Raw genomic sequence first — 57671 nt, 5'->3', positions numbered from 1 at the left:
CTGACCCAGGCGGAGGATGGGATTTGGAAAGTCGCGATCGTGACGCACCCGGGACATCGCGTCGGAAAGCTTCGATACGACGACATCTAGCGCCTCGGTCTTGTCGGACAGGACCAGGCATGACTTGTTGTTGAAGGCGCAGTCTGCCGCAATCGCTGTAATCGCGTGTGACTTCCCGGTGCCCGGCGGCCCCTCGACGACGACAATCTTGCCTTTTGGATTCCTGACCGCGAGCAGCACCTTACGCTGCTCCTCGTTAAGCGGGATGGGGGAGTCGAACACCATCCGCTCCACCAGCGGCAACTTCTCCCATTCGTCTTCAACCTCGGCGCGAATCGACCCCGCGTTGCCCATCAGGACACCTTCGACTAGTCCCTTGAACAGATCCGCAACGTTCGAGCCGCCGCGGTTGAACTGATCGATCATCTCCTCGTAGTCGTTGATGAGCGCTTCATCTGACCGCTCATAGGCCGCGAGGTAGAGAGCGCTCGACAGAGACACGCTCGCCGTCGCCACTTCTGACGCGGCCGAGGAAAAGTCAATCTGGCCGCCGAGATCCGTTGCATTCGCCACCTTGCGAAAGAGCGTCCGCACGATCTCAAAGATGCTCTGCTGAGGTGTGATGTAGGTAATGCGTTCAGTGATTGGGCTGACCCACTCCCGCTTCAGACCAGCCCCCAGTTCTTGGAGGACGAAGTCGATTGCCGAGCGGTTCGCGTACAGATGATTGACGATCTTCAGGGAGTAGCCAGAGCCGTCCTCGCTGCGCGTGACATGGACGGGGACGAAGAAGAGCGGGTACTGAGCATTGCGGTACTTTAGCGCACCGAGATAGAGATAGAGTTGCATGGAGTCGCCGGTGGCGACATACGTCTCAATATCCCTGAACTCGAGATATGCATCAGCCGCGACGAAGTTCTCAAAGAAAGCCTGCAGGCCGGCACGCATCCCTTCCATGTTGAGGAAGTTGATTGCGGCATCCACGAGCGCCGTGTCGTCAGTTGTCGCCAGAAGCTTCGCCAACACCTCCGGCAAGACCCGATTCAGGTCACCGCAGACGCGGGCGGTCAGGTCGGACTCTGCCGCGAGCAGCGAATCTATTACCGAGTAGGCTTGCTGACGCAGGGGGCCATCAAGGTGCGCCACCAACGGCCTGATCACCTGCGCCCCGACCTCCTTTGCTAACTCTTCCTGGACTGAATCGATCCACTGCTCGGGATTCTCGACGGCGGAAGTGTAGGTACTCCGCGCAAATTCGATGACGGCATTGCGGACCGAGACAAGAGCCGTTTCGGGAATGGCGTGGATCTGCTCTTGAATGACCTTGCGAAGCGAGGCGCTGACCGGGCGCGTATAACGCCTTGGCGTCATCGGCAACGTCAGCTCTTCCCCCGTTGGCTTGCTCAGCAACGCCCACAACTCGAGGTCGAGCGCAGGATATGGAGCGGTACGCATCCCGGCCCGAAAGCCCGTGTCGGACGTCAGGACAATTCGCCTGCGAGGCGTCTGTGCGCGCTTAAAGTCACTTTGAAGGAAGTCCCGAAAATAGCGAGACACACGAATTGCAATTTCGCTCAGCTTGTGGTCGTCCATTTTGTTCGATGGTGCATTTTTTGACCCGCTAACACGGAGGCTTAGCTCGCCGTGGAAGGCTGATCAGCGATAAAAGGCACAACTAGGTCCGCTACCGAGACAATACGGAATCGGTCGCTTCAAGCGCCTGCGTACACAATTCGACCACTAGGAAGTCGCGATCCTACGATAACTCGAAGTACTCGCATCTAGTCAAGCCGCTTCGGGAACAGTTCCGACCTTATGCGCGTCTACTTCCGAGGGCCGCGAGGTCCTTCGACACCAGCGCGCTAAAACGCCCGCTACAGCCTAGGCGGGAAAAATGGAACATTTCGCGCACGCCTTGAGCGCTCGAAAGGCGGAGAGTTTCATATCGGACGACCGGAATCTGTCGATTGTCCTTGAACCGGCGATCCGGTGATCCATTTCGATTTACGTAGCGCCAAGTGTGTCCGATGACCTCTGCGTCTGACGGCACGTTGTCACTCTCGATGAACTGTGTCTGCCCACTTTCCGCCTCGAGACTTTGGTACGAACACGCAGCAATTCGTTTGCCGTCTTCCATCAGTATCCGGTCCGGATAGAAGAAAAACCGCATCCGGCCCGTAGTGATAGAAGGCACATCGATATTGCACTTGATGGTTGCCACATTTCCGTAGCTCATGCTCGCCGCCTTGCGAATGACCTGAGAGCCGGCTCCGGCGTGATAACGACCATCCAGTACCCGGCCTTCTGCCTCAACGCGCCAGGCACGATTGCAGGTTCGCATCTCGTCAAATCCCGCGAGCATGCGTTCATAAGACTGGTTAGAATCTTGTTCGAGGTCATAAATCAAGACCACGGAACGCCGCGCCGCATCCCAGAAATACAGCCAGACTGTAGCAACAATCACTGTGATGAATGCCAAGAGGCCTACCACTTGCATCCCTCGATTTGCCGGCTCTGCATTGTTAGCTGCCAACAGCATCGCCAGCACAGCAGTTGCCACAAGCGGAATGGGCCATACCGGGTTCATTTTGCTCTTGGCATCAATCTCCGAGAACAACGCATCGGCACTGGAATCGGACAGTTTCCCAATATCCGCTGATTGAATCACCTCAAGCGGCGCAACCGTAGAACTACCGCTGGGTAGAAAGCGCTGGCCTGCGGCAGCATCTCGATCAGCCGGGGGCTGCGGGAAGCGTTCCTGATGGTCAGCTCCGCTCGAATGCCGATGCCGGCCACCCAGCGATTGCCGGTAGGTAAAGCCGCCAGCAGACACCGACACGTAGTGCCCACGCGGGCCTGAGCCAATACGAAAGCCCGGTACTCCGACCGAGACACCGACGCCCTTGCCCGAAATATTGAAGCGAAATGGCCCCGCCGAAATCGATTTGCGGTAAGACAGCCCCATATCATCCCCCCGTCTCAAATTTTTTTCCGGGCGGCCTCCACAGCCAGATTGCGACCATGCTCTCGTTCGCAATTTCGGCACCTCACGCGTAGCACGGTATCCCTCTGGACATCGGGGATTCCCACGCCTTCGCGAACAAGGCGCTGTCCATGAAAGCCATGCGCATGGACCTTTTCTGCCACCCAAACGCAAATGCTAGCACCTCATGATGGCTAAGTGTATGCCTCACAAGTAGGTCGCAGTATCTCGAATTCCAGAGGCGGCTATGTCCGATCCCGGGCATCCGGGCAGGCTCCTCCCATCGGATCCCGCTGCTCGTCAAGCCCTATTCGGCGCTGGTCGAAACCTGTGCCACATCAACCGCCTGAGTTTTCTACCACAACACGCTGCTATATCGATAACAAACATTAGCGATACCGCTGCGGCTTTGGGCCAAACGGCCGAAGCCCCTTGCCCCCAATCCCCCTAGAATGGATCAACGGTGTAAGCAGCCCTGCTCCAGATGCATCGCCAAATGCGTGTACAAGATGCCCTGCGGTCATCTGACATGTAGAAAAACATCGCTACAGAGATAACTCTAATTATCCTTGTAGGGAAGAGTAGTGGGGCCGGTTTCTTCATACTTGCCCGCTTTCCACTGCTCGATCCGACCAAGCGCCTTCATTCCGCTGACTTCGAAGCGGTTTGCCACGGAGACGGTGAGGTTGGGTCGAAAGTAGCATTCGATAGCCCACGCGCGCTCGCACTGAACTGGTCTGAATAGCTGGACTACCTCACGGGATCCTGGGCGCGTGGCATATTCTAGATGTCCTATCTCCGCCAAGGCCTGCCAATGGCCGTGGGCGCAAGCACCGCGGATGTCGCTATCGATTGGCTTCGACTGCGTCTCTGTCGTCGCCTGGCAACGTTCGCAACATGAGACGTCTCGCCTAAGCCTGCCCCAATTTATGCGCCGAAGCCAATGACCACAGTCCCTGCACGATGGCCCCATACTCCGCAGAGGAAGTCGATCGAACAGAGGAACTGCACCCGCTCAACCCTGAGTGCGCAAGCGTGTATGACCCGCTATGATGCAGAAGCCTATTGAAGCGCGAGACTGCGCCCTCCCTCACGGCCGATACTGGGCCATCCCTCACGAACCCTTCCCTTTGGACGGCCCGAATGGACACGATGAAGTCTATCCAGGCGCTGAATGCATCAGCGACGGCCTATGGGTAAGCTTCGTCCGCAATAGCGAAGAGGTGTGGGCTTGTAACGCGACATATGCTGCAGCACATTTTGACTGCCTGCAGATTGCGAACGCTCCTTCCTCGCCGTCGAATGCTTAGCCTTCGCCCCGGCGATATCACTTGTCCTCCCCGCGAGGACCCCGCCACCTACAGCTGAATTTGACTGCCTGCAGATTGCGAACGCTCCTTCCTCGCCGTCGAATGCTTAGCCTTCGCCCCGGCGATATCACTTGTCCTCCCCGCGAGGACCCCGCCACCTACAGCTGAACAGCGTACGCCCTTCACTAGATACAACGGCGCGCTGCAGGCGCCTGGCAGAAATCTGTTCTCTTGCTCCCAAGAATTGGTATTCCAGCGCACCAAGATGGACGCGATCCTGTGGATTAGGACCACCATGGCGCGAAACGGTATAACGTTCGACCAGCTTCATGCGACAGGATGTTTCGCAAGTCCCGAACTCCTGCAACATGCTAGGGTGACGGTGAAATACAAGGACGCCCGAGGTCATGCATGGGACGGAATGGGAAGTATCCCTGAATGGTTGCAGCGCGCAAGGCATGCGCGCCAATCGATAGATCATTTCAAGGTTGACTAGTACCGACATTCGGGCGGGTTTTGACGAACCAGGTTCGCCTGACGAAGCATTTTGATATAGGATGGATTCATTCATCCATCACTGAGGGAATCAAAATGGCAACCTATAAACAATTGATGGCGGAAAAGGCGGCTTTGGAAGCAAAGCTGCACGAGGTTCGTGCGGAAGAAGTTGCCGGTGTGATCGCAAAAATTCAGGAACTCATGGCCGACTATGGATTGACGGTCGATGATATTGCAAGGAAGCGTGGTCGCGGCCGTCCTGCAAAGGTCTCCACCGGCGCCCCGAAGACTCCGCTGCCCCCGAAGTATATGGATCCCAAGACTGGCAACACTTGGTCGGGTCGGGGCCGCGCTCCTGCATGGCTGGGAAAAAATCCGAAGCGCTTTCTGATCGCCGAAGAGGCTGCTTAGCATATTAGTACCGTCCGGCTCCCCGTCGATAGCATCTCTTTTTAGGGTAGCGTTGGGGGGGAAGGCCTCCGAATGAGGCTGGACGAGTCGATTCGTACAAAAATATTGCACGGCCGCAATGGTTTCTATAACTGTTCGCTGCTACACTCCGCCTCCGTCGAAAATGCATCTCAACGGAGAAAGAATTTATGGCCGTAGCAAAGACCGTAGCCCCCACGAAAGCACGCGCAGCGAAGAAGCCTGCTGTGGCGGCTAAGAAGGCCAGTGTTCTGGTCCGCGAAGTGAAAACTGCGCAGAAGCAACTGGACAAATTGCGTGCAGATCTGGCCAAACAGGTCGCAGCAGGCAAGAAAGCCGTGGCCAAGGCGCGCCTCGAAGTTAAGAAGCTGAAGGACACCGCGCGCGCCGCCGTCGCGGCCGAGAAGGCAGCAGCGAAGGCTAAGCCGGCGGCTAAGGCCGGCTCTGCAAAGAAGACGGCAGTCAAGAAGGTCGCCACTAAGAAAGGCGCGATCAAGAAGACCCCGACCTTCAAAGCTGCTCCCAAGGTTGTCAAGGCAGTGAAGAACACCAAAGCTGTGAAAGTTACCCGCCCCGCCGATGCGAAGGCCACGCCGAAGAAGAGCGTTCGGGTGACAAAGGCATCGAAGCCGGCCGCCACACCGAAGGCGAAAGCCGTCAAAAAGCAGACGGCAATTGCTGGCCCGGCAACGACTAGCGGAACGCCCGCCCCGATGGTCGCAGAAACTACTGCAGTCTGAGATCGCACCGCTGAAAGTCACGGACCAATGTAGGATCAAAGGGCCCGAGGCTTTCTACCGCGCCTGACGTCGTGCAGCCATGCACCTTCGGAACCTCATGGGCGCATGTCGCTTAATGATCGGCGATCCACCGTTTTGCCCGATTGGACTGCCGACCCATGTCGACGCACAATTCCCGAGTACTGCCTGAAAAGCGCTTAATGGCCCGACACGGGAATTGTGCGAGGGATGCAACCGTGGACGCATACCTCCTCGAGCGTTCACCCCTGTCGACTGCGCGAATTGCGACTCTAGCGGTGCAAAACCCACACAGGCACGGCCTTCCGGACTCTGCTGCTATTTAAGCTATGCGTGGTGGCGTCGGAAACCGTGTCAGATGACGACAAGACAGCTATGCCAAGGCTGGCATTCCGATAGCGCGTCACGCCGAATACCGAGCGGAGACTGCCGGCGATGAGATGCTAAAGATCGAAACCGCTCTCAGTAGACTGCGGCCCTGTTCATCCAATGCAGACGCCGCCGCCGCGGCTTCCTCGACCAGCGCAGCATTCGGCTGAGTCGTTCCGTCGATCTGCGTCACTGCGGCATTCACCTGCTCGATGCCGCTCGTCTGCTCCATCGACGCCGCAGCGATGTCGGCGACCAGCCGGGACACCTGCCGGACGGCCTCGACGATTTCTTGCATTGTGTGGCCGGCACGATCAACCAGGGCCGCACCGTCTCTCACCTTACTTGCCGATCCTTCGATCAGCTCCCGGATTTCCTTCGCGGCGGACGCGCTGCGCTAGGCCAGCGTCCGGACTTCATCGGCGACTACCGCAAAGCCGCGGCCCTGCTCACCGGCTCGCGCCGCTTCGACTGCCGCATTCAACGCCAGAATGTTCGTCTGGAAAGCGATGCCTTCGATGACACTGATGATGTCCACGATCCGTTCGGAACTCTTTGAAATGTCCCCCATCGTCGTCACGACATCGCCCACCACTTCTCCGCCCTGCCCTGCTAAAGTCGCTGCGCTGCGTGCAAGCTTGTCCGCGTTCCCGGCGTTGTCGGCGTTCTGTTTTACCGTCACGGCGAGTTCTTCGATACTGGCTGCTGTCTCCTGGGAGAGCGGAAGCTTGCTCCTCCGTACGCTGAGACAGGTCGGCATTGCCCTGTGCAATCTGCCCTGATGCCGAAGCCACCGACTCGCTGGTCGTTTTGATGTGCTGGACGATCTCCGCCAGCGTGAGTCGCATGCGGTTCATGGCGTATAGCATGCTCGAAGTATCGCCTGGACGCAGCGCTACCTCGACGGCGAGGTTCCCTTCTGCCACCTCGCTCGCGACACGCGCTGCGTACGCGGGTTCCCCGCCCAACTGCCCCACGATACTCCGCGTCAAACTGACGGCCAAAGCGACAATAAGAATACCCATCGCGAGCAATGCACCCGCCATCAAGGCGCGAGCCGACGAGTAGACGGCGTCTACTCGTTTGCCACTCAGGTCCGAACCGGAGATGTTGTGAGCGACGGCCTGATCGATGCTTTTCTCCAGTTGGTGCCGAACCTTGAAAGACTCGCCACGCAGCATTGCGAGTGCGCCTTGGCGATCTCCACTGCGCGAAAGCGCAACAAGTTGCTTGTTCACCGACAGGTATTGCTCCATCAGTCCAGTGCTCTGGCGGTACGCATCACGCTCTGCTTGCGATGTGAGGAGCGTAGCCAGCACCTGCTCCGAAGTCTTGAGTGCGTCCAGCTGTTCGCCCATCATGCCTTCATACTTGTCGAACTCCTCATTCGTCGCCGACAGTACGTGCTGAAGCTCCGAAGTCCGGTAGGCGTTCAATTGGGTCTTCATCACAAGGGAGTGTCTGACTGAAGGTATCCACTTGTCCTTGATGTCACGCGTGGCCTCGCCGACCTGGCTGACTTCAAACAATGAGAATGCTCCCATCGCGCACGTCATGCCTAACACGAGAGCGAAGGCCGACATGATCCGCCTGAAGACGGTCATCTTCTCAAAAAATTTCATTACGTTGTACTCCGAGATCCAATCTACATCGCGGGACCTCGTCGAACAGCCCCGCCTCTTCTTCCGCATTGGTGCCATTTTCGTTGGCATTTCCAAGACTTCACTACCGGAAAAAGCGAGTTAAGTTTGACGTCAGGACGGCGTATATCGGGCCCTTCCGAAGAGGGGAGAAGTCGCCGCTCTCCTCTATCGAGCGCGGCGGTGATGGACTGGAGATGGCGGCAGGGGCGCAGTCGTTGCACCGTTTTGAGCCAGATCAACAGTGGTGTGCAATACGTCTGCTTAGCTTCAAGTTAAGTCCGCGAGGCACCGATATGATCACGCCACCGGAGTTCCCTGAGCGCACTATTTTGTCGCGCAGTGGCTCGCTCTGACAGCTCTTTCCTGGCTGACCTCCCGATACGCTCATTTGTCCTACTACGTGCTTTTGCCGTATCCAGATGCCTACGCGTCTTGCGGCGGAAGAAAGGAAGTACATCGCCCGAAGTGTACGAGCCAACAGCCACCACACTAACGATGGCGCGCTTCCATAGACATATTCCAGAGATTACGAAGGACTGCAGCACATTGCGTCACGCCAACGCAACGCCTGAGGAAACTACCGGAGTCTTCCTGGACTGCAGTTCGCCCAGAACCTGTCCTTATTTTCGTGGGCCCGACCGGACGATCAGACCTCAACGTTTCGCCGGAAGCACCGTACCGGGCACGCGTTGTCGTAACCTTTGAGCGTCAAAAGGTGCATGTACTTTCTTGTCGTTGTCGAAGTAGCAGAATACGTCGCGCCGCGTCGCCGTCCGCGCCGGCCCAGGGCCTATCCGGATGGCGTCAGGCGGCTCTTTCCCCTGCGACCAAGCGTGGATTCGTGCGGCCCATCGGTCCAGCGCTACGTCCGAGTAAGAGCCGCCGTACAACGTATCGGCACCGTGCAAACGCATGTAGATGAAATCGCTAGTCACGTCCTCTGCATACGGCCAATCTGCGATCGCGTGTGACACCACCAATGCCACCCGATGCTCACGTAGCATTGCGGGAAACTCGGCATTGCGGAAGCTATCGTGTCGCACTTCAACTGCATGCCTCAGACGGCTGTTCCCCGTCGTCCGATACCACGGCGATTCAACTCGAGTATCGTGCTGGGCGGCCAGCGCTCGCGCTTCACGGGTGTTCTTCGGTAGCAAAGACAGGAATCTGTCGAACCGCTCAGCATCAAACATGAAGTTTGGGGGAAACTGCCATAGGAAGGGACCCAACTTGCGGCGTAGTGCCAAGACGCCCGACGCGTAGAAGTTGGCCATCGCAGGGATGGCTTTCTCGTCTCGGAATCTCAACTGGTGAGTGAGATAACGAGGGCCTTTTACCGCGAACACAAAATTCCCTGCCACGGTATCGTGCCAAGCCTGCCAACTCTCGATGGATTGCAACGAGTAATGGGAGCCATTGATCTCGATCGTGTCCACATGTTGCGACGCGTGGAAAAGTTCACAGCGCTGAGGCAGCTTTGCAGGATAAAACACACCGCGCCAACCCGCGTAGCGCCACCCAGATATACCAATGCGTACTGTCATCGTCTCTCGCGAACATTCTAAAAAGGTTGCCGGTGTGTTCGCGCTCGGGGCAACTTTTGTTCCTGCGTCGATTCGGTCACCCACCGCTACTGCGCGGCCGTATCCGTTTCCTGTCAACGTCGACTGGCCGAAGGGACATGAACCCAACCGGCTAATCCCACCATGTAGATGTGACCGGCAGTGATTACAAGGCGGCATTGCATAGCCCACGCTGCTCGCATCGCGATACGGGATCGAAATATGCTTTGTCTCCAGCCTAACTTAAGGGAACAGCCATGGCGAATGTTCAGAAAACCATCGTCATTACCGGCGCATCCAGCGGCATTGGCCGTGCGACAGCGGAGGCATTCGCGACTCACGATGTGCATCTGGTACTTGCAGCCCGGCGAGAAGAGGCGCTGGAGGCGACGGCCGCGGCGTGCCGGGATAAGGGCGCGCGGGCACTAGTCGTGCCGACCGATGTGACAGATCCCACCGCTATGGAGAACCTCGCTGCGAAGGCGAGCGAATTCGGGAACGGTACGATCGACGTCTGGATCAACAACGCGGGAGTGGGCGCGGTTGGTCAACTTGAGGACATCCCGCCCGAGGCACACGATCGCGTCATTCGGACCAATCTCATCGGCTATATGTACGGCGCTCGCGCCGTCATCCCGTTCTTCAAGCGCGTGGGCAGGGGCACCTTGGTGAATGTGGTTTCCTTGGGCGCTTGGGCTCCCTCCCCGTTCGCCACCTCCTATACAGCTAGTAAGTATGGGCTGCGCGGCTTCTCCGAAGCGCTGCGCCTGGAACTGGTCCCCTGGTCGAATATTCAGATCTGCGACGTTTTTCCTTCGGTGATTGACACGCCCGGATTTCGCCACGGTGCGAACTACACGGGACGCATGCTAAAGCCACCTCGACCTCTCTACGATGCGCGAACCGTAGCGCGCGCAATCGTTCGTGCCGTTTCTCGCAAGCGCAGCCGAGGCATCTCCGTTGGAGTGGTCGCAAAGTTTTCCAAGATCGCGAATGCGCTGGTGCCATCGCTCGTACGCGTTGTGTCATCTCATGGCGTGCGCCGATATCTCGACAATGCACCGAAGGTACCCATAACGGACGGCAATCTCTTTGAGCCGAGCAAAGGAAGTATGTCGGTCAACGGAGGATGGCGCGGGTTGCAACGCGGGCGTAAGCTGCAGACCGGGCTGTTGGCCGGTACGCTACTCATAGCCGGCCTCGTGCTTCTGCAGCGCGCCCGAGAGCGCTAGCACCCTTCGGCATAACAATCAGGATATCGGATTTGCTGTTTCCAGTTCGGATTGCCGGGCGGGGTAAGACGCATTCCCAAGTTCTACTTCGCCCTGCTGCCACTGACCCACGCGCCTACAATACCGGCGCTGTGCTGTACTGAGGACTGGTAGACGAGGACGAGCGCATTTGTCGAGTCCTGACTCTCTAGACTCGGTATCGCGACTCATGCGATTTATTCCGTGAGATGAACATGCCGCCGGAGGTGCCTTACAGTCGTGATCGCGATGGCATATCTTGGCTTGATCAAGGGCTCGGATACCTCGCGCCCGAGAACAACGGCGGTCCTGTTTGAGCACTACAGGGCCCAAAGACTTGACGCTAGATTTTTTCGCGCACCTCCCGGCCAATAGGCCGAGGACACTTCGATTTGGAGCCACCATGCAACGCATTTCAGCAATCTTCAATGAAGAGTCGCAAGCCAAGGTCGCCACCACGCGAGTAGCCGAGATCCTCCCTGGGGTAATCGTTTCCTTATATCGCGTGCCTCGCGCAGACGACGTAGGAAGCCCTCTGGACCACATTCGCAGTTTTGTTGCCGAGGTAGTCGGCCCCGATGCGGACGCTGCAGTAGGCTCGGCAGACAGTTCCCGATCTGCTTGGTGCAAACTTGAAATGGAGAATATTCCAGACGACGCGATGCCAGCGCTGCAGGCGCTGCTACGCGACAACGGCGGAAGGATTGAAGTCGAGTAGCCGCGCTACCGTACCACCACCGGACAAGAAGCAATACCGGCAAGCACGCTACTGTCGCGGAGCGAATTGAACCGCCCCGGGTTTAGTGGAGGCTCCAATTGTTGGGAGAATGGAGCCCATGAGCAAGCAAACCAAGTTTTCCCCCGAGGTCCGAGAGCGGGCCGTACGTTTGGTTCGAGAACAGCGCAGCGAGCATCCGTCGCTGTGGGCGGCAGTCGAATCCATCGCATTGATGATAGGTTGCACGAGCCAGACACTGTTGGGGCGGGTCAAGCAAGAGCAAGTCGAGAGCGGCGAGCGCGACGGTGTGACTACGTCGGAGCGTGAACGCCTCAAGGCGTTGGAGCGCGAGGTGAAGGAGTTGCGCCGCGCCAACGAGATCCTGAAGCTGGCGAGCGCGTTTTTCGCCCAGGCGGAGATCGACCGCCGTTTGAAGTCCTGAAGGCCTTTGTCGATCTGCATTGCGACGCCTTCGGGGTCGAGCCGATCTGCAAAGTCTTGCAGATTGCTCCGTCGGGCTATCGGCGCCATGCTGCGCCGCTTCGCGATCCGTCGCGATGCTCTGCGCGAGCCAAACGCGATCAGTGGCTTCGGCCCGAGATCAAGCGAGTCTGGCAGGCCAATATGCAGGTCTACGGGGCCGACAAGGTTTGGAAGCAGATGAACCGGGAAGGCATTGCCGTGGCGCGCTGTACGGTCGAGCGGCTGATGAAGCAGCAGAGTTTGCGCGGCGTGATTCGCGGCAAGCGGGTTCGCACGACGACTCCAGATGCGAGAGCGGCGCGCCCGCCGGATCTGGTCAACCGTCAGTTCAGGGCCCAGCGGCCGAACCAACTCTGGGTTTCGGACTTCACCTACGTTTCGACGTGGCAGGGCTGGCTGTACGTGGCCTTCGTGATCGACGTGTTCGCACGGCGCATCGTCGGCTGGCGGGTCAGTTCGTCGATGACTACGGACTTCGTTCTGGATGCACTTGAACAGGCGCTTTACGCTCGCCGGCCTGGCGGTGATTGTTCTCTCATCCACCACTCCGATAGGGGGTCGCAGTACGTCAGCATTCGCTATAGCGAGCGCTTGGCCGAGGCGGCGATCGAACCGTCGGTTGGTAGCCGGGGCGATAGTTATGACAACGCCTTGGCTGAGACGATCAACGGCCTGTACAAGGCTGAACTGATCCATCGCCGCACTGCCTGGAAGACGCGTGAATCTGTTGAGCTGGCCACGCTGGAATGGGTGGCCTGGTTCAATCACCACCGCCTGATGGAACCGCTCGGCTATATCCCGCCCGCCGAAGCTGAGGCAAACTACTATCGGCAGCTTCAAATGCCTGCTACCGAACCGCTATTAACTTAAACCAACCAGCCTCCACGGATCACGGGGCGGTTCAGTTACTATCTGTTAGTCGTATACCTCGGTACCCGTTCCCTATTCCATTGGCTTGGTGCGATTACGTGCTGGAAGCCCAGCACAGCGGACAAATGCTCATCGAAAAAGGTTCCGATCCAACGGTGTTGACGTCGAAGTAATATTGAACCACCGCACCGAAGTGAATCTGACCCTCCTGGGAGGATGGCAGCCATTTTGGGGCTGCCGATGTTGACCCAGGAGCAGGCAGTGGAGATCAGAGCTATGGCCCGAAGGGGCGAAGGTTTCAGGCCGATGGCGAAGCAGTTGGGGTGCTCGCGCAACACTAGTGCGCAGGTACCTTCGGGACGAATCAGCCAGGCGGTATGGACCGCGTGAGGCGCGAGCCTGCAAGCTAGACCCGTACAAGGCTTACTTAGTCGAGCGCGTGGAGCACCGGCCGCGCTCGATCCCGGCGACGGTGCTGCATCTATTCGCAGGCCGCTGGCCTCCAGCGTTGCGGCCAGCGGCACCACGAAGCTGCCCTTGAGGCAGGCATTGAAGCGCTCGACCTTTCCCTTAGTCTTGGCGCGGTAGGGTCTGCACAGCCTGGGCGTGAAGCCACAGGTCTCGGCCAAGTCCAGCAGTTGCGCGTTCCAGCGGTGTTGCCCGGCGCCGCACGCGTCGCGCTCGATGACGACCGCCTTGGTGTTGTCGAACAGGACATGCACGCCGGGGCACGGCCATCTCCTTCCTTGGTATGAAACGTACGGTACTGATCTTACGAGTCGGCTAGAACTGCCGCGGGCCTTCAACTTGAGTGACGACTAAAGGAACTATGACGTCTAGCCCCAACTCGCTTGGGATTCACCAAACTGGCATCGACCGAAAACTCGTCAGCGGCCTCAGCCCTACGGATTCCGATAGTTTGTATGGCTATAACCGCGCCGGGCAAGCTTGGAGAAGAGGCGCCTTCGAATCTTACGTTGGTGCCTTGCACTTGAAAGTCGACCGCCAGCGTCCACAGCCCTTCGTGTATGCCATGATTGCGAAGTAGAATGGCGACGAGATCGCACGGATTATGAGTCAGCGTAGGGTCGGTCATCATCGGTTCTTTTGGACTTTCGTTCGACTATCTTTGTGTTGCAGTTGGCAATAGCCTGGTGATAATGCTGTTCAAGTAAGGCGCGCTGCGCGTTCGATACTGCGATTCGCGTGCCGAGCTTGATTCCCAGGCGCATTCGTACCTTACGCACCTCCTCCGACATCCAGACTTCACCGTTGCAACGAAAAGCGAGATGGCCAGACCTGTATAGGACCGCGACGTTGGCTGAGAGTAGTAGCCAGGCGTCCACTCTTGAAGAAACGTCACATGCGCATGTCGTCATCGTTTGTATCGGTACGGCGCATAGAAGCGGCCGAGCCGCGAGACCTGTAACCTGGCAGCGACCACCGTGGATGGCGAGCAAGTCCTCAAAGAGTGAAGGGGGTGGGCCGACTCCAACCGTACTCTGCGTCCAATCCTCCCACCGGCAAGGTTCTGGGCGAGGCTGCGCACAACCACTCTTCGCTCCTCCGTGGCAAGGTACACCGTAAGGCGCTGCTGGCATCGGATCTTTTGTAGACCGAACTTCGAAGCCGAGTTCGACTAAACGCGAGTGCCACGGACCCCCGATGACAAAGCTGAAGTCTTTTGGCCTTAAAGGGCGCTGCCCGGAATGAAGCGAAGCAAGCCCAATGATTGCTTTGGGCGGGAAAGGCTCAAGGTAGCCATCCACGCGACGCGCAATCCAGACAAAGTATCGCGAGTTCGAGCCGTATTTTGGCATCGCGGCACCTCGGGCCCAATCATCTGCAGCCGCGTAGATATCCTTGGCCTGAGTGCGATCCGGTCTCGCTAGTGGGCGTAGTAACGAGTTGTCAGCTGTTTCATCTCCGTCCAAAAAACGAGGCGAACCGATGCTTCGGGGTTGGATTGGAAAACCGAGTTCGTCCAATCGCCTTCGCCACGCCTTTTCGTACTGACCCAATAAGGCTTCGGACACAGATAGCCCGGCCCGGACGCTAGCCGCGCGCAAGAGGTCCCGGGGCGTGAACCAATCGGTCCCGACGTTGACCCCGTACATTCTCGAGTGACTGCGCCTCTCGGGGAACGCAGTAAGATCGTCCGCGGCTTCTCGCACATGCGCAGCGGAAATCAACGTCAAGTGTGTGAGCTTAGAAGATCGAGACTCGGCCTGTGTCATCGCATGTTTTCCCCGCCCTTAGGGCGTTCTGTACTCGGGTGCAGTCGTGAACGTTATCGCGTTACGGGATCTGATGTCATGAAGTCTTTCGAAAAGGGGATGTTAGTTTTTTCTCTTAAGCGCTAGAGCGTCGAGATTACCAATGCAGCTAGCCAGGAGCAGCCGCAGTAGGTCAGATGACGGAGCCCCCATTGTTGGGTCCGTTGCCCTGCATGTATGGAAATTGCCCCCACGACCGGATTGCACGCCAACAAGTCCGTACCACCGGATTGCGGCGGCAGATCTCTCAATGCGGCTAACGCTGCGCGAATGAAGGCGGGGAGGTCGTCGGGATTGCGACTAGTTACGAGGTTTTCGTCCGTGACAGCTTCTTTGTCAACCTACTGGGCGCCGGCGTTGATGAGATCGCTTTTGAGACAGCCCCGCGAGGCATCCTTTCTCACGAATCGGGATTTAATACCCCCTTGCAGCAACAGAGCGTCAAAAAACTTCCGGCCTGCGGTCCCCCAACGGCTATCAACAGGTAAAGGCTTGCCACCAGCGAATTTCCATGACCTAACTTTTGTGTCTTGTGGAGATATCACGGCTGTGACGGCACCCGAGTCCTCAAAAGCTGCACGACATTCCTCGAGCTTTACCTCTTCAAAACCATCAGTTGCCTACAACCCCTGCCCTTCATCATCGCGGCACGCCTTTGGACATCCCGAAATAATTTACATTGCATTTCGGTCAGCAAAAGTCTCCGGATCGTTTGTGAGTGTGGCATTTCCACCGCAGAATCAATGGGTTACCTCTGAGGCGCACCGATTCCCACCTGGCCCGAAGTGGCGTCGTAGAGCGGGCACGAGACAGTCCTAGCGCCCGCCGTACGCGGTTGCGTTCTCCCTTTGGGAACGCGCGACGGTTCTAGATGGGGACGTGATCCGAATTTATATGCCTAAAAGAGCACTCGCACAAGGAGTTGCGTAACACCTCCTGTCGCTGAGGGACAACGCGCTCTCAGCGACAGGAGGGGGCGCTCCGAAACGATACCTAGCGAATACGCGTCACGGGTTGTAATTGCAACCTCGAAAATGCGGCGGGCCGCACAATTGGGCAACCGCGGTGAAATGGCTCTCAAAGTGCATTAAAGGTTTCTCCCTCGTCGGCTACTGCCGATTTAGGAGCATATTCATCCGGAGCGTTATTCGACCTCAAAAACGGCGTCACCATCTAGAACGGAGATGTAATCAGGGAGCGGTGGGCCTAAAGTAGGGGTGTACTCGCAGTGCAGAAAGCCCTTCGTTCCGCTTGAGTAAGACAGGGATTGCATTTTCCTAACTAAGGTTTGCCGACTTGCAATGGCCACTTTCAAGGTTGAAAGTGCGTCAATGTGACGCAACGTGTCGCTCTGTTACCTCCAATTCTTTCGGGCCATCTCTTCCGGAGGAACTGAATCGCACGAGGGTACGGCTAGGACCTACGCCCCCCATAGGGGGCCTAACGCCCAATCTCGGGAACTCGCAAGGTTGCACGTGACCTACTCGTGACGAACAAGAGCCTGCCCAATATATGGCTGGTTCTGGGATGGAAGTCAGCCACACTAGATCTGGAAACCTTGGACTGCGCAGAAGCCCAGGGCAGTGATTTTGTCCCAAGATGAATTATGTTCGTAGCGGTAAAGTTCACGTGGTGCCATCTACCTCCGGGACCTTCTTCCCTGACTTTCAGGCTTGAAAGTGCGCCACATCGCCACAGAGGACAAAAGCACGTTAGTGCACGAGCGTCGGACATATAGCTTTCAAGCATGAAAGTGCCAGGTGCGAACGAAAGCGGGTACGGGGTCTTGGGCGCCCTAACATCGAGCTAGAGAAGTCGTAGTCTTCATCACTTCTGAACGATCTGCGCAATGTGCGCACACCATCTTCCTCCGGTGTGGTCGGAAGTACGGTTGGGAGTCAGACGATTCGGCCTCCCCGTAGTCGTATAGGGAAATTCACCGTGCTCCCGCGCAATTTGCATCTAAGCCTAGAGACTTCCGTTCGGCTGCCGGCACCATACAGGCGTCCAGTGCACTCCAGCGCGAAGCGCCCGTCGTTTGTAGCGTCGGGCCCAGACCCGTACCATGCGCGCCAGCTCTGCGCTGGCATGGGGGTGTTAGCACCGGCAGGTGTCCCAAGGTTGCTTCCGCCCCTGCAAAATGTACCGCGTCGGATTACCGAACATGCGGCAGCGCCTATGGTCGCAACAGCGAACGCGGCATCGCTAGCTCGGCATGTATGAATGTTGTGGCCGATTTTCCCGCTGAGCTGGCGGAACTGCGAATGTAATTTCGCGTGTTCTGAACCGGAACGTAGGCCGATTTTCGATGCTTCGCGCGATCGCGGAATAGCTCTTCTAAGGTTATCCGCTCCCCGCCCTTCTTGGAGCCAGTGACCGCTCATCGATTGACTTTCAAGCTTGAAAGTCAATCGTGCGCCCGTCCGGCAGACGCCGCCTAGTACCGCCCCGTTCATTTTTTTGAACGAGAAGCCGTTTTCGCTTCTCCAAAACGGGCTGAGGCCACTTTCATGCATGAAAGTAGCAGCGCCTGGTGTGGGGCCGAGAAGGTAATAGCAGATACGGAGACAGTGTTACTTGATCCCCAATCCAAGTTTGGGGCCTTGTCTTTCACGTTGAAAGGCAGAGCTGCTTACAGGCAGGCTCCTGGCAACTCAACCTATATGGGTCCATAGGGGGTGTCGGGTTGAAGCAGCACACCTCCCTAACGTGATCTAAAGATGGAGGTATCTTCCTCTTGGACGAACACGTTTTTTGATCTATCACATCATATCGGCCTTTTCAGCCGTCTTTCGTGATATTGTGTTAAACAATTATATTGTGGGGGAAATATATGTCTGCGCGGATTATTACTGTCTTCAATCAGAAGGGCGGATGCGGCAAAACCATGACGTGTATGCAGTTGTCGGCGTCTTTAGCACTTCGAGGGTTCCGCACTCTGCTGGTGGATATGGACAAGCAGGGCACAAGCACGATCTGGGCAGGCCAAGGGGGAAAGGACAGGTCATTCCCCGCGGAGGTGGTCAGCTTGGCTCCTCTGCGCGAAAGGATGCTGGGAGAGATTGAAAAGCGTGCGGAGAACTATGACTTCATTTTCATCGACTGTCCCCCCGCAATCGAGTCATCGATTCCTTGGGCGGCTCTGAACATTTCCGATATCGCCTTGATCCCCGTTATTCCGCTGATGGACAACGTGTGGGCCAGCCGCGAGGCGAAAGAGCTCGCACGACGCGCGAAGACGGAAAATCCCGATCTACTGACCTACTGTGTCCCGTCGATGTCGCGGCGGGGGAATGTCTTCAAGGCCTGTACTGAAATATTGCAAGACGATCTAGAGATCCCATTGCTCGATACAGGACTTCAGCAACGTAACGCATATGGTGAATCTCAGATGTTTGGGCTCAGTGTCCACGGTGTAGCGGGGGCTTCTGCCGCAGTGAAGGAGGTAGAGGCGTTGGCGGACGTCGTACTCAAAAACCTCGGCTTCGTAGTCGAGAAAAAATCTGGCCGATCAAAGGGTGCTAAGAACAAAGAGGAGGTGGTTTGATGGCAAAAAGTCGACTCGAACAAATGCGGGACCAAGCTGCTAAAGCTCTCTCCGCGGCTCCTCCGGCAGATCGATTTGCCCGTGCACAGGCGCTGGTGGAACGCCAGCCGAACGGTTTTGCCGAGAAGCGACCCCAGGAACCGGTCGATGGTGACGCTGTCCCGGCGGCCGCGTCAGCGACTCAGGCGGGCGTCGCAAACCTCGGTGTCGGAGAATTGGCACGCTCAGGAAGTAAGGAGCCGTTTTTCGAAGAAATCGACATCGAGCTTATTGACGAGAACCCCTACAACGCCAGACGCCTCTATCGACCGGAGCGTGTACACGAACTGGCGGGAGAGATCAGAGCAGACGGTCAGCTCGTCCCCGGATTGGCGACGATCAGAAAGGGGCGTCGAGTACTCGCGGGCGGTCATTATCGACTTCGTGCTCTTAAGGCCGCGGGCAAGACCCGGATGAAACTGATGATTCATCCGGACCTCACGGACCAACAGCTGTATCAGATCTCTTATAAAGAGAACGCGGAGAGAGAGCAGCAGTCCGCCTTGGATAACGCGCTCGCCTGGAAGTCGCTTATGGATGAAGGCATCTATCCGAGCGAATCCGCGATTTCAGAAGCCACTGGCATGTCTTTGCCGAACGTCAACAAGACCATGTCGATTCTGAAGCTTTCGGACGGCATCTTGGAAATCGTGAAAGAGCGGCCAGAGCCCTTCGCGCTGTCGACCTTGTATCAGCTTTCCCTTCTTGAGCGAGTAGCGGGGACCACAGTTGCTGCGGCTATGGCGACCAGGGTCAAGGATGAGGTGGCCGTGTGTCGCGATGTCGAAGAGGCCAGAGCTCGCTATGAGAATAAGCCCGCGCGTAAGCAGAAGGAGACATCACGGCAACACAAGCTTCTCGGGCCAGATGGAACGCCGCTAGGCGTGCTCAAGGATTGGGACTCGGGAAAGGTGACGTTTGAGATTTTGTTGCAAGACCCGGCCAAGCGCCAGGCGCTCGTAGAAGAACTGAAGATGAAGTTTGCTTCAGGAGAAGCGAAAGCACTGGTGGAATGAAGGACCCGCGGAATATTGAGAGCACCTTCGAGCAGATTGCTCTTCATCACCGCCTGTTTCCCAACGCCGTTCACCTTGGTTTTGGTGTAACTCTGAAGACACTTGCTGTTTAAGTGCTTTAGTAAACACTGTAAACCCTTTAGTAAACCTTTAGCCTCTGTAACTCCTTGTATTGAAAGGATTTTCTCCTCTAGAGGTGAAATCCTATGGGGATATGGTGAACTGTAGTGGGGCAAAGGGGCAGTGGATTTGGGGAATAGGTGAACGCCGATGAGGGGAAAGGGTTGGGGATTTGGGGAATAGGTGAAGAACCTTGGGGCGCCTATCCCAATCTCGCAGGTGAAAGGTATTGGGGCCTGTTGAGGTGAAGAGATTTGGGGCGCAGGACTGCAGGGAGACCGCTTCCGTTGGCAAAGGTGAAGAAGTTTGGGGAATCCGATAGGTGAATTGATTTGGGGACCCCGAAGGGCACAGCGCCTTGAAACCCACGCCAGACCACGTAGGTGAACTTTGTTGGGGATGCCAAAGGTGAACAGTTTTGGGTGAAAATTGGTCGGTGTGCACTCACTTCCTGTCGCGGATGGCCTGCAGGTGAACGTTATTGGGGTGCCAGAGGTGAACGTATTTGAGGACCGCTGCTGACTTTGCGTGTTTTCCCCCTGGCACTGGCCTCGACTCCCCATTCCCCTTCACCTTTCCCTCCCTGCAGCCCCTCAAATGACCACCCGGGAAGCCCCCCTTTTGATGGTCGCCGGCGAAAGGTGAACAAATTTAGGTCTCTTTCAATCCTTATTGGTGAATCAATTTGGGGCGAATGTACTTGCACAGCGTGCTACAGCGGTCTGATTCCAAAGGAATTCGCGATGAGCGGCAACCGTTGGAAAACCGCACTTCCGCTTGATAGGTGAACGATACACGACTAAGATTTCACCATTCGAGAGTTCGGAAACCGACATGCCAAGACCGAAGGCGCCGCCCAAAGGGTCCCAGATTGCACTGTTCCAGCAGCCCGAGGTGCCCGAGCCGTTCAAGAAGGCCGTTCAAGCCATTCACGTGTCGCCGGTAGGGGGAGCGCTCACTCTGCAGCAGCGCCGCCTCTTCAACGCTCTTATCAAGAATGCGATCGAGCACCGTCTCGGCCAAGCCGGCTCCACGGACACCTTCCAGATATCCATCCCGGAGATGATGGCCAATCTGGCGTTGACCACTAAAGACACCGGCTACATCAAGGAAACTGCAAAGTCCCTGATGAGAACAGTCGTCGATTGGGACCAGTTGAACAGCGATGGGACAGCGACATGGACGGGGTCGACGCTCTTGGCCGGCGCGAAGATAACGGGCTCGCTACTTTCTTATTCCTTCGCTCCCCAAATCAGGGAGGAACTGCTAAACCCCGAGCGTTACGCGATGATCGATATGCGGATCGCAAAGCTATTCCGTAGAGCTCATTCGCTAGCCCTCTGGGAGAACACTGTTCGGTATGAGCGTGTTGGTATCACGGCTCGTATCCCACTGCCTGTGTTTCGCAATCTGATCTTGGGGCGGGAAGAGAGCGAGACTAAATACAAGGAATACAAGATCTTCAAGCGAGCGGTGCTGAACCCGTGCATTGCTGAGATATGTGACCTTTCTGACCATAACTTGGAGCTGATTGAACACAAGGTCGGAAGGTCTGTGTCAGACCTCCAGTTCAAGATTAGCCGGAAGGAACAGGCGGTTCAGGAGGACGCTGCAGGAGGTGAGTTGGTACAGGCGATGATCAAGTTAGGTCTTCCGGCCAGTGAGGCGCGAAAGCTTGCAAAGACTCACAATCACGGCTCCTTGCGGGATGCGCTGGCCTACGTCCGTGCACGGCTGACGAAGAAGAATGCTCCAGCCATCGAGAATGTCCCGGCTTACTTTCGGAAGACCCTTGCGGAGTCGTGGGGACGAGGCATGGAACCGGAGGAAGCTGCGGAAGATAAGTCGGAAAACTCGGTACCAAAAGCCAAGTCTGCCGCTGAGGCAATGGAAAAATACATTGCCGCGCGGTTGCCGGTAGTGCAAGAGTACTTTGCCGAGCTCGCCGCGGAGGAACAAACTTCCTTGATAGAGCGGTACAACGAGCAGTGTGTGGCCGTTGATCTGAAGCTTGCCGCCAATAAGCGGCCTTCTAAGCTTGCTCAGACGAGCTTCTACACATGGTTGGCCAATGAAACGTGGGGTGCACCAACGCCGGAGGACATCCTCTCGTACGTTCTGACAGGAAAGGTGGCGGCATAAGCTAACCATCGACGACTGGAATTGCTATCGAGGCGTTGCGGTACTCAATGCAGATAGCTACCCGACGCTGGACCACGTCGGTCGGACTCCTATGCGAGACCGGCTTCGATTAGGAAGCGGGATGTTGGATTTTTCCTGGCGGTCGACAGAATCATGATCCGTCGAGCACGAGTGGCCGCAACGTAGAAAAGCCTTCGCTCTTCCGTTTCTGTACTTCCATCGTCTGGAATGACCGATTCTTCCAACCTGATGAGTGCGGTGCGATCCCATTCCAGGCCCTTCGACGAGTGGAAGGTAGTGAGGACTATCGCGTCGGCCGCGGCTTCGTTGTTCTTGCGCCTGAGAAAGTCCAATCTGTCGGAAAACTGTCCATGAAGGCGCGACAGTACATCGTAGGTGGTGTTGATCGATCTTTTTCCTTGATCGCTACTAGCCCACTTCAGCATCCACTCGTGAACACCATCCAGCACCAGTGCATGGAAGGTTCGCGCGCAAAGGGATCGCCACTCGGTCAAGCGTTTGTTCAGATCGAAGTACTTGATTGCGGCATCCTCGCCGAGGCCGGCTGAGAGCAGTTCCTTCTTTGTCAAACGCAAGGGGATCATCGATGGTGCATTGATCCCCTGAATGACCTGCAGATCGACCATCCCGATTCCTGCGAATCCGAGGACGGAGTCGAGACCAGCCGTTCCGGCATGCTCTACAAGCTCAAGAAGGTTTCCAAAAAGAGCGGACTCTGGCCGATCAAGAATTGAGCGGCCCGCGGCGCGGTGATACTTGACGCCCTGGGATCGGCATACCGCCTCGACCGGGTCTAAAATTCGGTTTGTACGAGCCAGTATGGCGGCGCTTTCGCCGGCGCGGATCCCAGTCGCCATAGCTTCCACCGCTGCAACCGCTTCCTTGTACTCATCATCATGCCGAAGGAACCGAACCTCACCTCCTGGTCCTTTGAACGCCGTAAGCTCCTTCACTATTCGGTCCCGGTTGTTGCGGATGACCTTGCCGGCAACCGAGAGAATCTCCGAGTGCGAGCGATAGTTGATCCCGAGCACGATTTGACGTGCCTCGAACTCCCTTACGAATGCGTCAATTCCTGTTTTGCCCAATGCAGAGCGGAAGCAAAAGATGGTCTGATCGTCGTCGGCCACCACGACAGTTGCAGCGCCGGCGCGTGCATGTATGCTGGTCCACTCGGTCTGTAAGTGATCCGAATCCTGGAATTCATCAACCAACAACGCATCCACTGCGAATGGTTTGATAGTACCGTCACGCATCCCAAGGACGGCGTGGCGCATGAGGTCCTGAAAATCAAGCCGACCATTGCGCTCAAGAGCTTGCTGATACCCGGCATAGAGTCGGCCTTCGACCGTGTCGGCGGACGGATTGCTTAGCTGCGTTTTACATCTCTCGATCGCCGACACCGCATCTTCCAGTTTCCACTCAAGGGCCATTTCCTGTAACAGCTGAAGCACGATTGCCGCGCGCTCGCCTTCGGTCGCGATGTCCGGTCTCTTGTTCGCGGCAAAGGATAGCTGCTTGTAGGCCAATGAATGGAAGGTGCCGGCGATTAGACGCTTCTTCGCCGATGGACCCGCCAGCGCCAAGATTCGGTCGCGCAGCTCGATTGCAGCATCCTTGCTGAAGGTGACAGCTCCGACAGTCTTGATCGGATCGCTGAGGAGCAAGGCAGCCTTGGCTGCGATCGTCGCCGTCTTTCCGGCCCCGGGCACCGCGACGGCAACGCAGTGTTCGCGGCATTCCACCACCTCACGTTGCGAGGGATTCAGTTTTGCGAGGGCTTCGGCGAGGGACATAGCACTGGATCAGATGCAGCCGTTTGGCTAGGACGTTCAAACGTGGTCCCGTCGCGAGGGCCCAGGTGCCAGCACGTGGCAGCAATTGCCACGAGTGTCCCTCGGTGCATCTGCCACAATGTGCCATTGCGACGGACATGGCCCGACCCACTAGGACCACGATTGAGCAGGGGTTAAATCAATGTGCCACCTAGTGGCATCAAGACCGAACAGGGCTCGGCAGGGCGGACCTGATGCCACTACAACTGCGCGACGACTAGATGCCTCGCACAGTCGTCATCAATTTCAGATGCGTGGTATAGCTGCGCAGGCCAAGCGGCTGGAACTTGCGCAGGAAGCGCGACACTTCTTCATTCACGTCGCTCTGGTCCCGGATGCCGTTCCAAACCATGAAGTCGAACTGATCCATTGTCTGGTCGAACTTGATCAGGACCTGCAGTGCGCGTACGGCGAATCGCGAGTAAGCCTGGACCTCAAGCGAGAGTGACGGACGCTGGATCGTGGGCGCGAAGACGATTTCCCCGGCGGCTCGCATTTCGGCCTCGCGTTGTTCACGATATGCTTTGGCGACACGCACTTGCTCGTCTACGTAGTCTTCGAGCTTGGAGAGCTCTCGTTCCAGAAACGTTTCGAGCGTGGACAGCTCGGCGCGAGTGAAGGTGTTCTGGCCGAAGCGTTGCAGGTTCAACGACATCCGGTTCATGTACGGCCACCATTGCTCGAAAAGCGGGCGCAGGCGAGTGTGATTCAGCTTCAGTGCGACGGACACCACCGCGGCACCGGCCAGTTCGCGATCCAGGATCTGCATCCCCAGCTCGCGGCGCCGGCGGATGATGGCCTGGCGTTGCTCCGGTTGCAGTTCGCGGAACAGCTTGCGCGTACGCTCGACTTCGGCCTTGCGCTGTTCGTGGTCGGCGTTCGAGATCAACCCTTCGCTGCGCAGTGCGTCGGCCGAAGCCTCCATTTCGTTGAGCTCGTGCTCGACATCGCCCGTGCTATCAATGGTGCCGAGCGTCGTCGGGGCCGCAGCAGCCGGGGCGTCCGTAGCATCCGGGATGCCTTCGTCAGCGGGGATCAGGTCGGTCGTGGTCATGATTTCTCCATTGGGGGAGGCCGTTTGTGACCTCGTCATAAGTGGGGTGGCCGGCCTATTTGCCGACATGGAACGACGCCGCGAGGCGCCAGCAGAGCAGGCCCACCAGGCAGACGACATACGTCCACCAGTTGGCGAACAAGGAAAATGGCAGCAGCAGCGCAGATGCGCCGATGCCAAAGCTGAGCATCAGGCCGTGGGCGGCCACGTGGAAGGACACGGGATTTGCAAATCCGGCGCTGGCCGCGCGAATTTTCCGAGAGACGGAGCCATCGTTGAAGACGGCCACGACAAGCACCGCCGCGCCGAAGAGCCAGTGATGTGCGACCGCGGCGCGATATAGCGCTCGGTAGATCGTTAGCCAGAAATGCTGCATCCATTCGCGCCCCAATTCTGCCGCGCCGCCATCGGAGAACGCAGTAGGCGAGTCGGAGCCGGAGAACGATGCCTTCACCGCACCGGACGCGATGAACCAGTCATGGAAGCGAGTGTTCGCCAGCGAGACAGCATTCCCCGCCTCCTGCGGGCCCAGGACGCGCTCGGCCGAAGCCTGCTCGGCTTCGCTGATCTCGAACGCTGCCTTATCTTGGATGAATGGCGCGAGCGTGCAGATCATCAATGGGGAAATGATGAGCCACAGACGGACGTGGGAAGCGAATCGACTACCGGCCATATGTCAGATCCAACGTAGCGCCAGCAAGATGGGAAAGCTTGGAATCGCTGCCAAGCCGGCCCAAAAGACCAGCGGCCTGGTCACGGAGATCTTCACCAGAGCGAAGCACGCCGTCCCGACGCCGTGCGTGAATGCTTCAGGCACTTTGGCGTCAGGCTCAGGCGGTGCTGTCAGCCATTCCTGCATGGCAAGCGCGAGTGCCGAATCGACGCCGCACAAGCGGGCGGCCAAGTGAGCGGGAACACGGCGGAGCAAGAGCGCAGCACGGCGCGCGTCAGTGTGCAAAGTTTCCAGCGACATCGTAGTTCTCGAAGTAGCGGGTGAAGGCGTAGCCGGTGAGTACCCGAGCAGCCAACTGGAATGCCGCGCATCGTTGGGAAATCTCTCCTGGGACGGGCTCGTCCACGACCTGACAGATATAGCCGGCTAGTTGCCGCTGCTCGAACGCAGGGATCGACTCGTGGAACGGATACCAGACGTTGTATTTCTCGCCCTTGAAGGCGGCATAGCGCTTGGTGTAGAGGTCATGCGCGCGTGAAAAGAGTCCCTTCATAAACGCGACACTCGGATCGCCGTGCTTGCGGGCGGCACGCCAGGCGGCGATCCCGTCGGTCAGCATCTCCTTGACGAGCGGTTCATCACGAACGCGGAAGTTGGCCCCCACGTAGTCGACCACGCGTGCGCAGATCTCGTCGAGGTCGGGGGAAAGGGTGAACACGGGCGAGAGCTTCGCCGACAGATTGTGTTGCTTGATAACTTCGCGGAACAGGCTGCTGCGCATGGATGGTTAGTCCTGAATGATTGGAATACGACCTTGGTAGACGGCGCCACCGGAGATTCGCAGGAAGTACTGGAGGTTCGGCAGTTGCATGACCAGGTCATGCGGAATCAAGGGAACCTTCTCGAGCTGAGCCGAGCGGGAGACCGAGCCGCTGAACTCGCCCACGTGGGCTTCCGTGCCAGTGCTCGTGCTGCTGGAGATCACCAGGTTCCGGATCGCCGTCGTTCCAGCCTTTTCGGCAAACCATTGGGCTGTGTCGATGTCTTCCAAGCGTAAGACCATCTGGTTGTTCAAATTGCCCAAAACCTGCTGCATTTTGGCCACGTTTCCGAGTTTGGCCGTGAAGTCAGACCGCGTCTGGTAGGCAATGAACGCCTTGAAGCCAGCGCCGCGGCCCTTATTGAGCAACTGCAGCAGCTGCTCGTTAATCGCCTCCGCGGCCTCATCGACCACGAGCACGATCTCGGGCGGCTTGGCGTAGAAGTTGTAGATGGCGCCAGCGACCGACGCGATGTCGGCGAGCAGCATCGACATGACAGCCTGCGCGACCATCGAGTTGGAGAGCGAATCCGCGCCGACGAACAGCACCGCCTTCTGCTTGATGACCTTGTCGATATCCCAGATCTCGCGGTCGTCGTCGAAATCGTCCGCCTTGGGCGCGAGCATCAGGCCGGTTTCGCCCGTTGCCAGCATCTGCAGAAGGGGCAGGGCGGACGCAATGATCCGGCCGTAGTGATCCCGGTCGTGCTGGAACGTCGAGATCAAGCCATCGATCGATTCATGTCCGCGCCCGACATTCGCGAAGCGTTCGATGTATAGGCGCGCCATGGCGTCCAGCCGCGTTCCCCCAGCCCGTTGGCCGACCTGCTGCATGTATCCAGCGACTTCCGCATCCCAGTCGGCCATGCCGGCTTCGGGAAAGAAGCGTTGAAGGGCTCGCTCGAGCAGATTGTTGATCCCGTTCTGCGCATACTGCAGGATCGAGCGTAGGTTCGGCTTGTCGCCCACGTATAGCTCGCCCTTGACCGAGCGGTCGATGAACAGGAATGCGAACTGGCGGAACGGACCTTCTTCCATCAGTTGCGCAATGCGCGTTGGGATTTCCGACGGCTGCGACCAGTTCTCGAGCGGGTTCAGGCGGATCGATTGTGACGGGGCCGCCTGTTTCCAATACAGGAACTTTCGACCGGTGCGTTCGCACTCTCGCTTGCATCTTGCAACCCAATCGGGATCGTTCTTGGGGTCCAAAATGATCAAAACATCACTTTTGTTATGAATCACTTGGGTGGAAATCAGTTCAAAAGTGCGCGTCTTGCCCGATCCGGTCGTACCACTGATCGAGGTGTGACCGCCCATGGCCTTGTAGTGGAAGGGGACCGGCCGCTTCTTGGCTTCGAGACCAGCAATCCACGGCTTGCCCTGGGGAGAACGGTCGGTAATGCTGCCAGCCGGCGAAAATGCCTTCTCGATTGCGCGGACGGTCTTGGTCGGGAGCCACTTGGGCAAGCCCGGAATGTCCGTCGAGGGCATGCGGAGAATGTCGTGCGCGAGCTGACAATGCTTCTGGGTCCATTCGTAGCCCGTCCCGAGGTACATCGCGTCCGCATCCTTGTCCGGCGAGCGCAAGCGCCGGCTCGCCTCGAGCAGACCGTCAATCTTGACGACGGTCAGCCATTTCGTCGAAATGGCCAGCCTGAACTTGAGTGCGCGCCAAACCTGCGCAGAGCGAAAGAGCAGGGCGCCCAGGCACAAAAGCGAGAAGCAGCCGGCGTGCGGCATGCCGCTCACCAGTATCAGCAGCCCTGCCAGGATCCAGCCGATGGCGGCGCGGAACTCGTAGATCGGCCGGAAATGATTGACGTAGTGGTTCATCATGCCGTGGCCTCCGGCGCGATCAGGCTGCCCACCTCATCGACCAACAAAATGCTCTGACCGTCGACTTTGTAGAGGTGCTTGCCTTTGCGCAGATGCTCGACCAAAGTGTCCGAAGCGAGGCCATAGTTTCCGAGCATGCGCTTGCTGATCGCGACCTTGCCGTCGATACGGCTGATCTTCGCCTTGCCGGCGGCCACGTCCTGGGCCAGCGCCTTGAAGAACTCGCGCATCAGGTTCGACGTCCCCGCCAACGACTTGAAGGGATCGTCGGCGGCAGGCTCCTTACGCAGGGAACGGGCGCCGTCGAGCTGCACCACGTCGCGTGAGGTTGCGATGCCGACCTGGGGAGCGCCATTGCTGGGTTCTTTGGGGTCTGTCGCCTGCGTTTGCGCATCCAATGCAGGCGCGGTAACGGGGGCTGCGGGGGCGGCCGCCGCATTCGTCGGCTGGCCAACCGCCTTTTCCAACATCTCGGCTTTTGGAGCGGGCGTTGTATCAGCTGCAAACTCGGCCTTGCGTGCCTTGACCTCGAACTGGGTCAGGGTATCGATCGCTTGGCGGACAACCTTGTGCAACAGCGACTCCAACCCAGTCGGCCGCGGATCGGGATTGATGGCACCAAAGAGGTCAGTGAGAACCTGGCTATCGAAGGCGCTCAGCCGGTCGCTGCCAAGGATCTCGCGGGCAAGCAGCGCGGTACGCATGCGCTCGAGCGGTTGAGCGGCTTCTCGTCGCGATACCCGATAGGTGCTGGCACCGAGCCACGCACCGAACGGACCATGGGCAGCAGGGATCCATTCGGCGCCATCACTGTCGCGATGGAACTGGAAGTGCCGGCAGGGTTCGTCCAGCCGCGAGCAGCAGGCGGCGAGGAACAGCGCGTAGAGGTATTGCGGCTCGAGCGCCCGGCGACGCTCGGACGGCAGGTCCGCGCCAAACTTTTGCGCGCCGGAGAGCCGCATGGCGAAGTAGGCGGCTTCGATCGTTGCCCGGAAGGCTCCGCCCGGCTCGGCATGCTCGACAGGACGCAGAGGCATGGTCGAGAACCAGTCCGCACACCGGGTCAGGACGCTGAGCCACTTCGCGTCGAACGCCTGCGCAGATGTTTCGTTGGCGTATTGCCGGATCAGCGCAATGCGGCTCGCATGCACCGAGAGCAGTTCGGTAGCCGTCAGGGGATGATGGGTATGCGTGCTCATTTGCTCTTGGCGAGGAACTTGCCGATTCCGCCGGCGGCCTTCAGGCCGACCCGCATGACGCCGCCACCGCTGATGCCACCGCCCGAACCAAAGATTGCGCCGGCAATCTTGGGCAGCTCGAAAGCGACCAGAATCATGAACAATGCAACGCTCATGGCGTAAGCTGCCCCGGAAAGGGTGGCGGTGCCGACGCTCTGCTGCTCCGAGAGTGTCGATACCAGCGCGCTAGAGACAAGGCGAGCCATGATGGCCGCGACGACCGAGTACATCGAGGCGCCGATCATGAAGTCGAGCCAAGAAGTGAAGTACCGACGGCTGTAGTCCGAGAACCCCAGCGCCACGGCGATGGGACCGATGACGATTCCAATGGCTGCGGCAATCTCGCCCAAGGCAATGAAGAAGGTGTAGAGCATCGATGCAATGGCGCACAGGACAAACGCTGCCACCAGAAGAATCCCGGCAAAGAGAATCTTCAGCACATCGCTAATCCCGCTTGCCGCCTTCATCGATTCCAGGTACGAGTCAATGAAGCCGGCACCGACGGAAGCCAACGTCATCGCCGGCGTCATCGCTTGTGTGCCCGCAACCTTGTCGGCCAATTTTTGGAAATACTCGTAGATGCCGGGCCCGAACTTGTCGTAGCCGGTGTAGAGCGAAGCGAAGATGCCGAGCATCAACAGCGTCTCGAACACCTCTGTCCAGGCGGAGACGGGGTCCGAGGTGGCGGCAAAGCGGATGCCCGCGAGCGTCAACGTCACCACCGCGAGACCAAAGGCGATCTTGTCGGCTTCTGACGTGAGAGACCGACTTAACGTTGTCGCACCGCCGATCAGACCGGTTCGGAACGATTCGAACTGATTGAGCCAGCTCTTGAGCGACTCTCCGATCGACCCCGGCTGAGCGAAAAGACCCGTTTGGCCTTGACCCTCGGCCGGCGATGGTTGTGCCGTCTCAGTCCCCGTTGCAGGGCCGGAAGCTTGCGCGAATGCACCTGGCGAGTGCAACACCAGAGCTGTCAGCAGCAGGAGGATAAAACGGGCGATCCGCATCATTTCCACCGCTCAGTTAGCCTGAAGCTTGCGCGAGAAGACGCGGGCGCGCAGGTTCTTCAACTCCTCGTCCTGCACGCCGGCCATCGAGCGCATCGCGTCGGCGCTCTGCGTCTCCTTGGCCACGGTCTGTTGGTCGCGGTCGGCATCGGCCTGTGCCCGCACGCTCATCAGTTGCAGCAGGTCGGAGTTCTGACTGGCGAGCACATCGAGCATCTGATTCGTCGTCTGCGCGGCCGCCTGTGCCGTCGGTGAAAGCTTGATCTGCGACTGAATCTTCTCGCGACGCTTGGCGACCGATTGCGTGTTCTTGAAGATCTGCTCGCCCAGGCTGAACAGCGCCTTCGCGGTCTTGTCGCCATTGGTCAGCAGCGAGCGCTGATCTTCGAACCACTGTTCCTTGGTCTTGCCCGAGGACACGACCATGCTCTGAATCTTCTTCAGGTAGTCGGCGTTATCGGCCACGGTGCCATACAGGTCCTTGAGCGTGGTGCCATAGACCTCGTATTTGCCAATCTCGTCCTTGATGCTGTTGAACTGCTCCATGATGGCCTCCGGATCGAGTCCCGTGGCCTGCAGCAGCTGATTCGCCATCATCTGGTACTGGTAGACGATGTTGGTGTTTTCGTACACCTCGGACTTGATGGACTGCAGCGCCGAGATCGTGGTCTGCACGAGGCCCACCCAGTCGGTGACCGGCAGGGCGGCGTGAGCGGGGGCGGCGCCGAGGACGGACGCGGCGACTGCGAGGTTGGCAATCCACTTCTTCACTTTCTATCTCCCTGTTTAGGCTGCGCGCGCGAGCATTTCGCGCACATAGCGGTCCTGCCAGTCGGGCTCGCCCGACGCGTAGTGTTGGTCACAGATGGACTGCGCGACCCCGTCGGAGCGGAGCATCGACACCATCTCGTCGTTGAAGGCCGTCTGGAGCATTCGCGTCTGCACGTTGGTGATCCAGAGGTAGTCACGGTTGGGGACCGCGTCGGAAATCATCTGGACCTGGTCGTCCGTCAAGCCAAACTTTTCCTTGTAGAGGTCGGGCGTTGTCTTGGCCTGGCTGTTCGGCAGGTAGATCCAGTTCGCGATGTTTTCCTTCAGAATCTCGAAGTTCGCCACACGGGCGATCTGCCGCAGAGACTGCGTGGCCGCCCAGATCGAGCCATTGAGCTTCCGAATGGTGGTGATCCAGTCCTCGAAGCGCTTGTAGAAGCGCTCGTTCTGGAAGAAGAACCCGCATTCCTCGACCTCGATCACCGTGTAGCGGATGCCGTCCATCGACTGGCTGATCCGGTAGAACGCGTAGTCCGTGAATAGCGCGGCTGCGCGGGGAAACTTCTGGAAAAGCTCGCCGCACTCGATGCAAAGGTTGTCGCTCACCGCAAAAGCATCTTCAATGTGGTCGAAGAAGTGCCCGTACTGGCCGCCCACGAGCCAGATCTGCAGCCGCTCGCGCAGATCGGCGTGGAGCATGGTGGAGAGCGCGCTGAGGGTCCACCGCTCGCGCGGGTAGCTGGCGAGCAGCTTCACCGCCTCGAACATGTCCTGCTTCTGCTGCGGAGCCAGCGAGAAATCGTCGTCCTCGAGCGCCAGCGTCAGCCATTCGGTGACGTAGGTGAAGCTGCCCGGGTCGGCGAGCAGCGAAAGCGGATTGACGGGCGTGCTCGCCTGGAACTTGCCCGTCACGTCGATGAATGCGCCGCCGCTCAGGAGCGTGGGGATACGCGTAGAGCGATCCTTGTCGAAGCGGATGCGGCGGGCTTTGTGCCGGTCGGCCTGCGAAACCAGGAAGTTCAGCATCACCGACTTGCCCGCGCCGATGGGGCCAATGACGAACAGGTGGCCATTGCCGCCCGGCTGGTGCATATCGACCCGCTGCCCCGTGCGGTGGCGCGTCGGCAGGCAGGTGAGCGGCGGCACCTCGGTCCCGGTCTTCTCGGAAAGCCATGCGTTCCGGATCGGGCCTTCCAGGACCGAGCGAACCGGGGCGATATCGGACACTGCAGGGGTCTCCACGAACTGGAGGCGCCGCTGTCGATCCCAGCGGCCGGGGAGGGTGCTGTTCCAGGCCGCCATCAGGTTCGTTTTTTCCCGAATCGCCCCGAAACCGGCGTTGGTCAGCGTCCCGACCACCTCGCTCACCGCGTCTTCCACCTCTGCTTCCGTGTCGGCGTAGATGACGATCGAGATGTTGGCGAAGCCGTGCTGCACGCCCTCTGCGGTCAAGCGCTTGAGCGCCTTGCCGGCTTCTTTGGCCAGTTCCTCCCGGCCCTCGTCGTTCTCGTTCTCTTCCTTCGAGACGTACTGCTGGACCATCGACCGAAGATTGACGGCAGCCATCTTGTAGAAGCGGCGAACTTTCTCGATGTAAGCGGTGGCGCGGGCCGTGTCCAGAAAGCGGTACATGATGCAGATGTCCAACTCGGCATCGACCTGCAGCAGGCTGTCGAGCGCAGCCTCCTGGAAGCTCATCCATTCTTTGACCGCCACTACCGCGGCATAGCGCTTGCCGTGCGCGGACTCGAACAGCAGCCGCTCGGACCCGACCGTAATCTCGGATTCGCTCAAGTGGGTGTCGAGCATCGTGACCGGGAAGCGGATGCGCCGCTTGGGAACGCTTGGATTGGCGGCCTGATGCAACGCCGCGTAGCTTTCCTGCATTGCCAGACGCGTCGGCTTGATGCGCGGAATGCCGCCGGTGAAGGCGTCCAGCATCGCTTCGAAGCGTCGCGTATCCGAGCGGATCTTTTCCATGTCGAATGCGAAGGCGCTACGTGCGAGGACGGTGTCCTTGGTGGCCTCCAGCAGCGCCGCGAAGATCGGCTTGCCGCCCACGGTCATGTGGTGGCCGATCTTTTCGAAGAATTTGGCGACGCCGGTCTCCGGCGTGTAGGCGATGTTCAGTGAATGGGCGTTCCGGTAATACCGGCCCGTGGTCATGTGCGCCCGGTTCAGGGCGTCGAGCCGCGCATCCGTTGCGTTGCTGAACTCGCCCTCCACGTACCCCTTGGTACGCCGGTGCGTCAGCCGCCACCATGCCGTGATGCGGTTGTCGAAGGAGCGACACGCCTGATCGAGCTGGTCGCGTGCGGAGGTGATATCGCTCGCATCCGCGCTGTCCGCATCCACGCCTCGAAACTCGTAGGTCGCAAGCAGCGAACCGTCCTTGTTAAGGATCAGTTCCGGCGTGATCGAGGTCAGCCACGGTGTGATCTCCGCCAGCGGGCGTCGCTTCAGTTTCAGCATGGCAGGTCGCTGTCGAATCCGTAGGGCCGGCGGAATACCGCGTGAGACTTTCCGTGCCACGGTAGCGACTCGTACAGGTCGCCGTACTGGTTGTAGACGTTGAGGATCTGGTTCCACCACGGATCACGGCTGGTCAGCCACGCCAGCAAGGCATGACTGCACAGGCCGTACACAAAGACGGCCGCGGGGATCTGCCAGCCGCTTCGATAAGTGACGTAGATCAGCAGGGCGACAATCGTGCCGTTTGCGATCGCAAGGCCCCGTACGGCGCCTGCGATCAGGCGCGGCATGGACAAGCCGATGCTCACGTGGTGCTTGCGCATGTCAGAACCCGGTGCAGGAGGCGATCAGGCCCAGCGACTTGAGGATGGAGGGGGCGGCCGCGGCCAGGCCGACGCCCACGCAGGCGCCCGAGATGAACTTGGAAAGCGACGACTCGGCGTTCGCGTAGGCGTATGCGCCCAGCACGATGACGATCAGGCCGACGACGAAGAGATACTTCGTGTTGATGAAGGTGGCGATGCCGCAGATGAAATTGCCCAGATTGTTGAGAAAGGCATCGTCTGCGGCAGCAGCGGAAGTGGCCACAGCCATCATGCCGACCAGCAGGAGGGCGGACGGGGCATACTTGCGCGCCGTAGCGCGGACACGGTGGTTGAGGGTGACAGTCATTTGAGGGGAAACTCCCGGGTGGTTAAAAAACGCGTTTGATGTCGTAGTCGCCGTTGGTGAAGCCCTTGATCTCGATGATTTCCGAGACGTGGCGCATCTCGCCGGTGCGCTTCATATGCACGACGTAGTGGATGCAATCGGCGATGAGTTTGCGCATGTCATCGAGCTTCCAGCCCGATCCGGGCGGGATGCCGAGCAGCGCCATGCTTTCCAGGCGAGACAGGGCGGAGCGGGCACTGCTGGCGTGCAGCGACGCCATGCCGCCGTCGTGGCCGGTGTTCAGCGCCTGCAGCATGTCGAACGCCTCGCCAAAGCGGACCTCGCCCACGAAAATGCGGTCGGGTCGGAAGCGCAGGGCCAGGGCGACAAGGTGTTGGGTCGTCACGCCCTTGTCCTTGTTGGAGAGCAGTCGCACCAAGTTGGGTACGGCCAGCTTGAGCTCCATCGTGTCCTCGATGGTCAGGACCCGGTCCCCGGTCGGGACGCGCCCGGCGAGCGCATTGAGGAAAGTGGTCTTGCCGGAGGACGTGCCGCCGGCGACGATGATGTTCTTGCGGCGAACCATCAACTGCTCGAGCGCGCGCACCAGAGATTCGTCTTCCTCGTTGCCAAGAAAAATGGGCTCCTCCGCCTGGGTGGTCGCGTTGCGCAGGGAGAAGGCGCCCGCCTTGGCGTAGTCCTCGAGCGAAAGGTTCGTTTCCCGGTGACGTCGGATGCTAAGCGCGTGCCCGTCGATAGCAGTGGGCTGCATGACGGCCGCAATCCGCAGACCCTTGTGGCCAGCGTTGATGATGCCTTGCGAGGTGCCTCGCACCGCCGACTTCTCCACCGACGAGGCGAGCGAGCGCACCGCGCCTTCCAGCTTCATCGGGTCGAGCACGATATCGAGCTTGGACAGCACGCCCCGGCGTTCCACCCAGATACTGTCGTGCCGATTGATCATGACCTCGGCCACGTCCGCCGCATGAATGACGTCTTGCAGCGGAGACAGCGACTCGAAAAACATCGAGACCGCGCTGTCGGCGAGCTGCGTCAGCTGCAGGAGAGGGTGGTTGGTGGTGGGCGTTTCCATGCCCGCTATTGTTGGCGGGCGAGCGCGGGATGAAGGGAGTGAAAGCTATGCGATTTTCATGAGCTTTCGAGAAAGTTTGCGCCACCTGTGATCTTTGCGCGCCAGGAAGTGGGAACATGTTCCTATCAAAAACAACGAATCGCACGGTCAAAACCTGAGCTTTCGCGTTTTGGTGCCCTCCCAGCTCTGGCTCTACGACGGTGATATGGGGCTGTCGTTGGTCGGTGGCAATGGGACGTCACAAGGATGCGTGAGGTCATAACCGCTCGCAACCTGTCGAGATTGCCTCAGCCAGCTCCGCGTGGCGATCCGATGAGCCACGTCCGATGGCGGTGGAGTGCCGGCGAAGAGGCCCGCGGATCAGAAAAATGGAAAGCTCCGCAAAATGGCATAGCTTTCGCCGCGATCGCAAGGCAAATCGCTGATTCAATGGGCGGCATCCAAATGGACCGCCACAGCATGCCCTTCTTTCGCAAGTCCGCCGACAAAGCCAAGCCCCTGACCGTAGCGCCGGGGATGTATGGCAATGAGAGTCCGGAGCAAGCCATCTTTGACCGCACCACGCGTATCACCGTGGATCGCAATCATTGGAAGCTGACAACGGTCGGCCTGGGGGCGATTGCCGTGGCGGCCATTCTGACGCGCGAGCCCCCGCCGTCTGTCGTAAAGGTCGTCGGCGTCTCGTCCGACGTAACCGGCAAGCCCATTACCCGCGAGCTCGACGCCTTCCGTCCCGACGAGCGGCAGGTTCAGGCTGCGCTCAAGGATCTGGTACAGCGCTGGTTCACCATCGAGCCCATTCTCACGCCGCAGATCGAATCCTCCCGCATGGCGGCGAACCTCCGCTCGGTGCGGGAGCAGATGCTGGGGGCCGCCAAGGACCAGTTCAACGCCTGGGTGCAGGAGGATGAGCCGTTCCGCCAGGTCATGGCCTCGCCGAACCTCACCCGCGAGCCGAAGTTCATCAACATCGCGAGCCTGCCGGACAGCACGGTGGTGGTCGAATTCGTCACCACGACGACCGAAGACGGCTATAAGCCGCGCAAGCAGCGCTTCACGATCACCTTCCGGTACCAGACCAAGCCTGCAGACAAGGAAGCTGTTCTCGGTACCAATCCGTTCGGGGTGTACCCCATCTTCTTCAGCATTCAGAAATCCGCGGCTTGATCGTCGCGCATACGCCCATGGAAGCTCGTTCCTCCTCCCGCTTCATCCCCTTGGCCGTCGCCTTGTGTGTCGCGCTGCTGCTCTCGGCGCCGAAAGGTCATGCCGCCGACAAGAACGCGCGGCGTACTGGCGCAGGTATGGCGGGCCTCGGCATCGGCGACATCAGCGATGCGATGAATCCCGCCAACCCGTTCAACGGCGGCGTCGATCCTGTTGCGCTGCCTGGAGACTCTCGGCTGGTGGTCTTCACCTACAACCGCGACCAGATCTTCCGGGTGCTGAGCGCCCCTTTGAAGATCACGACGATCGAGTTTCCGGATGACGAGCAGATCGTGGGCGACCCAGCTTGGGGTGAGAACGTCCGTTGGGACTACGACACCGATGGCGCCAACCACCTCTACGTGAAGCCGCAGGCGGCGGGACTGGTCAACACGCTGTCGGTCAACACCAACAAGCGCAGCTACGAGTTCACGCTGGTGTCTTCGCCGCTCGGCGGCATCTTCTACCAGAAGGTGCGCTTCAAGATCCCAACCTCGATCTCCGCGAAGGTCAAGGCGCGCAACGACGCCCGCGCGGATGCAACAACCGACGAGGCGAAGGCGGTCGATCCGGATGGGCAGCCCAATGCGAATGCGGTAGGCGTCTCGCCCGAACGGCTCAACTTCGACTATGCGATCTCCGGCGGCGCAAGCTTCAAGCCGGATACGGCCTTCGATGATGGCAAGGCGCTCTGGCTGCGCCTGCCCAACGCCGCGTTGCAGAACTGGCCGGTAGCGCTCATCAAGGACGGCAGCGATTACGTGGTCGTGAACACCATTCGTCGCGGCGGGTACCTGGTGGTGCAACGTCTGGCCGATACGGTGTTGCTGCGATCGGGCGACGACGAAGTGAAGATTGAACGTGGCCGCCGCCGCATCCTGGGGCTCTTCTGATGCGCAGCAAGAACAAGACCGATAACGTCACCGACGTGACCGAGGCGCAGGAGCGCACCGTCAAGGGCAAGCTACCGCGCAACGTCGTACTGGCGTTGGGCGGTGTGGCGGCGTTGATGGTGGGCGCGCTGGGCTACTACTTCCAGACGGTCTCGGACGAGCAGTTCGATGCAAAGGCCGAGCAGGCGCGCGCCGATCAGATCAATCAGCGTGCGACCAACGCGGACAACGGACAGAGCCTCGAGGCTGCCATTCGTGCGCAAGCGGACAAGGCACGCGAGGAAGCGGAGAAGCAGCGCAAGCAAGCCGTGCCCACCGACACGAAGGCTCCTGTCATGACTGCCGGCGATCTTTCAAGCCCGGCGAGGGGTACGTCCGCCGCCGCCCCGGACGGCAAGAAGAATGCTGAGGATGATCTCTTTACTGCATCTGTCTTCAAGAGCGGGACGCGCAAATCGCAGGTCAACCAGACGAAGCAGCCTGCCGCCCTTGCTGACGTGACAGACCCCGCCCAGATGCGCGCGATTCAGCAGGCGGTTGCCGCGAAGGCTGCGGCAGCGAACGCTGCGGCGGCGAATCCGGAAGGCGCGCCTCAAGCGGCTTCTGCGGACAGGCAGTTCCTGCGTGACGCCGGCAGTATGAGCACGCTTCGCACGGGCTTCGACGGCAAGCTGCCCCGTTGCACGCTGAGTCGTGGCTTCATCATTCCGGCGAACTTCGCAGGCGGCCTCAATTCGGACAAGCCAGGGGAGTTCCGCGCAACCGTCTCGCAGGACGTTTATGACACGGTCAAGGGTACCTGCAAGATCATTCCCGCGGGCACGACGCTCGTGGGGATGTATAGCGCGGACATCGCGGTGGGCCAAGAGCGTATTCTGACGGCCTTCGTGCGCATGCAGCTGCCCAACGGCAAGACCGTACCGCTCATGGGCATGCAGGGCGCGGACCCGGATGGGACGGCCGGCAACACGGGCGACGTCAACAACCACTTCCTCAAGATATTCGGCGGCGCACTGGTGATCGGCGCGCTGTCGCTGCGATTCAACGACAACCCGACAACGACGACGGTCGGGCCGTCCGGCCTGGTGGCCTACGGCAACGCGGCCGGGCAGGTGGCGACGCAGACCGCGCAGACCATCCTGAACCGGAACCAGAACATCCGCCCGACAATTACGACCGAGCCTGGCCGGAAGATGATGGTTCAGGTCAAGCACGACATCGTCCTGGAGCCGTATCGTGACTAAACGGCTCACGGCGCTACTGACGCTATCCGCGTTAACGATGACCGCGCAGGCAGCCACGATCGAGGCTGTCATCAGCCCGAACGCGATTGTGGTCAAAGCGGAGGGGCAGGCCCGCGTACACACGCTGGACGGCGAGCCTGTCCTGTACTGCGGGCTGGACGCATTCCTTGGCTGGTCGGCGAGATTGCTTGGCGCGCAGATCGAACCGGGCGCCGATGATGGTCCGGTCGTGACGCTCGCCGGCAAGACGCAGCCGATCGCGCGCCTCTTCGCGCGGGAAGGCTGGCTGCGTCCCGCGGTCCTGAACGATGCGGCACAGGAAGCGCTTGCCGAGCGCAGGGGCGGGTGGGCCTGCGCGCCGAAAACTGAACCGTTCGCCCAGATGGGCAGTCGCGTCGATCCCAAGATCACGGCTGGCATTGCGATGAACGAGTCGTCGTACCGCGGCCGCCCTTGGCCCTGGACGCTCAACGTGGCCGGACGCGGCATGTTCTTCGCCACGCGCGAGGAAGCCTATGCAGCGATCAATCGACTGCTCGCGAACGAGCGCTGCGACTTCGATGTGGGTCTCATGCAGGTCAACTGGTGCTACCACGGCAAGCGCTTTGCTTCGCCCTGGGAGGCGCTTGGGCCGGCCACCAACATCCGTGTGGCCGAGGACATTCTCGCTGAGAACCTCCAGCGTAGCGGCTCGGCCATGAAAGCCGTGGCCTGGTACCACAGTGCGAATCCTGAGCGCGGTGGTCCGTACTTCTCCCGATTCATGAAACACGTCGCCCAATTCCAATGATCAGGCCGCTCATTCTCTCTGCGCTTGCGCTGGTCGCGACGCACGCGGTCGCCGCAGACACCGATCCGCTGGATTTCGACTATCAGGTGGTGGCGCGCGCCGCAGATCGACCCGCCATGGTATTCAACGATGGCCTGTCGACCTATATCCAGCCGCGTTTCGGCCAAGTGGTGCAGGCCGATGGCGCCGTCCAGAACGGTCCGTACTGGGTGATCGAAGGCGTCCCAGACATGGTCCGCTATTCGGTTAACGGCCAGCCTGTTGTCGCACGTTGGAAGCGCGCAAATGGCTTCACGTCCGAGCCAGCGAACCCCGGTGGCGACATGCCGTCAAGCCTCGCCGCGATCTCGGGCCGCCTGGCCCTGATTGGCAGCTACTCGGATATCGCGCTCGTGCGTACCGGCCGGTCCTCACTGCCGCTGGCGCAGATGATCAAGTCCATTGCGCCAAATGGCTGGAGTGGCACGGCGCAGAAAGACATTCCGCTGACGGACGATGTCTCACTGAATGTCCGGGCCGGGGAGAACTGGCTGCAGGCGCTCGCGCAGGTGCTTGAGCAGCGCAACCTGTACGCAGAAGTGGATTTCGGCCGTCGGAACGTTGCACTGCGTGCCACACCACCAAAGGCGTTCGCCGTGGAGACGGCGACGGGCGGAATGCTTCGCGCGTCGTCCACGTCTGGAACCACACCAGCAGTTGCGACGCCGGTCCCCGCCACGCGTGCTCCAGCGGTCGGAACGCCACTTCCTGAGGGTCCGACGCTGGCCTCGGCATTCAACGCCCTGGCTATCCGGGACGCCAAGAACGGTCGCATTGAAGTCCGCTTTGAGGCCGAGCCAAGAGAGATTGAAGTGCGTGATGGCGCGGGCGACAAGCTCGGTACGCGATGGGACGAGACCGAAAAGGTGCTGTCTTTCCCGACAGTCGACAGATTCACTGCGAGCAGTGGCGGCAAGCGTGTCGAAGTCGCGCGCGTGCCGGGCATCAACTTCCTGTTCCCGCGCGAGAACAGCGCTGGTCTCGAGCGCGTCTTCGAGAAGGATGGTGCCACCTACCTGAGCTTCGCTAAATCGATGGCTAGCATCTCGGTCTTCGGCGATAACCACCAGGGCAGTGGTGAGCAGAAGGATCGCTTCTACAAGTTCAACGGTGTCGCGGACCACCTGACCGTGATCGCGGACGGCAACATCCTACGTGTTGACCGGCTGCCCGAAGTTCGCTTCTACGAGCGAGCAGCCCAATGATCTCGCTTCGTCTCGGTCTCCTCATTGCCGGCACTGCGCTTTGCAGCATCGTGCGTGCGGACTGTCTGGATCAGGCGGCGGCGTTCCACCGTGTCAGCCCAACGCTGGTGCGCGGCATCGCGCAGGTCGAGTCCGGCATGCGTTCGTGGGTCACCAACACCAATACGAACGGCAGCGAAGACATTGGGCTCATGCAAATCAACTCGGTGCATCTGCCGCGCCTGGCCAAGTTCGGTATCACGCGGCAGAGCCTGTTCGATCCCTGCACCAACGCCTATGTCGGCACGTGGATCCTCGCGGACTGCCTGAGCCGCTACGGTGAGACCTGGACGGCCGTGGGCTGCTACAACGCCGGCTCGCCCGACAAGCGGCTGCGCTACGCCAACCGCGTCTATCAGAAGCTGCGATCCACCAGCAAGTAACTTATTCGAATTCCAACGGAAATCAGCCATGCACCAGTCTCGAATGCTCGCCCGGTTCTGCCGGTTCCTCTTGTCCGGCTCGGCTTCGCTCGCGCTCTGTGCGCATGCGGCCGTCCCGGCGTCCGGCCCTTTCGGCGCGGAGCCGTTTGGCAACTTCGAGCCGTCGAAGCCCTTGACGGGCGGCGGGTGGCAGGTGCTGGCAGGCGAGCGCGCGAAGGGGACCACCGTCGCGGCAAACATTCCCGCCACCACGGTCTCTCAGGCAGCTGTGGTGACCGTGCCGCAAGCGGCAACTGCAACCGTGATTCCCACGGTGGTTTTGCCAGCCTCACCGGTGCCGACGGAGCGCAGCTGGACGGTCTCGCCCGCGGACGCGAATTACCGTGTGCTGATCGAGAAGTGGGCGCGCGAAGCCGGATGGACCGCGGCCCAGTGGGAAGTTGACCAGGACGTGCCGATCGAGGCATCGGACGCGTTCTCGGGGGACTTCAAGACGGCCGTCCGTCGCGTGCTGTCCGCCACCGAGATGACCGACTACAGCCTGAAGCCCTGCTTCTACTCCAACAACTACGTGCGCGTGGTGAAGCTGACCACGAAGTGCGACCCGTCCAAGTGAGACAAGCATGAAGCTGACCCGAATCATCCGCCCCGCAACCGGCGCTGCGCTCGTTTGCTCCACCCTCGCTGGGTGCGTGTCGCCCTCGTTGCTTAAGGACGTTCAGCAGGCGACCGACGCGACAACCGCGCAGTCGGTGCAGACGACCGAAGATTTGTACGCGCGCATCCGCCGCGACCGGGCCGCAGTCGAAGCCGAGCAGGATGTGGCTCGGCCGTACCTTGCCGGCAAACGTGTGCCTGTGGCGCGCAACGTGACGCTACCTGTCGCGCTACGGGCCAACGTGGACACCCTCGTCATGTTCCCGGAGCGCTCGATGTCGCTTGCAGTGGTTGGTCAGCGCATCCAGATGGCGACCAACATCCCGGTCAAGATCGAATCGGATGTCTACCTGCCGCCGAGCCTCCTGTTGCCACGCAGTCTGGATCAGCAGGCGGCGCAGCAGCTGCGGTCGCCGACGGGGCAGGGCGCGGTGAACCCCCTCGCGCAGGGCCTCGGCCCGGCGCCCACCCTGAATGGCCCGCTGCCTGGGGCGCTGACCGCTGCTGGTGGCATGTCAGCCGCGTCGCAAGCAACGCCACTTCTCGATAACGCCCTGAATGTCGAGTTCAAGAACAGCGAGAAGATGCCGCTGGCAACTATGCTTGACACGGTGGCCACCCGCCTCGGGATCAATTGGGAGTTCAACAGCGAGAAGGGTGTCATTCGGTTCTACCGGCTGGTGACGAAGACCTGGCAGTTGCCGATGCAGGCCGGCACCAATTCCTTCACCACCGAGTTCAAGCAATCCGCACAAGGATCGAGCTCGGGCAGCACGAGCGGTGGGCAGAACAACCAGGTGGACGCGGTAGCCAAGTCCGAGATCAAGGATCAGGACGATCTGGCCGGCGTGAAGAAGAGCATCGAGCCCGCGATGACGCTGGTAGGCAATGCCGAGCTGAATCCGGCCACGGGTCTCTTGACCCTGCGAGACACCAAGGAAGCGGTCGATGCGGCGGACGAAATCGTGCGCCGCCAAGTCGCAATCTACTCGCGCATGGTGACCCTCAAGTTCCAGATGATCGACCTAACCGTGTCGGATAACGGCGAGGCGGGCGTGGACTGGAATGTCGTGCTAACCAAGGCATTGAACAATCTGCCCGGGTTCACGGCGACTGCGCTCTCGCCCGCTACGCTGGTCTCGTCGTCTGCCGGCAGCCTTGGACTGAACCTGACTTCGGGTGGCTTCAGCGGCACGCAGGCGATCGTCAACGCGCTCAAGCAGTACGGCACGGTGACGTCGAACCTGACGATCCCGGTGTCGATGCGTAACCGCCACGGGTTCCAGTACAACAACCGACGCACCTTCTCGTATGTATCCGGTACCACGCCGGCGGCATCGAGCGTGGGCGGCACGGGCGGCGTGCCGGGCATCACCACGTCGACGGCCACCGTCGGCTTCAAGCTGGCGGTCTATGCCGATGCGACCTCGCGTGATGACGTGAACCTCACCATCGCGCTGGACCAGTCCAAGCAGGACGGGCCGCTTGAGAAGTTCACGTCCGGCACGGGAGACAATCAGCAGTCGGTGCAGACCATCAACCTCGTCGGTAAGGGCATTCCCAAGCAAGACCTGATCGTGCGTAACGGCCAGACGGTGCTCATGACGGCGCTTGACCAGGACGACACGCAGAACACGCGCCGCACACTTGGCGAATCGCTCCCGATGATCCTGGGCGGATCGCAGACGGTGTCGAAGACCCGCACGTTCACGCTGCTGCTCGCCACGGTGATGGTGCAGGACCAGGGCGAGGCGAGGTAGGCCACGATGATCGTCAACATCCATGGCAAGACGCTTGCCTTTGGCATGAACTGGCGCACCCTCACGGGCAACGCGCCGGCGCCGGACCTCGCGGCGAAGGTGGCAAAAGAAGTGAAAGCCGCCCGCATTTGGCACGACGGTGCGGCTTTGCACATGGGCTACCTCGCACCGGAGGATGCGCAGACCAAGATCAAGGACAAGATTTACTCCGCAGCCGTCGCCATCGCACGCATCCCCGATCTGTTGCCGAACGTGCTGTTCGCCTATCGACTCGAGAACGCCGGCGCCCACGTCGGGTACTTCGTGTGCGGCATTCTCAAGGGGCGCCCGCGCGTGGGCTTTGATCGGGTCATTGCTGACGAAGCCACGCTTTCTGACGTGGTCAAGGACTTCGCACAGAAGGCAGGCGGGCCGTTCCGCTTGGCCGGCAATCTGCCGGAGCTGGCGCAGCTTGTCAGCGGCACGGCGGCTCTGAGTTTCGTCGAACTGCACCTCGATGCCATCGCGGCAGCTGCCGATTCCCATGCGGCACTGCGCAAGCCGAGCGCGGCCGCCACGAAGAAGCGGCTGGCGACGCTCGCCATCATCGGTGTACTGGCCGCTTTGGGCGGGAAGTACGGCATGGCCGAGTACCAGGCGTACCAGATTCGCAAGAACCCGCCGCCGCCACAGAAAAGCCCGGCAGAGCGCTATGCGGAAGACATCCTGGCACGCTCGGCAGTCCCGTCAGCCAGGGCGGCTGTGGCCATCCCGGCCTTTGCCCGCTGGTTCGCCGAATCCGTCCCGGTCGTCGTCGGTGGCTGGAAGCTTGCGACGCTGACCTGCAAGGCGGTCGTAACGCCCACGGGCGAATGCGAGGCCGTCTACAGCCTGGACGCGAGCAAGAGTGGCGGTGGCACGCGTGGCGCAACCAACACCACCTTCGTGGCCGATATGCCGGACGTCTTTTCGAATCCGCGCTTTGGCAAGGACGACAACGATGTGACGGTGACTGCCACGGTGCCGTTTGGACCGCCGACATCGTTGGGCAAGCTGCTCGAGTCGCTCCCGAAGAGCATGGCATTGCGCACTGACCTCGGATCGACGCTGCAACTGATGCGCCCGGCCACGACCAAGGCCGTTTTCAACGAATTGGTGCCGTTTGGTGCGATCCCGCCGGAAGGGTTCAACTCGGTGCCGGCGGTCTACCGGATCGCATCTTGGGAGATCGATGGTCCGCTGCGCAATGCCGGAATGCTCGCCGCCCTTCCCTCGAACGTGTCGGTGAGTGAACTGACCCTCACGGTCAAGCTGGACGCCGATCCGTCCATCAATGACTCCAAATTCATGATCGAAGCCAAGGGCGACGCGTACGCGCGGGACTAGGAGAAGCACCAATGAAACGATTCACGACCATCCTCCTCACCTGTCTGGCCGCGAGCGCCGCGCACGCGGATGGGGTCAAGACCGTCACCCAACAGCTGCTGGAAAAGGACGCCCAGTTGGCCCTGCAGAAGCTGGATCAGGACCTCGCGAAAGGTAATCCGGCACCGACCTCGGTTGCGGCGGCCCTGGCATCTGCCGAGCAACGTGCACATGAGGCGCCCAAGACTATCGCGCTCTATGGCGTGGACGGGCGAGCAGCCGGGCTGCCGATGGCTTTGCGCAGCTACGTGAAGTGGGGCGATCAGGTCTATGCGGCAAAGGTCGGAGGCTCGGTGCGCGGATACAAGGTCGTCTCCATCTCAGAGTCGGGGACCAAGTTGGTCCGGGGCAAGCAGACGATCAACGCCGCCAAGGTGGACGAAGACGCGGTCATCCTTGCCGGTGAACAAGCTGGTAGCGAGATGCGCTCGTCCTCGAAGCCAGCCGGCCCGCTGCCAGTGCCCGGCGCCACCACCGGCGTGAGCCCGTTTCCGCCCGCGATGCCGCTGCCGTTGCCGCTCCCGGTTGCCCCGGCTGCGCCCGCCCAGCCGGCGCAGGTTGGTGCTCTGCCGGCCGCCGTAAGCACGGCCAAAGGTTAATGCCCGTCATGCGATTCTTTAACAAATCCAAGTCTCTGATGCCGGTCTCTGGCGGCGGGATCACCGTGCTCTCGGGTACAGGTTCGGTCGTGCAGCCGTCGGTGGCAGTCGAACCGGTGCTTGGCGCCGCAGAGCCGCAGGCCATCCCAACTGCCGAGATCCGCACGACCGACGATCTGCCGTCGTTCGTGCGGGTCATCTATGACGAGCTGGGTATGGCGCAGTCGTTGCGCCACCAGCTTTGCCCGGTGCTGGTCGAGGAGGGCGTAGGCGGTGCGCGCGGGAAGTTTGCGCTGATCCTGCTCGCGGAAATGCAGCATTCCGACGTGACCGAGGAAATCCTCCGGCAGTCGCGGCTGCACTACGAGCCCGCCACGCCCTTTGTCTATACGGCTGCACCGCAGGTCATGACGGCGCTGTCGCGCGGCGTCGAGGGCAGGGCGCGCCGGGCTGCCACGGCCGTTCCCGGCGCCCGCAATGCGAATGCGCTCTGGCAGACCTTCCTCGCGGCCGCGCAGTTTGCCTTGCGCGAGCAAGCGTCGGATATTCACTTCGAGGCCAAGGACAACAGCGATCTCTCGCAGATCCGCTTCGCCATCGATGGCCATCTCGTTTCGCCGCCCGAGTTCCAGATCCGCACCGGCGACCTCTTGGATATGCTGGGCCATGTCTGGCAAAAGGGCAAGGGCGGCTCACAAGGCATGTTCAGTCGCATCCTGCCCCAACAGACGAGCGTGCGCGCGGAGGTCGATAGCGTGCCGCTGGTCTTCCGCTGGGCGTCAATGCAAAGCGCGGACGGCCACGTCACGGTCATGCGGGTCAACCGCGAGAAGGCCACGACGAACGAGGTCGACTTCGTCAAGGACCTGGGCTTCTTCCAGCAACAGGCCGACGTCATCGACCGCTGCACCATGCAGATGGGCGGTGGCGTGGTTCTGGTCGGCACGGTCGGCTCCGGCAAGACGACCACGGCGCACGCCGTCATGCAGCGCCTGCCCGCTTGGATGAACAAGATGTCCATCGAAGACCCGGTCGAACTGATGGCACGCGGCACGCACCATTTCTCGGTGTCTCGGCAATTGGACGGCGCGAACCGGGAAGACGACCCGTTCATCGTGGCCAAGCGTCAGCTCAAGCGGATGAATCCCCACTTCGTCATGATCGGCGAAGTCAGAGACTTCGAGTCGGCCGGGCTCTTCCGCGACGTGGCGGGTGCCGGATTGCGTGCCCTCACGACAGTCCACGCTCCCTCCGCCGTTGCGGCGACGGACCGGCTGGCTGATAGCGAATTGCGCATTCCGCGCAGCGTGCTGGCTACGCCCGGGTTCGTGAATCTCTACGTGTATCAGGCGCTGTTGCCGAAAACGTGCGACTGCGGCCACCACGGGGACGAGGCAAAGCATATCCTGGGTGCGGCGAAGCTGCACCAGATCGAGAAGCTCTTTCGATTCGATGTGGACGGTATCCGCCTGCGCCGCCTCGAGGGGTGTGACAAGTGCCGGCGCGCTAACCTGCCGGATCTGAACGGCATCCGCGGCCGGGTCATGGCTGCGGAGATGTTCGAGCCCGACGAGCTCGACCTGATGTTCATCCGCGATGCTCGGGCCATTGAGCTGCAGGCCCATCAGCGCGAGAAGCGCGAGACCGGCTTCGATGTGCCTGACTGCACGGGCAAGTCAGTCTTTGAAGTCGCCATGTATCACGTCTACGCCGGCACGGTTGACCCGCGCGAAGCCGAGCGCATTCTGTCGCTGGATGGCTATGAGCAACGCCTCAAGCGCATGTTGAATCGCGTGCAGGGAGGTGTTGCATGATGTCCCGTATCAAAGCGCTGATAAGCGGCCGTAAGTCGCACAGCCACACGACCGTGCGAACCACTGCCTCTGTGGGTCGCTTCCCGGACAAGCTCTGGCGCGCGCGCTTCGAGTTCGGGGCAAAGCGGGCCGACTATTACTATGACCTGGCCATGCGCATCGAGAAGATGCCAGGCGAGCCCATCTCGAACCACTTTGCCAAAGACGCAGCGCGCCGTGCTGGTGAGCCACTTGGCATGCTTGCATCGCTGTGGCTCGCACGCAGTGAAGGCCTGGACGGTGAAACGCAGGAATCGCGGTTGGCGGAAATCCTGCGCGGCACCGTGCCGGATGAAGACCTCGCAATTCTCGCTGTGGCGGAACAGGGCGGCGACCTGAAGCAGGGACTTTTCAAGCTGGCCGAGAACTTGCGCGCGATGCACGATGCCAAGGCCAATATCGTGATCATGCTGGCGAGCGTCGGCCTGACGCTCATCATCCTGCACGTGTACCTGGGCGCCATGGCGTTCCTCGTCGCGCCGATGCTTGACAACAGTTTCGCCAGCCTGCTGCCGGTCGACGCCTATGGGCCGATCGCGAAGACGTTCCATTACTCGGCGCAGTTTCTCCGTAACTGGGGCTGGTTGGTGCTGGCCGGCGAACTCGCACTGGGATACTGGGTAGTCAAGGCGCTGAAGAACTACACGGGTCAGTATCGCCAGTGGCTCGACAACAAGGTCATTCTGTTCGACTTCTTCCGCCGCTTTCAGGGCGCCCAGTTCTTGTCCGCCATGTCGGCCGTCACGCAGCGTTTTGGTGGCGATTCGAAGAATCTGTCGCCAGCGTTGGATTTGATGCGCGAGCACGCCTATCCGTATCTCGCCCAACACATCGAGCGCATCCAGGTTGCGCTCGAGGAAAGTCCCAACGCCGGCGGCAAGATATTTGATACGGGACTCTTCGATCGGGACACCTCATTCCGCATCCAGGACATTGCCGAGTATGAGGACGACCTCTCGAAGATGCTGGGTACGGTCTCCAACACGCTGCTGCAGACCGCACCCCGCGAGCTTGAGCAGCGCGCGTCGTCGTTCAATCTCAAGGCATCGATCCTGCTGATCATCCTCATTACCAGCCTGGCCTTCATGCCCGCCTTCATGGCGCGGGAGCTGAAGTCCAGCATGCAGACCAACAGCATCCGCACGCATCAGAAAAGCATCAACTCGTCCGCCCTCCCATCCAACTGACAAGGAACAACGAAACATGGACACTCGCAACCTGCAAATCAACGCCGCAGAGCCCGAAACGGTCGCCCTCGATTCCAACGTGCCGCTCAACCAACTGAGCCGGGCCGAGCAATGGAAGCGCATTCGCAGCAACCCGCGTCTGCGCGGCCAACACGGCGGCATCCTCGACGAATACGGCTTCTACCTGTTGCTGGCGGCGCTGACCCTCGTTGCCATCCTGGTGCTGTTCTCGCACAACTCGGTGGATACGCAAGTGCAGCAGCTGACCACCGAGCTGAACAACGTCATGGGCAAGGTCAAAACGAACTACCGCGGCCAATACAGCAAGGTGTCCGTAACGTCGCTGATCGACAACGGCGTCTTCCGAGACCTGACCACGATGACCGATACGGGCGGCACGATTTCCGTGCAGCCGGGCGGCGGCACGCTGACCGTGGCGCCGGCGCGCCTGTTGAGCAACAACGATAGCGTGCAGTACACCGTTCCGAATCAGCCCGACGCCGCGTGCCCTGCGATTGTGGCGGCCTTCCAGAGCAGCGCCGGACGGATTGTGGTGAATGGCACGACGATCAAGGACGTGGGAGGTTCGGTGGACCCCAGCAAGGTGAAGTGTTCCGGCGACAGCAACACCCTCAACCTGTTCATGTCCTGACGCGGACGCGAGTCGTATAGACATGCCCGGCCGAGCGGCCGGGCTTTGGCATAGGAGAGCGGAAGATGTTGTTGAGTAATTACTCGATGGGCCTGCTGGTCGGCAGCATCGCCTTGGTGGGTTCGGTGGCCTGGGCCTACGCCGATCAGGAGGAAAACCTCGCGATGGCGACAGGCAACTACATGTCGAACATTGCGCAGGCGGCGAACACGTATACATTCGAAGCGTTCACGGCGTTGGCGAAAAGCCCGGCTGGGTCCACCAATCTCACCGTGGGCGGCAAGACCATCGGGGTGGCTGATCCGCTGCACCCGACAGTGCAGGACTTCATCAACTTCGGCTTGCTTCCGATTGGGTACTCGGACATCAGTCCGCTGGGGCTGTCGTTCAAAGTCACCCTTACCCCGACGAACTGCGCGGGGGACATTTCAGGATGTTCGATTCCGGGCTTGGTCTATTCGACGGAGGGATACCGCGACGCTTTCGGGCGTATTCGTACGGACCTGATGGGAGCCGCTGTCGTGAAGGCTGGCCAGGATGCCGGTGTGACCTTCGCCGAAACGCCAGCGACCATCACCGGTATGGCGGCTTCGTGGCAAGCGCCCAACCCCGTGGCGGGGCAGCCTGTCGGCGTCTTGGCAATGCGAATCGGTTCCAGCTCCCTGCTTGCGCAGTCGATGAACCAGTTCTACAAGCGCGATGGCTCCTTGAATTTGACCGGCGCGATGGACGCGAACAACCAGGCAATGAATCGCGTCGGAAACCTCCAGTCGAACGGTTCAGTGTCGGCGGCGGGGAACGTAGGCGCCGCAGGCAGCGTTACCGGCAATGTCGTTGCTGGTAACAATGTGCAATCCTATGGGAATGCAACGATCGCAGGAACACTTGGGGCGGCACAAGTCAATGCGAATGGGATCCAGTCATATGGGAATGTCGCCGCATCCGGCAACATGGTCTCGAGTGGATACTTATACGCCGGTGGCGCACTTGTACCGTCGGCCGGGGGTGGTCAGCAGGTGCAAGAGGGTTGGAGCTGTGCAGATCCCCAAGGAGCGATCCGCAGCGATCCAAACGGGAAGACTCTCTCGTGTCAGAACGGCTTTTGGCGCGCAGCGAGTGGATCGGCACAGGGCTCCGTTGTCGCAATGTGGAGTAACCCGTCGATCAATAGCCAGTGGATTGGCTGGGGGCTTTGCATCCTTTGGCCTGGTGGCCAAGGAAACGAAGCTGGCTTGGGTAACTATGGTCGGCCGTGCGATCCCGGCACTTACGCGTGGTTAGGCGGTGAGAGACTGAATAACTAAAACAGTTAGAGAAAGCGCAGTTCCAACAAAGAAGCCGGCTGGGCCGGCTTCTTTGTTATTGGCACTTCAGAATCACGATCCCTGTCACATCTCCGCTGGACGGAGTCGGCATGGCGTAGCCAATTGCGAGATATGGCGAGGCGGTATTCGTACCCAAGGTCTGCACGTGGTGAAGTACACCATTCGAGTTAAACAGACCATTGAGAATGGTTCCCGTGACGGTTGCTGTGGCGTTCGCATCCGAGCCGATCGAGACATCGAGCGAGAACCGATCCAACGTGGCGTAAGTGAGATCGACGACGGCTGTGGCAGAGTTCAGCTTGCCCGGCGCGAAATTTCCGCTAATCGCCGTAGGCCGCGTGCTAGCTACTGCCGAGCAGCTTGCCTTAACGTCAGGTGCTCCCACGGACAAGTCCGGGATCAGCTTCAAGGGCTTTCCAACTGCGTAGTGATCGCCTTGATTCACGCTCACATTGCCGATGGAAGATGTACCGTCGGTCCAGCGACCAATAGCGAAGTCCCCATTTCCGCTAACGTCGACGACTTGGCCGTTCGTCAGGGTGATCAGGCTGTTCGCATCGATGCCGACCTGGGTGTACGCACCTTCAGCCGTCGCTTTCTGCAAGGCGGCGGGGAATGCTGCATGAGAGATCGACTGCAGGACCGGACGGGTGGACGTCTCGGTATGGGGCACAAACACGACCGCCAGCGGATCACCTGCAACTGCCGTCGCGCCACCCTGGACCGTGATTGCCGGTGCCGGCGGCGTCGGGTTGCTCGGCTGTGCCGGAGTGGAGCCGCCGCCGTCACCGCCACCACCGCCGCAAGCGGCGAGGGCGAGCACGGCAGCAGCCGAGAGAGTGGAGAGAGCGATATTGGTCTTTTGCATTTCTTTCTTCCTCTGTTGTTCAGAATGGACCGCGTTTCGATTCGAGACGCTTGATTCCATCCTACCGACTTGATCCGCATGTCAAGCCGGCGAAAAATCATCGACCGCGATTATTCAATGCTGCCTGGATCTTCCTGTCAGTCTTGTATTGGCTTAGCGCGTAACTCGACCAGATCGCAGCCGGAATCCAACCAACGACGGTGAGCTGCAGGATCAAGCAGATAACTCCGGCAAACGGGCGGCCAATCGTGAAGAATTGAAACCACGGCAGCAGAATGGCAAGTAGCAGGCGCATCGTTGCAAGTAACAAAATTGACAAGCCCGCAAGGATACAAGATTGCGGACCGTAGATGTATCGGTCGATCAGGGACGGCTCTGAACCCCCCAGGTGGGGGGTTACATGGAGCGGTAGAGCGTCGTACCACAGTGATTGCAGATGTGGTACTGCCGGACCTTGATGAAAGCCTGCTCGCGCCAGACCCGGATGCTTCGAGACCCGCACCGATTGCAGGACATTCCACCGGCAGCGTTTCCGGGGTTGGCCTTGGCGTATTGCTGGGCAGTGGGAGGGCCGGGCCGGCTTAGCACCAAAGCGATGACTCCGAACCACGAGAAGACGGTGCAGGCGATAGTCCAAGCCCATATCGATCGGCCCTGCTCTTTGGATAGCCGGAAGCCCAGATAGGCAGGGAGGATGTAGGCGAGGAGGTAGAAGAAAAAGTCGAACAAGGTAATCTCCTATATTGCACGTGACGATGGCTTACTTGCGACGACGGTTACCGCCTCGCGTTGCCATCAACGATCCATTGCAGCAAGGGCAGGTGAACGAATGCATCAGCTCGATTTTCTCCGACGAGTTCGAAGCAAGGTACGGAGTGCCGCATTTTCGGCAAGGCCATACCGCAAGTTCCTCGTTCATTGCCATCGAGCGCGCCAAGTGCATGGAGCGCTCGGGCGGGACCTTGCAATCCTCAGCGAAGAATGCCTTGTTGACATCCATTGCAGCGACGAAGCTCTCCGGCGTCGATACCTCGCATGCCACGGCGGCCCGGAACAGCCACATCTGGAACGTCGATTGCACCCGGCGCTGCGCATTGTCGATGAACCAGGTCAGGGAGGAGGGCGGCTGGCCGGACGGGGAGGACCTGCCGTGAATGCGCTTATAGGCGTCTCTTGCCGCCTCAAGGCTCGTGTTGAAGAGAGAGGACACGCTTTTCGCGCGACAGCCGAAGTTCAGGAACGCCTCGAATAAGGCGTCACGCACGAAATTCTCGAGTCGAAACTTGCCCCAGACTTCAGAGTGCGGAAGCCGATCGGTCCGCAAGGGGGCCGTTTCCATCAGCGAATGCGCGATGAGTTCGCGTGTCAGGCGCCCGGCAAGTGTTTCCAGCCAAAATAGCTCGTCGGTGAATCGCCATTGGAACAGTGGCACCAGGCGTTCGGAGATCGCGACGTCCATCTCGTGTTGCGGGACGGACCGTAGATAGGCTGCCAACTCGTTGGAGATTCCGATCAACGGCGCAGCAAGTACCGACATGTTGAGCATGTCGTAGAGCGCGGTGATGTACGATCGGTTGGTGTGCTCAAGTGCAAGGCGCTCAACGACGGAGAGGTCCGGCAGCGCTGCTTGCAACCGGTCCATGGTGATCGTCGGCATGCTGCCTTCGATAAACGATCGCCAGTCTGCAACGGACGAGAGCGTGGGCGCGAACGCAAGGAATGGTGTGCAGAAGACCTTGTTGGCTTGCGTCTGATCGCTTCGCAGGGCAAGCAGATTGTCGTGCGTCACGCGAAACACGCCCTCCAGCTCGGGACGTACCGCTACGGCGTTCACCACATAGTTGCTGATACGGAGGTTGGCCGACAGGGCGCGATCTTGGACCCAGCTTGGCAGGATGAATTGCTCAAAGATCGAGCGCGATGGGTTGCTTTGCATGTCAGGCTCCGGTCAGACCGATCAGTTCGTTGTGGAAGGTTTCAACAGTGCGGCGCAGGGAGAGCAGTGCCGGCCCGTGTTCCTTCTTCTTGATGGACTTGATCGTTGCGCGAAGCTTGTTCAGGGCGTCGTCAAGGTCGGCGCAGAGGCCGTCAATGCGAAGCGATGTACTACGGGAATCGGCCGCCTTGGACTCGTGGCCTTGAATCTGAACATTTAGCTCCCCAAGCTGCTGCTGGGCCTCCCTCAACTGCGCCTTTGCTTCATCGAGTTGCCTGTTTGCGTCGATGACCGCGTCGGCCACGCTCTTGTACTCTGGCGGAATGACATCCACCTTGACTTCCCGCACTACCTCACGAATCTTCGACTCGGCGAGCGACTTCTGCAGTGCATTTTTTTCGACGGTCAACCGCGACACGAGGACTTGCAGCGATTCAACGGTGTTCGCCTGGGAGCTTAGGGCTGCAGTGGACCGATCCAGTTGCTCTTTCTGAGCCATCTTCTGGGCGTCCGAGGCGTTTGCCTGCTCACGCATGGCCTTCATCTGGGCTTCCAGGTCACGCTGTCGTTCAAGACTCTCGTTGAGCTGGTCCTCCGCTGCCTGGAGTGTCGCCATGACGCTGTTCAACTCCTGATGCGTCTTGCGAGACCATTCGATGTAGGGAAGGATGTCCTTGCGCGAGTAGGTTTCGTCAGCTTTGCGCGCCTCGATGAAACGGTGAATCTCATCCTCCGTAATATCCGCTCGCTTCAGGATGGTGAGTTCCCCGAGGTTCAGGAAGGTGATGGCATCTGCATTGTCCGAGAAGTGGTGGAAGGCTTGAAGGTACTTGACCGCGGACCCCCGCGAGATGTGCAGCACCCTCGATGCGAACGCGTAGAGCAGACGATCCGCCTCCCCCTGCGCGCGCTCTTCGCCGAAACGCTTTTGGCAACACGTGAGGATGGTGTGGTAGATCTGGAAGATGCGCGAGCCGATAGCGGTGTGTTCGCTGAGTATCCGTCGGCGAGAGAGCTCGATTTCCTGAGCCGCCTGGACAATCCGGCCGATGGCGGCGCTGTCAATGAACTCACCGAGTTCGCGCACCGCGAGCTCGCGCAGCGAGCCTGAGGCGCTGGGTTGGACAAGGTCGAACTTTGCCTTGTCGTCTTCGTTTCCTTTTTTTGTCATTCTGTTGCCCCGTCATGTAGGAGAGAGATGCGGACCCATGTGCCGCCACTCCTTCAACCTACCACTCGATAATCAAAGTCAAGTGAGACGAAAACAGATGCGGCGACCGCGGGAAGCTTATGACGATGTCGGGTACCAGTGAGCGCCGAAAGAGAGGCAAAAGCATATCTCTTTCGAAAGTCAATGCCGAATCAGTGGTGCTTCCCCCTCTCTTTTAACGACCCGGGTTTAAGCAATTGAAGGTATGTGCCACTTCAGCGAGGCTTTCCTGTATATACAGCATGCCCCCCCCCAAAATTTGCTTAAGAAATAGTCAATCCTGAGCGTGAACCCAATCGCCGTTTCCCAACGCGTGCGCCATCATGAGGAACATGTTCCCATCAAAAATCGCGAAAGCTCAGCCCGGAGGGGTCTGATTCGCAGGTTTGGTGCGCCGGCGGAAGTCTTGTCACGCTCCGCATTCGGGTGTAAAGTCGGCACACCTTCTGCGTCTACGACGCATCGATATCGCGGTTGCCAATCCGGCTCGACGCGGGCGCTCAGCAGCGCGCCCTTATGCGTACCGCACATTTCCATTCTGCCGTCCACCGATAGCGCTTTTAAGACAGCTTCTGCATGTCTTAAGCGCGTTGTCAGTGTGTTTCGCGCCTCCATGGATTCCTTGCTCATCCGAGCATCGATAAATCGCCTGGCATCCGCCAGGAAATCCCCTTAAACGTTTCTCGAGAGAAACCATGGAATCCTTTGCCAATAACCTGATCAAGCGTCCGCTCAAGCTTTGCGCATGGGCGATGGCACTGTATGTCGCATCGCAGTCGATCATCGTCGCCATGTTCGTAATGGCGGTCCTTTTCTTCTACCTGAAGGAAAAGGCCGTTCAATGGAGCAAGGTCGTTCCCGCCGCACCAAAGGTCGCGACGTCGGACAAGCCTGAGAGCAAGACCTCGATCGTGGAGCCGACGCGGCCCCCTGAAACGCAGTACGAGCGTTCGGCTGTTGTCACGCCCATTCGTCGCACCGGATCGGATAACCGTTCCTAGTCCCTAGCCGCCCGTTCGCGGGCGGCCCTCACCACCTGTCCCGGGTATCCGTTACCCGCCGGCAGGTGGGTCTCCGGATGTCCGTGCGGAGACCTTATGGAAACCACAACCGCAGGTTGGCAGTTGGACTTCTTTGGCGAAGCGGCGGCCATCGTCGTGACGCCACCGAAGATTGATCCTCTGCCTGACCCATCGCTATGGAGCGCCTCGGTTCGGGAGCAGATGGTCGATGCGCTCATCAGCCTGGCTTGTGACAGTCGCCGCGGCGATAACATGCCGGAATCTCTGATCGATTGCGCAGACCTGTTACGCGATCGAATCCGCAGCAAGCCGTCGTTGGACCTGGAGGACTACTCCATGACCCTAGGCTGGATCTTCGGCTACTGGGACGGCGCATTGCCATATACCTACGTCTGTGCAGTGTGCGGCGTCAGTCCGGAGGTGCTGCAGGACGTGATTCTGAACAATGCCCGCCTGAAAGCCGACCTCGATGAGGTGCGCAGACAGTGCTGCGGCTCTCTTCTCTGAATCCCCATGTCACTTTTCATTATCCTCAGACAAGCTGCCACGGCATTGCTTGGTCACAAAGCTGCGCCCTCCCAGCCCGCGAAAGTCCACGTAGGCACGGGCGGAGACAATGAGTTTCAGATTCACATCTCTGGCGTTCCGCATCTCTTCCGAGACGAAGGGGACCGCGTGGTCCATTTCCGGGCGGAGTTCCAACGTTTGATTCACCACACCGCCTTTGGCGACAAGGTGCTGCCCGAGGTCGTTCCCCGTTGGATCAAGGTGGGCGTGCATGATGCACCTGACGACACCCCCCAGTCCGTCGCCGAAAAGGTCGTTCGCGATGCCAGGCTCAACGCAGATGCGCGGGCGCAGAATGACGCGAAGGCCAAACGGCCGCGTGCCGACACCCAGTTCGTGGAAGAGGTGACGGCCGACGATGCGCGCCAGCCGCGCGGGGTCTCGCAAGCCTCGTCGTCGACCTATACCGTCGGCACGCTGGTGGAATGGGGCGAAATGGAATTCCCGAATCGCAAACCTGATGGCAAGCGGACCTACAAGTCGTTCGCGGTGAAGCTGGATACCGGCGCGGGAATCAAGACCCTGCAGGGCGAGGGCTTGAAGGATGTCCTGGCTGATGCCCGATGCAAAGTCGGAGAACGGGTGGGCATTAAGCGTTTGCACAAAGAGAAGGTTCCCGCATTCGACCATCTGAGCGGTCGCCCCATCAAGGACAAAGCCACGGGCGAGCAGAAGCTCTGGGATCGTTGGGTGTGGTCGATCAATCGTATTCATTGACAGGAGATTTTATGGCATCCGTAAACAAGGTCATTCTCGTCGGCAACCTCGGCGCTGACCCAGAGACACGCTATCTGCCAAGTGGCGACGCAGTGACGAACATTCGCATCGCGACTACCGACCGTTACAAGGACAAGCAATCCGGCGAGTTCAAGGAAACGACCGAGTGGCATCGCATCGCCTTCTTCGGAAAGCTGGCCGAGATCGCTGGCCAGTACCTCCGGAAGGGATCTTCGGTGTATGTCGAAGGCCGTATCCGCACGCGCAAGTGGCAAGATCAGTCGGGCCAGGACAAGTACAGCACTGAGATCGTTGCCGATCAGATGCAGATGCTTGGTGGTCGCCAAGGCGGTCAATCAGCTGAGGACGATGCGGGCGAGGGCGACAGCCGTCGCGCGGGGCCAGACCAGTCCCCACGCCATCAGCGATCGGCCGAGCGCGGCGCCAGTACCCGCCATGCACAGCAAGCCGGCAGCTACGGCGGTGGCGGTGCACAGCGTGATGGTTTCGACGGGTTCGACGACGATATCCCCTTCTAATGGTCCGTAAGTAAAAAGTGTCAAGATCAACCCCGCCTTTGTGCGGGGTTTTTGCTTTTTAATCAGGACCTTATCGGCGGTGGTGCTTT

Annotated in this window: 47 protein-coding genes, 4 pseudogenes and 1 other annotated feature (1 of these 52 running past the window's edge); of the genes and pseudogenes, 27 read left to right on the top strand and 24 right to left on the bottom strand. The window is 59.7% G+C overall.

Annotated elements, in window-relative coordinates; all coding sequences use genetic code 11:
• Both EV147_RS19225 and EV147_RS19220 read right to left on the bottom strand, forming a co-directional pair.
• Positions 1-1593, bottom strand: partial view of an AAA domain-containing protein gene (locus EV147_RS19225; protein WP_130392842.1) — the 5' end (the start) only. The gene continues 2751 nt to the left of window position 1, outside the view; the window shows 1593 of its 4344 coding nt (coding positions 1-1593); its start codon is at positions 1591-1593; its stop codon lies beyond the left edge, outside the window.
• 220 nt (positions 1594-1813) lie between these two features.
• Positions 1814-2965: a DUF4236 domain-containing protein gene (locus EV147_RS19220; RefSeq protein WP_130392841.1), complete on the bottom strand. Its 1152-nt coding sequence runs from the start codon at positions 2963-2965 to the stop codon at positions 1814-1816.
• Positions 2966-4884: 1919 nt separating this feature from the next.
• Here EV147_RS19220 and EV147_RS19205 point away from each other — a divergent pair.
• Positions 4885-5202, top strand: coding sequence for an H-NS histone family protein (locus EV147_RS19205; protein WP_130392838.1), 318 nt, complete (start codon positions 4885-4887; stop codon positions 5200-5202).
• Between the two features lie 188 nt (positions 5203-5390).
• Positions 5391-5960 (top strand): hypothetical protein, encoded by a 570-nt coding sequence (locus EV147_RS19200; protein ID WP_130392837.1) that lies wholly within the window; start codon positions 5391-5393, stop codon positions 5958-5960.
• A gap of 421 nt (positions 5961-6381) precedes the next feature.
• Here EV147_RS19200 and EV147_RS26315 read toward each other — a convergent pair.
• The 3 genes and pseudogenes from EV147_RS26315 to EV147_RS19180 form a co-directional block, all read right to left on the bottom strand.
• Positions 6382-7107, bottom strand: a pseudogene (locus tag EV147_RS26315) (methyl-accepting chemotaxis protein).
• A 316-nt stretch (positions 7108-7423) separates the two neighbouring features.
• Positions 7424-7951, bottom strand: a pseudogene (locus EV147_RS26310) (MCP four helix bundle domain-containing protein); the annotation flags it as partial.
• A 692-nt stretch (positions 7952-8643) separates the two neighbouring features.
• The gene (locus EV147_RS19180) at positions 8644-9534 is read right to left on the bottom strand and encodes a DUF72 domain-containing protein (RefSeq protein ID WP_130392834.1); all 891 of its coding nucleotides are present in this window, start codon (positions 9532-9534) and stop codon (positions 8644-8646) included.
• Between the two features lie 275 nt (positions 9535-9809).
• Between EV147_RS19180 and EV147_RS19175 the strand changes: the two genes are divergently transcribed.
• From EV147_RS19175 to EV147_RS19160, 4 genes and pseudogenes are all read left to right on the top strand, one after another.
• Positions 9810-10784 (top strand): SDR family oxidoreductase, encoded by a 975-nt coding sequence (locus tag EV147_RS19175; RefSeq protein WP_130392833.1) that lies wholly within the window; start codon positions 9810-9812, stop codon positions 10782-10784.
• Positions 10785-11205: 421 nt separating this feature from the next.
• A complete protein-coding gene (locus EV147_RS19170; protein ID WP_130392832.1) occupies positions 11206-11520 on the top strand; it encodes a hypothetical protein in 315 nt (104 codons plus the stop codon).
• A 118-nt stretch (positions 11521-11638) separates the two neighbouring features.
• A protein-coding gene (locus EV147_RS19165) for an IS3 family transposase (RefSeq protein ID WP_130392831.1) occupies positions 11639-12873 on the top strand; the annotation gives its coding sequence in 2 pieces (ribosomal slippage) (positions 11639-11927 and positions 11927-12873; 1236 coding nt in all).
• Positions 11917-12033, top strand: a sequence feature (AL1L pseudoknot). It overlaps the preceding gene by 117 nt.
• 240 nt (positions 12874-13113) lie before the next feature.
• Positions 13114-13351 (top strand): annotated as a pseudogene (locus EV147_RS19160) (IS21 family transposase); the annotation flags it as partial.
• Here EV147_RS19160 and EV147_RS19155 read toward each other — a convergent pair.
• Positions 13350-13589, bottom strand: a pseudogene (locus EV147_RS19155) (IS21 family transposase); the annotation flags it as partial. The pseudogenes EV147_RS19160 and EV147_RS19155 overlap by 2 nt on opposite strands.
• Positions 13590-17982: 4393 nt before the next feature.
• Between EV147_RS19155 and EV147_RS19145 the strand changes: the two are divergent.
• The 3 genes from EV147_RS19145 to EV147_RS19135 all read left to right on the top strand — a co-directional run bounded on the left by EV147_RS19145 (position 17983) and on the right by EV147_RS19135 (position 22013).
• The gene (locus tag EV147_RS19145; RefSeq protein ID WP_130392830.1) at positions 17983-18696 is read left to right on the top strand and encodes a ParA family protein; all 714 of its coding nucleotides are present in this window, start codon (positions 17983-17985) and stop codon (positions 18694-18696) included.
• Positions 18696-19751, top strand: a complete 1056-nt coding sequence (locus EV147_RS19140; protein WP_130392829.1) for a ParB/RepB/Spo0J family partition protein — start codon at positions 18696-18698, stop codon at positions 19749-19751. The genes EV147_RS19145 and EV147_RS19140 overlap by 1 nt, the downstream gene beginning before the upstream one ends.
• 954 nt (positions 19752-20705) lie before the next feature.
• Complete coding sequence (locus EV147_RS19135; protein WP_130392828.1) at positions 20706-22013, top strand: replication initiation protein; 1308 nt, start codon at positions 20706-20708, stop codon at positions 22011-22013.
• Between the two features lie 89 nt (positions 22014-22102).
• On the opposite strand, the gene EV147_RS19130 is transcribed toward EV147_RS19135, so the two are convergent.
• From EV147_RS19130 to EV147_RS19070, 13 genes are all read right to left on the bottom strand, one after another.
• On the bottom strand, positions 22103-23830 hold the full coding sequence (locus EV147_RS19130) for an ATP-dependent helicase (protein ID WP_130392827.1): 1728 nt from the start codon (positions 23828-23830) through the stop codon (positions 22103-22105).
• A gap of 256 nt (positions 23831-24086) precedes the next feature.
• On the bottom strand, positions 24087-24923 hold the full coding sequence (locus EV147_RS19125; protein ID WP_130392826.1) for an ATPase: 837 nt from the start codon (positions 24921-24923) through the stop codon (positions 24087-24089).
• A 55-nt stretch (positions 24924-24978) separates the two neighbouring features.
• Positions 24979-25596: a DUF4400 domain-containing protein gene (locus EV147_RS19120; protein ID WP_130392825.1), complete on the bottom strand. Its 618-nt coding sequence runs from the start codon at positions 25594-25596 to the stop codon at positions 24979-24981.
• A 3-nt stretch (positions 25597-25599) separates the two neighbouring features.
• The gene (locus tag EV147_RS19115) at positions 25600-25896 is read right to left on the bottom strand and encodes a hypothetical protein (protein WP_130392824.1); all 297 of its coding nucleotides are present in this window, start codon (positions 25894-25896) and stop codon (positions 25600-25602) included.
• On the bottom strand, positions 25871-26377 hold the full coding sequence (locus EV147_RS19110; protein WP_130392823.1) for a hypothetical protein: 507 nt from the start codon (positions 26375-26377) through the stop codon (positions 25871-25873). Before EV147_RS19110 ends, EV147_RS19115 begins: the two co-directional genes overlap by 26 nt.
• Before the next feature lie 6 nt (positions 26378-26383).
• Positions 26384-28249, bottom strand: a complete 1866-nt coding sequence (gene traD / locus EV147_RS19105; RefSeq protein ID WP_130392988.1) for a conjugative transfer system coupling protein TraD — start codon at positions 28247-28249, stop codon at positions 26384-26386.
• Entirely contained in the window at positions 28249-29451 is a 1203-nt protein-coding gene (locus tag EV147_RS19100; RefSeq protein ID WP_130392822.1) for a TraI domain-containing protein, read from the bottom strand. Before EV147_RS19100 ends, traD begins: the two co-directional genes overlap by 1 nt.
• The gene (locus EV147_RS19095; protein WP_235844828.1) at positions 29448-30503 is read right to left on the bottom strand and encodes a type IV secretion system protein; all 1056 of its coding nucleotides are present in this window, start codon (positions 30501-30503) and stop codon (positions 29448-29450) included. Before EV147_RS19095 ends, EV147_RS19100 begins: the two co-directional genes overlap by 4 nt.
• A 9-nt stretch (positions 30504-30512) precedes the next feature.
• Complete coding sequence (locus EV147_RS19090; protein ID WP_130392821.1) at positions 30513-31271, bottom strand: conjugal transfer protein TrbJ; 759 nt, start codon at positions 31269-31271, stop codon at positions 30513-30515.
• Positions 31272-31286: 15 nt separating this feature from the next.
• Positions 31287-33743, bottom strand: coding sequence for a VirB4 family type IV secretion system protein (locus tag EV147_RS19085; RefSeq protein ID WP_130392820.1), 2457 nt, complete (start codon positions 33741-33743; stop codon positions 31287-31289).
• Entirely contained in the window at positions 33737-34066 is a 330-nt protein-coding gene (locus EV147_RS19080; RefSeq protein WP_130392819.1) for a conjugal transfer protein, read from the bottom strand. The genes EV147_RS19085 and EV147_RS19080 overlap by 7 nt, the downstream gene beginning before the upstream one ends.
• A gap of 1 nt (position 34067) precedes the next feature.
• Positions 34068-34415, bottom strand: a complete 348-nt coding sequence (locus EV147_RS19075) for a TrbC/VirB2 family protein (protein WP_130392818.1) — start codon at positions 34413-34415, stop codon at positions 34068-34070.
• A 22-nt stretch (positions 34416-34437) separates the two neighbouring features.
• Positions 34438-35487, bottom strand: a complete 1050-nt coding sequence (locus EV147_RS19070) for a CpaF family protein (protein ID WP_130392817.1) — start codon at positions 35485-35487, stop codon at positions 34438-34440.
• A gap of 459 nt (positions 35488-35946) precedes the next feature.
• Here EV147_RS19070 and EV147_RS19065 point away from each other — a divergent pair, with 459 nt between their 5' ends.
• The 14 genes from EV147_RS19065 (at position 35947) to EV147_RS19000 (ending at position 50702) form a co-directional block, all read left to right on the top strand.
• Positions 35947-36654, top strand: a complete 708-nt coding sequence (locus EV147_RS19065; protein ID WP_130392986.1) for a VirB8/TrbF family protein — start codon at positions 35947-35949, stop codon at positions 36652-36654.
• Between the two features lie 17 nt (positions 36655-36671).
• On the top strand, positions 36672-37586 hold the full coding sequence (locus EV147_RS19060) for a TrbG/VirB9 family P-type conjugative transfer protein (RefSeq protein ID WP_130392816.1): 915 nt from the start codon (positions 36672-36674) through the stop codon (positions 37584-37586).
• Positions 37586-38830 (top strand): TrbI/VirB10 family protein, encoded by a 1245-nt coding sequence (locus tag EV147_RS19055; protein WP_130392815.1) that lies wholly within the window; start codon positions 37586-37588, stop codon positions 38828-38830. Before EV147_RS19060 ends, EV147_RS19055 begins: the two co-directional genes overlap by 1 nt.
• Positions 38823-39620: a transglycosylase SLT domain-containing protein gene (locus EV147_RS19050; protein ID WP_130392814.1), complete on the top strand. Its 798-nt coding sequence runs from the start codon at positions 38823-38825 to the stop codon at positions 39618-39620. Before EV147_RS19055 ends, EV147_RS19050 begins: the two co-directional genes overlap by 8 nt.
• Positions 39617-40864, top strand: a complete 1248-nt coding sequence (locus EV147_RS19045; protein ID WP_130392813.1) for a pilus assembly protein PilL — start codon at positions 39617-39619, stop codon at positions 40862-40864. The genes EV147_RS19050 and EV147_RS19045 overlap by 4 nt, the downstream gene beginning before the upstream one ends.
• The gene (locus EV147_RS19040; protein ID WP_130392812.1) at positions 40861-41286 is read left to right on the top strand and encodes a lytic transglycosylase domain-containing protein; all 426 of its coding nucleotides are present in this window, start codon (positions 40861-40863) and stop codon (positions 41284-41286) included. Before EV147_RS19045 ends, EV147_RS19040 begins: the two co-directional genes overlap by 4 nt.
• A gap of 28 nt (positions 41287-41314) precedes the next feature.
• Positions 41315-41902: a toxin co-regulated pilus biosynthesis Q family protein gene (locus EV147_RS19035; protein ID WP_130392811.1), complete on the top strand. Its 588-nt coding sequence runs from the start codon at positions 41315-41317 to the stop codon at positions 41900-41902.
• A gap of 7 nt (positions 41903-41909) precedes the next feature.
• Positions 41910-43703 (top strand): protein PilN, encoded by a 1794-nt coding sequence (locus EV147_RS19030; protein ID WP_130392810.1) that lies wholly within the window; start codon positions 41910-41912, stop codon positions 43701-43703.
• A gap of 6 nt (positions 43704-43709) precedes the next feature.
• Entirely contained in the window at positions 43710-45068 is a 1359-nt protein-coding gene (locus EV147_RS19025) for a type 4b pilus protein PilO2 (protein ID WP_130392809.1), read from the top strand.
• Between the two features lie 11 nt (positions 45069-45079).
• Positions 45080-45706, top strand: coding sequence for a hypothetical protein (locus tag EV147_RS19020; RefSeq protein ID WP_130392808.1), 627 nt, complete (start codon positions 45080-45082; stop codon positions 45704-45706).
• Positions 45707-45714: 8 nt separating this feature from the next.
• Entirely contained in the window at positions 45715-47520 is a 1806-nt protein-coding gene (locus EV147_RS19015) for an ATPase, T2SS/T4P/T4SS family (RefSeq protein WP_130392807.1), read from the top strand.
• Entirely contained in the window at positions 47517-48746 is a 1230-nt protein-coding gene (locus EV147_RS19010) for a type II secretion system F family protein (RefSeq protein WP_130392806.1), read from the top strand. Before EV147_RS19015 ends, EV147_RS19010 begins: the two co-directional genes overlap by 4 nt.
• Before the next feature lie 16 nt (positions 48747-48762).
• Positions 48763-49398, top strand: a complete 636-nt coding sequence (locus EV147_RS19005; protein ID WP_130392805.1) for a type 4 pilus major pilin — start codon at positions 48763-48765, stop codon at positions 49396-49398.
• A gap of 65 nt (positions 49399-49463) precedes the next feature.
• The gene (locus EV147_RS19000) at positions 49464-50702 is read left to right on the top strand and encodes an adhesin (protein ID WP_130392804.1); all 1239 of its coding nucleotides are present in this window, start codon (positions 49464-49466) and stop codon (positions 50700-50702) included.
• Between the two features lie 55 nt (positions 50703-50757).
• On the opposite strand, the gene EV147_RS18995 is transcribed toward EV147_RS19000, so the two are convergent.
• The 5 genes from EV147_RS18995 to EV147_RS18975 all read right to left on the bottom strand — a co-directional run bounded on the left by EV147_RS18995 (position 50758) and on the right by EV147_RS18975 (position 54698).
• Positions 50758-51591, bottom strand: coding sequence for a hypothetical protein (locus EV147_RS18995; RefSeq protein ID WP_130392803.1), 834 nt, complete (start codon positions 51589-51591; stop codon positions 50758-50760).
• A gap of 97 nt (positions 51592-51688) precedes the next feature.
• Positions 51689-51886: a YqaE/Pmp3 family membrane protein gene (locus EV147_RS18990; protein ID WP_130392802.1), complete on the bottom strand. Its 198-nt coding sequence runs from the start codon at positions 51884-51886 to the stop codon at positions 51689-51691.
• Positions 51887-51987: 101 nt separating this feature from the next.
• Positions 51988-52320: a hypothetical protein gene (locus EV147_RS18985; protein WP_130392801.1), complete on the bottom strand. Its 333-nt coding sequence runs from the start codon at positions 52318-52320 to the stop codon at positions 51988-51990.
• A gap of 31 nt (positions 52321-52351) precedes the next feature.
• Positions 52352-53527, bottom strand: coding sequence for a FlhC family transcriptional regulator (locus EV147_RS18980; RefSeq protein ID WP_130392800.1), 1176 nt, complete (start codon positions 53525-53527; stop codon positions 52352-52354).
• A 1-nt stretch (position 53528) separates the two neighbouring features.
• Complete coding sequence (locus tag EV147_RS18975; RefSeq protein WP_130392799.1) at positions 53529-54698, bottom strand: hypothetical protein; 1170 nt, start codon at positions 54696-54698, stop codon at positions 53529-53531.
• Between the two features lie 734 nt (positions 54699-55432).
• Here EV147_RS18975 and EV147_RS18970 point away from each other — a divergent pair.
• The 4 genes from EV147_RS18970 (at position 55433) to ssb (ending at position 57582) form a co-directional block, all read left to right on the top strand.
• Positions 55433-55738, top strand: a complete 306-nt coding sequence (locus EV147_RS18970; RefSeq protein WP_130392798.1) for a hypothetical protein — start codon at positions 55433-55435, stop codon at positions 55736-55738.
• A 96-nt stretch (positions 55739-55834) separates the two neighbouring features.
• Complete coding sequence (locus EV147_RS18965; protein ID WP_130392797.1) at positions 55835-56266, top strand: hypothetical protein; 432 nt, start codon at positions 55835-55837, stop codon at positions 56264-56266.
• Positions 56267-56272: 6 nt separating this feature from the next.
• Positions 56273-57043, top strand: coding sequence for a hypothetical protein (locus EV147_RS18960; RefSeq protein WP_198680294.1), 771 nt, complete (start codon positions 56273-56275; stop codon positions 57041-57043).
• An 11-nt stretch (positions 57044-57054) separates the two neighbouring features.
• Entirely contained in the window at positions 57055-57582 is a 528-nt protein-coding gene (gene ssb, locus EV147_RS18955) for a single-stranded DNA-binding protein (protein WP_130392796.1), read from the top strand.
• Positions 57583-57671: the final 89 nt, after the last annotated feature.

It is taken from the genome of Cupriavidus agavae, assembly GCF_004217045.1.
GTDB classification, from domain to species: domain Bacteria; phylum Pseudomonadota; class Gammaproteobacteria; order Burkholderiales; family Burkholderiaceae; genus Cupriavidus; species Cupriavidus agavae.
Note: the sequence above shows the minus strand (reverse complement) of the source record. Positions and strands in the feature narration are given on the sequence as shown.

Bases quoted from the DNA above. Each gene is read 5' to 3' on its own strand.
- EV147_RS19220 (WP_130392841.1), bottom strand. From the start codon at position 2,965: ATGGGGCTGTCTTACCGCAAATCGATTTCGGCGGGGCCATTTCGCTTC.
- EV147_RS19205 (WP_130392838.1), top strand. From the start codon at position 4,885: ATGGCAACCTATAAACAATTGATGGCGGAAAAGGCGGCTTTGGAAGCA.
- EV147_RS19200 (WP_130392837.1), top strand. From the start codon at position 5,391: ATGGCCGTAGCAAAGACCGTAGCCCCCACGAAAGCACGCGCAGCGAAG.
- EV147_RS19180 (WP_130392834.1), bottom strand. From the start codon at position 9,534: ATGACAGTACGCATTGGTATATCTGGGTGGCGCTACGCGGGTTGGCGC.
- EV147_RS19175 (WP_130392833.1), top strand. From the start codon at position 9,810: ATGGCGAATGTTCAGAAAACCATCGTCATTACCGGCGCATCCAGCGGC.
- EV147_RS19170 (WP_130392832.1), top strand. From the start codon at position 11,206: ATGCAACGCATTTCAGCAATCTTCAATGAAGAGTCGCAAGCCAAGGTC.
- EV147_RS19145 (WP_130392830.1), top strand. From the start codon at position 17,983: ATGTCTGCGCGGATTATTACTGTCTTCAATCAGAAGGGCGGATGCGGC.
- EV147_RS19140 (WP_130392829.1), top strand. From the start codon at position 18,696: ATGGCAAAAAGTCGACTCGAACAAATGCGGGACCAAGCTGCTAAAGCT.
- EV147_RS19135 (WP_130392828.1), top strand. From the start codon at position 20,706: ATGCCAAGACCGAAGGCGCCGCCCAAAGGGTCCCAGATTGCACTGTTC.
- EV147_RS19130 (WP_130392827.1), bottom strand. From the start codon at position 23,830: ATGTCCCTCGCCGAAGCCCTCGCAAAACTGAATCCCTCGCAACGTGAG.
- EV147_RS19125 (WP_130392826.1), bottom strand. From the start codon at position 24,923: ATGACCACGACCGACCTGATCCCCGCTGACGAAGGCATCCCGGATGCT.
- EV147_RS19120 (WP_130392825.1), bottom strand. From the start codon at position 25,596: ATGGCCGGTAGTCGATTCGCTTCCCACGTCCGTCTGTGGCTCATCATT.
- EV147_RS19115 (WP_130392824.1), bottom strand. From the start codon at position 25,896: ATGTCGCTGGAAACTTTGCACACTGACGCGCGCCGTGCTGCGCTCTTG.
- EV147_RS19110 (WP_130392823.1), bottom strand. From the start codon at position 26,377: ATGCGCAGCAGCCTGTTCCGCGAAGTTATCAAGCAACACAATCTGTCG.
- traD (WP_130392988.1), bottom strand. From the start codon at position 28,249: ATGAACCACTACGTCAATCATTTCCGGCCGATCTACGAGTTCCGCGCC.
- EV147_RS19100 (WP_130392822.1), bottom strand. From the start codon at position 29,451: ATGAGCACGCATACCCATCATCCCCTGACGGCTACCGAACTGCTCTCG.
- EV147_RS19095 (WP_235844828.1), bottom strand. From the start codon at position 30,503: ATGATGCGGATCGCCCGTTTTATCCTCCTGCTGCTGACAGCTCTGGTG.
- EV147_RS19085 (WP_130392820.1), bottom strand. From the start codon at position 33,743: ATGCTGAAACTGAAGCGACGCCCGCTGGCGGAGATCACACCGTGGCTG.
- EV147_RS19080 (WP_130392819.1), bottom strand. From the start codon at position 34,066: ATGCGCAAGCACCACGTGAGCATCGGCTTGTCCATGCCGCGCCTGATC.
- EV147_RS19075 (WP_130392818.1), bottom strand. From the start codon at position 34,415: ATGACTGTCACCCTCAACCACCGTGTCCGCGCTACGGCGCGCAAGTAT.
- EV147_RS19070 (WP_130392817.1), bottom strand. From the start codon at position 35,487: ATGGAAACGCCCACCACCAACCACCCTCTCCTGCAGCTGACGCAGCTC.
- EV147_RS19065 (WP_130392986.1), top strand. From the start codon at position 35,947: ATGCCCTTCTTTCGCAAGTCCGCCGACAAAGCCAAGCCCCTGACCGTA.
- EV147_RS19060 (WP_130392816.1), top strand. From the start codon at position 36,672: ATGGAAGCTCGTTCCTCCTCCCGCTTCATCCCCTTGGCCGTCGCCTTG.
- EV147_RS19055 (WP_130392815.1), top strand. From the start codon at position 37,586: ATGCGCAGCAAGAACAAGACCGATAACGTCACCGACGTGACCGAGGCG.
- EV147_RS19045 (WP_130392813.1), top strand. From the start codon at position 39,617: ATGATCAGGCCGCTCATTCTCTCTGCGCTTGCGCTGGTCGCGACGCAC.
- EV147_RS19040 (WP_130392812.1), top strand. From the start codon at position 40,861: ATGATCTCGCTTCGTCTCGGTCTCCTCATTGCCGGCACTGCGCTTTGC.
- EV147_RS19035 (WP_130392811.1), top strand. From the start codon at position 41,315: ATGCACCAGTCTCGAATGCTCGCCCGGTTCTGCCGGTTCCTCTTGTCC.
- EV147_RS19030 (WP_130392810.1), top strand. From the start codon at position 41,910: ATGAAGCTGACCCGAATCATCCGCCCCGCAACCGGCGCTGCGCTCGTT.
- EV147_RS19025 (WP_130392809.1), top strand. From the start codon at position 43,710: ATGATCGTCAACATCCATGGCAAGACGCTTGCCTTTGGCATGAACTGG.
- EV147_RS19020 (WP_130392808.1), top strand. From the start codon at position 45,080: ATGAAACGATTCACGACCATCCTCCTCACCTGTCTGGCCGCGAGCGCC.
- EV147_RS19015 (WP_130392807.1), top strand. From the start codon at position 45,715: ATGCGATTCTTTAACAAATCCAAGTCTCTGATGCCGGTCTCTGGCGGC.
- EV147_RS19010 (WP_130392806.1), top strand. From the start codon at position 47,517: ATGATGTCCCGTATCAAAGCGCTGATAAGCGGCCGTAAGTCGCACAGC.
- EV147_RS19005 (WP_130392805.1), top strand. From the start codon at position 48,763: ATGGACACTCGCAACCTGCAAATCAACGCCGCAGAGCCCGAAACGGTC.
- EV147_RS19000 (WP_130392804.1), top strand. From the start codon at position 49,464: ATGTTGTTGAGTAATTACTCGATGGGCCTGCTGGTCGGCAGCATCGCC.
- EV147_RS18995 (WP_130392803.1), bottom strand. From the start codon at position 51,591: ATGCAAAAGACCAATATCGCTCTCTCCACTCTCTCGGCTGCTGCCGTG.
- EV147_RS18990 (WP_130392802.1), bottom strand. From the start codon at position 51,886: ATGCGCCTGCTACTTGCCATTCTGCTGCCGTGGTTTCAATTCTTCACG.
- EV147_RS18980 (WP_130392800.1), bottom strand. From the start codon at position 53,527: ATGCAAAGCAACCCATCGCGCTCGATCTTTGAGCAATTCATCCTGCCA.
- EV147_RS18975 (WP_130392799.1), bottom strand. From the start codon at position 54,698: ATGACAAAAAAAGGAAACGAAGACGACAAGGCAAAGTTCGACCTTGTC.
- EV147_RS18970 (WP_130392798.1), top strand. From the start codon at position 55,433: ATGGAATCCTTTGCCAATAACCTGATCAAGCGTCCGCTCAAGCTTTGC.
- EV147_RS18965 (WP_130392797.1), top strand. From the start codon at position 55,835: ATGGAAACCACAACCGCAGGTTGGCAGTTGGACTTCTTTGGCGAAGCG.
- EV147_RS18960 (WP_198680294.1), top strand. From the start codon at position 56,273: ATGTCACTTTTCATTATCCTCAGACAAGCTGCCACGGCATTGCTTGGT.
- ssb (WP_130392796.1), top strand. From the start codon at position 57,055: ATGGCATCCGTAAACAAGGTCATTCTCGTCGGCAACCTCGGCGCTGAC.